Below are 56,987 nucleotides of genomic sequence, written 5' to 3'. Positions count from 1 at the left end.
TCAAGCCCCCGATGATGGAACTATGAATTACATTTTTTTGAAATGAAACCGAACCCTGGCCGGCTTCGGTTTTTAACATGCGTTATGGGCGCATGCATTGGGAGCCGCCGATGGGACAAGCAAAGCCGTTTCGCGCGACAGCGCTGATCGTTGAAGATGACGCCATGCAGCGGGAGATGCTTTGCGTTCTCCTTGAAGAGAGTGGTTACCAGGTCATCCAGTGCGAAAGCGCAGAGGCCGCCGAGCGCGTCCTCGACAAGAACGCTCGTGCGCTTTGTCTGATGCTGACCGACGTCCAGCTTGCCGGCCGCATGAACGGAGTCGAACTCGCGCATGTCGCCAAGCACCGCAATCCCAAGCTCGACGTCGTGGTCACTTCGGGCCGCCCCTTGAAGCAGGCCCTGCCCGACGGCGTCAAGTTCTGGGCCAAGCCCTGGGCGCCGCTCGACGTGCTGCGCGAGGCCGAGATCGCTCAGCTGTCCTGACGCGCCTGCTTTCTCGAAGCGCGTCGCGGTGATAAGGTCGGCCCATGACCTGGTCCTTCCTGCTCACCTCGCTCATCGTGGTCGCTTCTCCCGGCACCGGCGTGCTCTACACGCTGGCTGCGGCGCTGACCCGCGGCTCGCGCGCCAGCGTGGCGGCCGCCTTCGGCTGCACGCTCGGCATCGTGCCGCACATGGCGGCGGCGATGCTCGGCCTTGCCGCCGTGCTCCACACCAGCGCGCTCGCCTTCGCCGCGCTGAAATGGTGCGGCGTCGCCTATCTGCTCTACATGTCCTGGCAGGCGCTGCGCGAGACCGGGGCGCTGGCGGTTGGCGGCGAGATCCGCGAGCGATCGAGCAGCCGCGTCATCGTCACCGGCTTCCTGATCAACATTCTCAATCCGAAGCTGTCGATCTTCTTCCTCGCCTTCCTGCCGCAATTCATCGCGGCGGACGAGGCCCATGTGCTGGCGCGCATGCTGGAATTGAGCGGCGCCTTCATGGTGATGACCTTCGCGGTGTTTGTCCTCTATGGCTTCTGCGCCGGCGCGGTGCGCGAGCGCGTCATCTCCCGCCCGGCCGCCATGGCCTGGCTGCGCCGCTCCTTTGCCGCCGGCTTCGCCGCGCTCGGCGCCAAGCTGGCGTTGTCGGAGCGGTAGATTGTCCTTCACCCAACCCTCTCCCCGCGAAGGGCGGGGCGAGGGTGCGAGAGAGCGGAGCTCGTCGCAAAGCACGCAATAAAAAAGCGGGCCTTGCGCCCGCCACCTTCGATCGACCCGACGCCCGGGCGGAGCTGAGTCCACCCGGGCAAAGAAACAGAAGCCTCGTTACTTCTTCTTCGCCTTCTTGGCCTTTTTCGCCTTCTTCTTCGCCGCCTTCTTCGCTTTCTTAGCCATAGTATCCTCTCAAGGGTTAATGGTGGAACGCGACACGAGGGTGCTCGGCGGAGGGCCAGCCTCGCAACATCCTCGACGACAAACTCAGCAGATTCGGAGCCGGCTGCCCCGCGTCGTCACATCCGTGTCATCCTGTTATCCACAGCTCAGATGCATTTTCGGATGGTTTTTGGCCGCGAATCCGCCTCACGCGCCAGCACGGCCCAGCGGCGGCAACAGGCTTAACGATCCGACAATTGCCGCGTGCCGTTCATGAATCCAAAACCAAGCATGCGTTTTCGCAAGTCGCAGTGAGACTCCATTAAGCGCAACCATCGCATTGTCCTCCGCAAGAAGACGGGGATGGGTCATGGACGGACGGCTGCCGGGAACGGAGGGCGGGACGCTGCGCGTGCTGTACGCGCGATGCTGAACGTACCGACATTATGGACGGTCTTCGTCGTCAACTTCCTGGCGCTCGGCGTGATCTGGGCCTACGTGACGCGTTCCTATCCGAATTTCGCGGCTGCGCGGTTCTGGATGGCATCGGCCTTCGTCGGTGCCGCCGGCGCGATGACGGCCTTGATCCGTCTGTTCGTCGCCTCTCCCCTGCCGCTGCTGCTCGGCGCCGGTGGCGTCATCGCTGCGAGCTGCCTCGCCGCCATGGGAATTCAGCGCTTCTACGACCGGCCGGTCTCGTGGCGCCTGATGACCGCGACGGGGTGCTTGAGCCTTCTCGGCGTCGTGCTCTTCATGGTCGGATTCGAGCACATGCAATTGCGCATGCTGAGCTACACGCTCGGTCAGGCCCTGCCGCTGGTGCTGGCGCTGCGTCTATTGTTGTCGCCGGAAGGCCGCGTCAGTCCGGGCGCCAAGCTGTCCGGCATCGTCATCCTCAGCATTATCGCGATTCTGCTCGCGCGCACCGCGGGCAATCTGCTTGGCTATGATCTCTCGGCGCGCGCCGGCGGTCAGGCCCATGCGATCATGGTGCTCGGGCTGCTGTTCCTGTCGATGACCCTCAATTTCGGTTTCCTGCTGATGGCGATGGACCGGTTGCGGGGCGAGGTCGCCGACCTCGCGCTGATCGACGATCTCACCGGCGTGGCCAACCGGCGGCATCTGCTGCAGCGTCTGTCGGAGGAATGCGCACGGTCGGAGCGCAGCGGTGAGCCGTTCTCGCTGCTTGTGATCGACCTCGACGGCTTCAAGACCATCAACGACACCCATGGCCATGCCGCCGGCGATGCCTGCCTCAGGCACTTCACCCTGATGGCGCAGACGCGCCTGCGGCCCGGCGACATGCTCGCCCGCACCGGCGGCGACGAGTTCTGCATCGTGCTGCCGTCCTCGTCCCTGCGCGAGGCTGCCGCGATCGCCCGCCGCGTGCTCGAAGTCTGCCGTCAGGATGCCGCCAGCTGCAGCGGCCGCGATATTCCGATCGCGATCTCGATCGGGGTTGCGGAGTGGGACCGCGGCATCGGGGAATTCCCCGACCGGCTGATGGCCAATGCCGACCACGCCCTCTATGCCGCCAAGAAGAACGGCAAGAACGATTTTGCGGTCTATGATCCCGCCCCGCCGCTGTCGCCCGAGTCCGTCGGAACGGTGAGGACATTCGCGTAAAGCCTGTTAGGCTCGACGTCGCATTGGACCTTGCATGATGACGTTTCGCCTGCTGGCGGCCGTGTTGGCCGCTCTCCTTCCGATCGTCCCCGCCGCTGCCACGGATGCCGAACTCGTCAGGCTCGCGCGCGCCTCCGGTACGCCCAACATTCCCGGCCTGAAGATCGTCTGGCTGGCGCCGTGGGGCGACGTCGGCAACGCAAGACCCTGGCGCAACATCATCGTGCACCAGACCGAGGGACCTGCGGGCTCGGCTCGCGGCGGCGCCCAGGCGCAGGCGAAGAACCCGACGCGGCGCGGCGTCACGGTCTGGGTCGAGACCGACGGCACGGTCTATTGGGCGGTCGCCGAGAACCTCGTGCCGACCCACGGCGACGGCGCCAACCGCAACGACAACAAGTACATCGACAACCGGCCGACCTATCGTCAGGTGGTGCGCGACAATTCGATCGGAGTCGAGTTCGCCGGCAATTATCCCGACGTGACGACGGGGCCGACGGAGGCACAGGTCGCGGCGTGGAAGATCCTCGTGAAGGTGCTACGCGCGCGCTACGACATCCCGCTTGAGCGCGTCTACGCGCACAACTGGATCGACTACAAGGACGCGCGCTATTGCGAAGGCTGCATCCTCGCGACGATGGCACGGGCATGGGGGGAGTAATCTCCTCCGTCATTCCGGGGCGCGCCTCTTGGCGCGAGCCCGGAATCCATTCGTCCACCAACCCGCGGTCTGATGGATTCCGGGCTCGCGCTCCGCGCGCCCCGGAATGACAGAGGAGCTTGCACCACGTGCGCCATCCAGCGGAACAAGCGCGCATCACACCAACAAAAAAGCCGGCGTCACCGCCGGCTTTCTGTCTTTCGATCCGCCAATCTCTGGCGCTGCCGCCGCTTAATGCGCGGCTTCCAGCGCGGCCTGTTCGGCCTTTGCAATCGTGCCCTTGACCGCGGACTGCACCTTCTCGAAGGCGCGGACCTCGATCTGGCGGACGCGCTCGCGCGACACGCCGAACTCGGCAGCAAGGTCCTCCAGCGTCATCGGCTCATCGGCGAGGCGGCGGGCCTCGAAGATGCGGCGTTCGCGCGGGTTGAGCACGCCCATGGCGCCGTTCAGCGCGTCACGGCGGTGATCATATTCCTCGTGCTCCGCCATCATGGCTTCCTGGTTGGGCGTGTTGTCGACCAGCCAGTCCTGCCATTCGCCGGCTTCGCCGTCGTCGCGGATCGGTGCGTTGAGCGACGCATCGCCGCCGAGGCGGCGGTTCATGTCGATCACGTCCTGATCGGTGACGCCGAGGCGCTTGGCGATCATCTTGACCTGGTCGGGGCGGAGATCGCCTTCGTCCAGCGCGTTGATCTTGCTCTTCGCCTTGCGCAGGTTGAAGAACAGCTTCTTCTGGTTCGCGGTGGTGCCCATCTTCACGAGCGACCACGAACGCAGGATGTACTCTTGAATCGACGCCTTGATCCACCACATGGCGTAGGTGGCGAGACGGAATCCCTTCTCGGGTTCGAATCGCTTCACCGCCTGCATCAGGCCGACATTGCCTTCCGACACGACTTCGGAGATCGGCAGGCCGTAGCCGCGATAGCCCATGGCGATCTTGGCCACGAGGCGGAGATGACTGGTGACGAGTTGGTGCGCCGCGTCGCGATCATCATGCTCGCGCCAACGCTTGGCGAGCATGTACTCCTCCTGCGGTTCCAGCATCGGGAACTTGCGGATCTCGGCGAGGTAGCGAGAAAGGCCGGATTCTCCATTGAGGACCGGCAAAGCAGCGGTACGGGCCATAGTGCGCCCTCCAAGGTTCAGGCCCCCGATAGCGGCGGGCCAGGCAGACGACCGCTGTGTCAAAGCCGGCCGGGCTGCGATGTTCCGCGTTGGTCATTTCAACGCAGACGCAATATACCCCATTGGGGGTCAAAAAGGGAAGGATTGCTGACGTCACGTCCCCGTGTGGCAGCTATAACTTTTTGTAATGTAAAGGCTTTCTGAAGCAGCCTGCGTCATAGCGCCGCTTTGAGCATCCGTTCGAGGAGAAGCAAATCCTCCGGCAAAGGCGCCTCCCAGTGCAGAAGTTCTCCCGTCCTCGGGTGCTCAAATACCAGCAGGTAAGCATGTAAGGCCTGCCGTCCCAGCGCTGCCAAAGCCGCCTGCGATTCGGGGCCGAGCTGGTTGGCCTTGGTCTTGAAATGCGGGCCATAGACGGCATCGCCCATTAGTGGGTGGCCGATATGGGCGAGATGGACGCGGATCTGATGGGTGCGGCCGGTCTCGAGCTCGCAGGCGAGCAGGGCGGCCACCGGCTTGCCGTCGCGCCCCGCAAAACTCTCCAGGATCTCCCAATGCGTCACCGCCTCGCGGCCGCCCTGGCGCACCGCCATCTTCTCGCGCGCATGCGGATGGCGGTCGATCGGCGCGTCCACCGTGCCGCGCTGCCGGTTCGGCACGCCCCACGCAAACGCCATGTAGCCGCGCCGCATCGCGCCGGTGCGGCCGTGGTCGGCGAATTGGGCGGTCAGCGAGGCGTGGGCGAGGTCGTTCTTGGCGACCACCATCAGCCCCGTCGTGTCCTTGTCGAGCCGGTGCACGATGCCGGGCCGGCGCACCCCACCGATGCCGGAGAGCGAGCTGCCGCAATGGGCGATCAGCGCATTCACCAAAGTGCCGGTCTCGTGGCCGGCCGCGGGGTGCACGACCAGGCCCTTGGGCTTGTTGAGGACGACGATGTCGTCGTCCTCGAACACGATATCGAGGGCGATCTCCTCCCCCTTGGGCTCGGCGGGCGCCGCTTCCGGCACGTCGATTATGATCGTATCGCCGGAGGCGACGTGATAAGCGGGGTCGCGGACCGCGGCGGCCTTCAGCTGCACTGCGCCCGCCAGGATCAGGGCTTTCAGCCTCGATCGCGACAGCTCGGGCAGGCGCGCCGCCAGCACGCGGTCGAGCCGGGCCGAGCCCTCGTCGCCGGCGACGACAACCTCCAACCTTTGCGCTGACCCAGGGCTAGTCATGACGACGTCTGATACCGCTGTTCCCGAACCGACCCCCGAGCAGGCCGCGCTGTTTGCGCGGGTGCGGCGGATGATGCTGATCGCGGGGTTGACCACGGCGCTGGCGATCTGCGCCGTGCTGATCGCGGTGGGCTACCGCCTTTTCAAGTCGGAGGGAAGGGCGGTCGAAGCGGCAGGAGATGTCACCGCCACTCTGCCCAAGGGCGCCAAAATCGTCTCGACCGGGGTTGCCGGCGACCGCCTGGCGGTCACGCTGGATATCGGCGGGGTCATCGAGATCCGCACCTTCGATGCCCATACCCTGAAGCCGGCCGGACGGCTGAAATTCGCCAACGAGCTGTAAAAGGCCTGCCGGGGTCCTTGCGGCGGACAAATTTCGAGGCTATTGGCTAGCCCTCACGCTCCCTTCGTCTAGCGGTTAGGACGCGGCCCTCTCAAGGCTGAAACAGGGGTTCGATTCCCCTAGGGAGCGCCATTCTGCTGTTCCGCGATTTTGCACGAAGGCACGGGCCGGTGGTCGCTCCCGTCCTGTTCGCTGCGGCGCAGCCCCTCTCGGCATAGTTTATGATCGCTTTTAGCTGGGCGTCCATCGTTCGCGGACCCGCCGATCCGGCGTCAGAGCCGATCGGGGAAATCAACATAGGCCATGCGATCCATGACGCTGTCCGCGAGCGCCACCTTGTAGACGGCTTCGGCGAAGCGCCTGTCGTCGGCTACACGGCTCAGCTTGCTGCTGCCGAGGCGCTGCGGCAGCAGGCTGCAAACCGGCTCAAGCATTTCAATTTCGAACGGGACCATGACACCGGCAGTCATCGAGAACGCCCCAGGGGTAAGGAGCCTAGTGGCCATCAGTTCTCCATCGTCGATCGAATGTTCGAGCCCGACGTCGAGCAGCCATACTTTCGAGTTGCGAATAATGTCGGTGGCGATCAGGCCCACCTCGTCGTGACGCTGCTCGATTAAGAGTATCACGAACTGCGACCGACGCATTGCGTCCAGCATCACCCCTTCGTCGGACTGCGCTTCGAACCTGGCCGACCTCGCGTAGCGATCGATCGCCCGCGAACGATCCGCCGGTGCGGTGTAAACGGCAAGGTCGTAGACGTAGTACATCTCGTCCATGTCTTCGAGGAGCAATGTCTTTCCTTGTGCCAACCCGAGCCTGCGTGCGTGATTCAGCAAGGCATCGGCGGGTATGCACCGGAGGACTTCCTCATTAAGTTTCTTGGAGATTTCCCGAAGGTGTAGGTAGCGGGCGAGGATGTCATCGCGCGTGGAAGCCGTGTCGCCGCCCCAGGCAAAGATCGACTGCTGTTGGGCGAGGGGAAGGGCCATGAAACTCTCCCGAGTTGGGCCGCCAGCTTTCGACATCGTTAGCGAAGCGCATTGATTCGCGAAACAGCCTTGTCCATCATCGACGGTGTGTCGGCTGCAAACCGAAGCGGTCGACTGGCCGCGTCTGGACCGGCAACGGGTTGAAATCTTGCGAAATTGATCCGCCGGGTCGGGGTCCGGCGCAGATTGGAGAGTGAGCCGAGAAGTCCAATGAGCCGGAAGAATCGGGTTCCACTTGGCGATCGCGTCGCAACAGCAGCCGAAAGGGCGCTGGCGGCCCAGCACTTTGTGAACGCCACCGACATCCTCATCGGGATCGGGTGGCTCGATTCCGGAGCCGTCGAGCGCTGGCAGCGCGGGCAGATCGATTGCCTGGAGGAGGTTGTCCAAACCAATCCGCCTCGCATCCTGGAAGCCATGCAGCTATTCCAGTCCTGGGCGACCGCGCGAGGACTGATCGCAAGCCCCACAGCCTATGTTGATCGTACCCCGCAACGCCGGGAGCTGCGCTTCAGTCGCAGCGAGGACCCCAAGATCGAAGCGTCTTACCGGACACACTGGATATCGCCGGAACTCTCGGAAGCGAAGCGCGAACGGCTGGTGGAGAAGGCAAGCCGCGGCCCGGAACTGGTGGTCATCCAGCCATTGAACACGGAGTGGACATGCCATCGCTGTAGCGGCACCGGCAATCTCCTGATGATGGAGCCTGCCGGCCCGGCGTGCCTGCGCTGCGTTGGCCTCGATGACCTCGAATTTCTGCCGGCAGGTGATGCGCTGCTCACCCGGCGCGTGAAAGCGAACAGTGCCCGATATGCCGTCGTCGTACGCTTCAGCAGAACGCGCCGCCGTTACGAAAGACAGGGCCTGCTGGTCGAGCCGCGGGCCCTTGCAGATGCGCGGTGATCGAACCTTGATCGGTGCGCTTTGACGCACGTCGTCTCACAAGGTGGTCCGCAATGGTGCTCGCGGTCGTCACATGGCAATCCTGATCCCCAGCCTCGGCTTCGCGCGCTTCGACAGCCGTGGTGAGCTACGGCTGGCGGAACGACTCAAGGACTTCCTCGAAGAGAACGCTGTCGTTTGGCACAACCTGCCTGTCGGCCCTCGCAACCGGCATCCGGATTTCATCATCATTCATCCCGCGAACGGCCTGCTTGTGCTCGAGGTGAAGGACTGGCGCCTGGAGACGATCGTTTCGGCGGACAAGACGAAGGTCGAGCTGCTGACAAGTCGCGGTGTGGTGCGGGAAAGCAATCCGCTGGAGCAGGCTCGCAGCTATACGTTCGAGGTCGTGCGCACGCTGGAGCGCGACGGGCAATTGTTGTTTCCGCCGGGTCATCGCCTCGCGGGCCGGTCCATCGTTCCGTTCGGCTTCGGGGCTGTGTTCACCAACATCACGCGCAAGCAGTTCGACCAGACCGATCTCAAGGAGGTGTTCTCCGACCATCTCTGCCTGTTCAAGGACGAGATGACCGAGGGCGCGGACCCCGAGGAATTCCGGTCGAGATTATGGCGCATGGTTCATCCGCGTCCCGAGCAGCCGCTGTCCATGCCGCAATTCGACCGCCTGCGGGCGCTGCTGTTCCCCGAGATACGCATACGACAGATTGCGCTGCCTTTGGACGATGCGCCTCGCGCCGATTCTTCGGACCGGACGCTTGCGGTCATGGACCTGCATCAGGAGCAGTTCGCGCGCAGCCTGGGCGAGGGGCATCGCATCATTCGCGGCGTCGCCGGGTCTGGCAAGACCCTGATCCTCGCCTTTCGCGCCGAGTATCTGGCGCGTGCGGCGGCAAAGCCGGTGCTCATCCTGTGTTACGCCAACGGCATCGCCGGCCGGCTCGAGGATGCCATGCAGAGCAGGGGCGTGGAGGACCGCGTTCAGGTTCTCACCTTCCACTCGTGGTGCTACCGGATGCTGCGGACTTACGGGATTGCCGCCCCATCCGAGCGAGACTATCCGGACTACGCAGAGCGCCTGGCTGCGAGCGTTGCAGAGGTCGTGAAGGCGGTCGATCAAGGCCATATCCCGGCGGAGCAGTACGACGCCGTCCTGATCGACGAGGCGCATGACTTCGAGCCGCAATGGCTCGCGCTCGCGGCCAAGATGGTGAACCCGCGCACCAAGGCGCTGATGGTCGTCTACGACGATATCCAGGCCATCTATAAAGGGCGCGAGCGCCCGGTCTGGAGCCAGCTCGGAATCGAGGCGAAGGGCAGGACGACCGTGCTGAAGGTCAATTACCGCAACACGGCGCAAATTGTTGCGTTCGCGAGACGCTTCGCCGCAGACGTCATCGGCGCTCCCGGCATCACCGCCGATGACGAGCACGCCATCCTGCTGCCCGAAGATGCGGGTCGCCAGGGACTGGAGCCGGACGTGCGGCGATGCGTGAGCATCGACGCAGAATCTCACTGCGTCGCCGAGTGGTTTCTCGACCGGAAAAAAGCCGGCTACGAGTGGTCGCAAATGGCGTGTCTCTACCCGGAGCACTGGATCGGCGGCCGGGTCGCGCAGGTCCTCGCCGGGCATGGCGTGCCGATCGACATCGCCAAGGACAATCGCAACAGGGTTTCGGTCAAGCGGGTGGCCGTGCGATTCCTGAGCATGCACAGCGCGAAAGGGCTTGAGTTTCCCTGCGTCGCCATTGCCGGCTTGGGCCTGCTCGGCCGCCACGGCGAGTCCCTCGAGGAATGTGTCCGGCTGACCTATGTCGGGGTGACCCGGGCAACTCACGAGGCGCTCCTGACGTATTCGAACGAGTCGGCATTGGTGCAGCGCTTGATCGCGTAGGCCGACGCCGCGCAGGCACTCTTTTATGCGGTAGTGCAGTCGATCGATCGTCACCGATGATGACGTGATCGAGTGAACCGGCCTTGCATCCAATCCGGCGCAACTTGCATTCACTCCGGCGCAAAATGAGCCACATCGCGTCGTTGCTTTCTGTGCCGCGCGATGGTTGCATGCCGCGCGCATAGCTCGGGCTCCCCTCAACGCCTGTTCGAGCGGCGATCGCGAGAGGAGCCCTGGCCATACGTCTTGGCCGTAAGTTCAGTGATGCGCCGAAACGCTTCTGACGGTCTCGGTGAGCATGTCACCCGATGAGGAATGGCTGACGTCACCCAGGCTGATGATGCCGACCATCCGCTTGCTCTTGTTGATCACCGGCAGCCTGCGGACCTGCAGCTTCTCCATATGATGCATCGCCTTGGCGAGGTCATCGTCCTCGCGGCAGCAATGGATGCCCTCGGTCATCACGTCGCGCGCAGTCGCGCGGCCGGCATCGAAATTGCGGCTCGCGAGTCCTTTGCAGACGATGTCGCGGTCGGTCACCATTCCGACCAGCTTGTCATTCTCGCCGATCGGAATGCAGCCGATGTCATGCGCCCGCATCAGTTTGGCAATCTCGGTGATTGGGGTATCGGGGCTGACCCAGTCGACACCCTTGTGCATCACGTCTTTGACTTTCATGGCGAGCCTCCGTTCGTGGGTTTCAAGTGCGTTGATGCAATGCAGCGGCACCCCCAATCTTCCGAACTCCGACAGACAAGCCCAGGCACGCTCGCGGCCGCCCCGCGAACAGTATGACGGCGGCCTCGCGGCCAGAGTTCCCGCCCAGGCAACGGCAATGGGCGGTCTCCAAAATCCTCAGTCATGCGCGCTGAAGCGCCCATGCGGTGCGTTGGCCGTCAGGCGCGCGAACTGCGCGTGACCCATATGAAGTAGCGTCTCATGATCGCCGGCTTCCATATAGATATCCGGCTGTGCGTCGAGGCTGTCGTCGACGATCATTTCCAATCCGTAGCATTTGCCGACGGCGGGAACCGCACCGTGTGCACAGTCGCTGAACAGCCGATTGATCTCGGTTTCATTGGCCATGTGGACATTGTCGCCGAGGCTTGTCCTCAGGTCCGACAGGCGGAGGTGATGCGATGCGGGCAAGACGGCCAGCATGTATCCGCCGTCGCGCCGCAACACGATGCCCTTGGCGAGGCGGTCGCCCGAGATATGACATGCCTGCGCCGTTCGGGCGGACGTCATGCTGAGTTCGTGCGGGATCACCTCGTACTGGATGTTCTCAGCGGCGAGGTATTTCTGGAGGGTGGGAGCAATGGTCATGGCATCACCTCCGATGCGGAATGCAAACCATCCACCGCGAGGTCGACCCTGCAGACTCTCGCCATACGATGGGCGGCAAACCTAACATAGGTCTTCCATCCGCAAGCCGCAATTCAATTCCCCTCGGAGCCGCAACAGGGTGTGGCCAGGAGCAGGCTTTTCGCGTGGCTCGGCGCAGGCGCTCTCCTACGCCGTCGTGCCGTCGATCGAGCGACGGATCACCCGCTGCACTTCCGTATTCGACAGGAATAGATCGTGGTTGATGATGCCCCAGCCTTCCTGGGAGGCATCGACCACGCGCACACCGAGCCCCGCGATGGCGGCCTTCTCGGCCGCACCGACCCGGGTCATGCCGCCTGCGAGCTGCCCCGACAGCGCCAGTGCACGATCGTTGGTCGAGGCGATCACCGTGATCTTGCCGGCGAGCGGGCCGATGCGCTGGATCGCCGACGAGAACACGTCCATGTCGATGTCGGGGGCGGCAAACACCACCGCGCCGATCTTGCTCGTCACCGTGTCGCCGTATCGCCCATGGAGCTGGCGCAGGCTTTCGAGCGTCAGCATGGTTCCCATGCTGTGGGCGACGATGTGCACACGTCCGCCGCCTGGCGCCGACACCAGCGCCGAGAGCACGCGCTCGAAATTGTCGCGCGACCACATCGCGCTGTCGCGGTCGTAGGCGTAGTCGAACAGTCCTGCCTTGGAAGGCCAGGAGAACGCCATGGTCCGGCCGCGGAACTTGATCCCATCGGAGAGGTGGGCTGCATCCAGCACCGCCGTCTCGAATGTCTGCTTGAAGCCGTGCACGTAGATCAGCACGTCCCCGCCGCCGGCCTGCGCGGCGAGATCGCCCGCGTCGGCCGGCACCGGTTCGATCCGGTCAATACGCCAATCGTCAAGTCCGACCGAGGCGAGGGAAAGCCGGCTCTCGTCCGGCGCCGTCAGCTTCGCCCGAGCGACCGTCATGCTCGTCGCTCGCTCCGGCCCGAACCAGGGTTTCGCGCGGCCGCCGTTCACGGGCTTGCGCGTTGTGACGACAAGCAGCGTATTGTCAACGGAGAGCGACGAGGCGTCGAAGCGCGCGCCGGTCGCACCGAGGCCGGCGCATCCGCCGAGCGCGAGCGCGCTGCCCGCCGACAGGAATCCGCCGAGGAGAGAGCGGCGCGACATGGAATGATTTGTGTGTAGAAGACGTCGGCCTATCACAGGGAACCCATGGGAACTTTGCCCCCGACAGCCGCCCCATCTGCTCCCTGAATGACAATGGGGGCGAGAAGACGGCAGAGCCGCTCGCGCACCTCGTGGCTCAAGCGAATGCCAGGTCAGTCAATGATCTCGATGGAATGGATCTCACACCAGTCGCGCAGTGCCCGCTCTGTCGCCTTGTTCCGGTAGTCATGCCAAGCATCGATCGCTCCCCGGCGGGAGAGCAGGGCCTTGAATTTCTGATAGGCCGCGTTTGCTGAAAATGTAGCGAACGTCGTCCAGATCGTTCGGCAGGAACTCGCGGGCGAAAGCCAGCACAAGGGGCTTGCCGAGGTCGAGCTCGCGTGTGTTCGGGACCGGCAAGTATTTTGTCTTGTCTTCGATATCGTCAGGCAGTTGGTCTTCCTCGAGGTCCTGGAGGTCGTCGTCCTCGAACTGGCAGTAGATTCTGCCTGTCCGCCTGCAAATGAACGCGCGGCATACGCCGCCGCTGACGTCGGCGAACTCGAAGGCCTGCAGGACGTCTCCGAATTTTAAGGGCATTGGATACCTCACTAACGAAGCGACGCCGCAATGTCTGAGATCGACCTGAAGAGAACGAGCGCATCGTCCTTCGAGGCAATGAATCCCCGCCGCGCCCAGAACGCAGCAGCTTCGGCATCGACCGCGTTGACGACCAGCGCGCGTCCCCCGATCAGGCCGGCGGCCGTGACGCAGCGCTGGAGCGCATGCTTGACCAGGCCCGTGCCGATTCCTTTGCCGACCCATTTCTCGTCAGTCGCGAGCTGTCCCAGCAGCAGGCAAGGCACGGGGTCGGGCGGCTGACCCGTCCGTATCGACCGCGGCAGAGACGAGGGATGATCGCCCCGGCGCCAGGCCGTAGTAGCCGACCACCCGGTTCATCTCGTGGACCACCAAGACGGCGGTAAAGCCCTTCTCCTGGTTGGACAACGCCCGCGCTTTGAGCCATCGGTCGAGGGATGGCTTGCCGCAGGAGAATTCGTCGAGATGATGAGCCGGCGTCAGCGGTTCGGGGGCCGAGATCGCCAAGCCTCAGCGCCTCTTGCCCGGGTTTCTTTCTATTCCCGGCGCGTGGTCTTCACGCGAGCCGGCGTCCGCTTTGCTCGAATGTGCCTTTCTCTCCCAGGGCGCTGCGCGCTGGAAGAGCTCAACCATTTCGGGTACCGGGGCTGCCGGTCCGGACAATGTAGCTATGAATGCCTTAAAGCCGGAGGGACTCATGCGAATGGGTGCCGTTTCCATCAGCACGTCTTCGGCGGCACGCACGGCCGCATCACGCACGAAGTCCGTGCGTGAGCGCCCGCGCAACGCCGCGGCGCGATCGATGATGGCAATATCGCTTTCCGGCAACCGCATCGAAAGCGGATGCTCCTTGCGTTCAGCGGCTCGGGGCATGATGAACCTCCAGGACGGCCAATACAGACCTTGTAGCGCACTTGCAATACAACCTTCTGACGGTGCTCATTGCGCCGTCAGGCAAAACAGCCAGAATCGCTGTCAGCCCCTCCTCGCAAAATATTCCACTTTACCGAAATTCAGATTTCGAAGGGGGCGAAGCGAAGCACAGCTCGGGCAAATCATGCCGCGAGGACGCGAGCGCGTGTCCGCAATCCCCCAAATGGCCTTCCTCTGAAGCATGATGCATCGGCTTCCCTGGAGGTGGTCGTTGCTCCCAGAATCTGCCTTGATGCGATTTCAACTTGGTTGGGAGACGATATGAGCGGTTTGGTGATCTCTGGGGGCCGGGTGGTGGATCCCGCGAGCGGGATGGACGCCGTCGGTGATGTGGCGGTCGTGGACGGAAAGATCGCCGCCGTCGGCACGGGTCTCGGCGGCGCGGAGCGGGTGATCGACGCAACCGGCCTCGTGGTCGCCCCGGGCTTCATCGATCTGCACGCCCATGGCCAGTCGATCCCGGCCGACCGCATGCAGGCGTTCGACGGCGTCACGACCACGCTCGATCTCGAGGCCGGCGTGCTGCCGGTCGCGTCCTGGTATGAGCGCCAGGCGCGGAAGGGCCGCGTGCTGAACTATGGCGCGGCCACCAATTGGGCCTTCGCCCGCATCGGCGCGATGACGGGCTCCAATGCGGAGAGCTCGCTGGAAGCGTTCGGCAACGCCATGCGCGACCGCCGCTGGATGGACAACGTCGCAACCGATGCGGAGGTCTCGGGCATCCTCGAGCGTCTGGCCCGCGGCCTTAACGAGGGCGGTATCGGCATCGGCATCCTCAACGCCTATGCGCCCGGCGCCGGCGTGCAGGAGCTGACCGCGGTGTGCCAGCTGGCCGCGAAGCAGGACGTGCCTACCTTCACCCATGTCGCCTTCATGTCGCGCATCGACCCCGAGAGCGCGGTGGAGGCCTATATCCGCCTGATCGGCTATGCCGGCGCCACCGGCGCGCACATGCACATCTGCCATTTCAACTCGTCGAGCAAGACCGACGTCGAGCGCTGCCGCGTGCTGATCGAGAAGGCGCAAGGACAGGGCCTGCCGATCACGGTCGAGGCTTACCCTTACGGCACCGGCTCGACCGTGCTGGCCGCCGCCTTCTTCAGCGATCCGGAGTTCGTCGAGCGCAACGGCACCGGTTACGATTCCGTGCAGCGCGTCACCGATGGCTACCGCTTCCACGACCGCGAGGAGCTCTTGAAGGCGCAGGCCGAAGAGCCGTCCTCGCTGGTGCTCTGGCACATCCTCGACACCGAGAACAATGCGCACCACCGCGACCTGCTCGACATGTCGGTGCTGTATCCCGGCGGCGCGATCGCCTCCGACGCGATGCCGTGGACGCTGTCGGATGGCTCAACCTACACCGGCGATGCCTGGCCGCTGCCGGATGACGCCACCTCGCATCCGCGCTCGGCCGGCTGCTTCACGAAGTTCATCCGCGAATGGGTGCGCGAGCGCAAGGCTGTGTCGCTGCTGGAAGGCGTGCGCAAATGCGCGCTGATCCCGGCCGAGATCCTCTCGCAGAGCACGCCGGCGATGCGGGCCAAGGGCCGGCTCGCCAAGGACGCCGATGCCGACATCGTCGTGTTCGACTACGAAAAACTTTCCGACCGCGCCACTTTCACGGCGATGAACCGTCCCTCGGAAGGCGTGCGGCATCTCGTGGTCAGCGGCCAGGTGCTGATCAGCGACGGCGTGCTCGATGTGACGGCGCGGCCGGGCAAGCCGGTGCGCCGTCCCGTTATCGAGAGCTGATCCATGCCGGTCCCCATTCTCCTGGTGACGGGCTTTTTGGGGGCGGGCAAGACCACAATCGTCAACCATCTGCTGGCGCATGCGCAAGGCGGGCGGATCGCCGCCGTGGTCAACGATTTCGGCGCCATCAACATCGATGCGGAGCTGATCGCGGGCGCGAGCGACGGCGTGGTCAGCCTTGCCAATGGCTGCATCTGCTGCTCGCTTGAGGGCGATCTGCTCCGCACGCTTTCGACGCTGCTGCGGCGTGATCCCAAGCCCGACCATATCGTGATCGAGACCAGCGGCGTCGCCGATCCCGCCGATATCGTGCGCAATCTGATGGACCCGGTGATCCTGCGCGAGGCACCGCTGGAGACGGTGCTTTGCGTGTTGGACGCGACGGCACCGTCCGCCGCCCTCGACGAGGCTCTGCAGCGCTCGCAGCTGCGAGTCGCCGATATCGTGGCATTGAGCAAGCTGGATCTGGCGGATGCGGGCGCGGGGGCGCGGATGCGCGAAGCCATCCGCGCCCAGCGCGTGCCCGCGGTGGTGGTCGACGCACACCGCGGCGAGATTCCGCCCGCGCTGCTGTTTCCCACCGGCACCGACCGCGCTCCGGCGCCGCGCGAGGTGGGACCGAAACGGCCGGCGGAGGAGCGCTTCGAGACGCTGAGCTGGACTTCGGATAAGCCGGTCTCGCTGCCGCGCCTGCAGCAGGCCATCAACCGCCTTGCGCCGAAGCTGGCGCGCGCCAAGGGCCTGTTCGAGACCATTGAGCAGCCCGGCCGCACGATGGTGTTTCAGTTCGCCGCCGGCCGCGCCACGCTGGCGCCTGGCGATGCGCCGGCACCGGGCGCGGCACGGTCGCGCATCGTCTTCATTGTCGAGCTTGGCATGCTCTCCCGTGCCGAGCTCGACGGGATCATGGAGACGTGCGTTGCCGGCGGCTGAGGTGAGGGGGTAGGGTCAACCGCTTCCGCCGTCAGTCACGCCCCTTCTCCTGCTACGTCGATCCGAGGCTGAACAATGCCGCCAAATACCCCGCCCGCCCCCGCTGATGCCGCCTCGCGCCGCGCTGCCAAGCCGGCCATCGTCTATCCGGCCGGGACGATGCCCGGGCCGGATATGGCCACTCTCGAAGCAGCCCGCCGTGCGGCGGTCAAGACGCACGAGCTTATCGTGCCGCCACGCGATGCCCGTGCCTTTCGCGTGGCGCGCGGCCAGTTCTTCCGCATCGTTAGCATCGAAGGCCCTCAGGTCGGCGACCTCAATCTCTGGAATGCAGACGATCTCTCCGAGCGCTTCTTCAGCGGCAAGACGCGGGCGCTCCATGGCACGCATGTCGGCATCGGTGACCGGCTCTGGAGCAATATGCCCTATCTTCGGCCGATGGCGACCATCAGCAACGATACGCTTGGCTGGTACGGCTTCGACGCCGACGGCGCCGGCATTCACGACGTGATCGGCACGCGCTGCGATCCCTATACAAATCTCCTGCTGAACGGCACGGCTTACGATTTTTGCTGCCACTCCAACCTGTCCCGCGCCCTCGCCACCGAATTGAAGGCGGATCCGGCCGAAGTGGAGCATCATGTCCACGACGTGCTCAACGTCTTCATGTGCACCGGCTTCACCAGGGACACGCACCAGTATTTCATGAAGGCAAGTCCGGTCCGCCCCGGCGACTTCATCGAGCTCTTCGCCGAGATCGACCTGCTCGGCGCGTTGTCGGCCTGTCCGGGTGGAGACTGCAGCGCAACCCATTCCAGCGATGCCGCGGCATGCCATCCGCTCAAGATCGAAATCTTCGAGCCGGATCGAACGGCCCTGAAGGGCTGGACCTGGCCCACGCCGAGCGCTTATCACCGTCGCCACGGTGCGCATGCGGGAAGCTGAATATCAGTCGTCGACCGCCAATCCGTCGCCGTGCACATACCAGTCCGCACGTGATGCCCACTCCACGTGCCGATCGGGTCCCGGCAATTCTCAAGAGGGCGCGGCCGATTCCGAGCCCGACCGCCTCACGCGAACTGTGCGATGCCGTGACCGACGGACCAGTTCTCCTTGGGGGCGTCGAGCACGTTCACGAACACGTCCTCGGGGCGGATGCCGGGGCTTTCGCCGAGCAGGTCCGCGACCCGGCGATACAGCGCTTTCTTCTGCTCGGCCGTGCGCGAGGCGAACACGGTGATCTGGATCAGCACGGCGTCTTCGCTGCGCGCGACGCCGTAGGCATTGCCGCAGCGGAAGTTGGCCGGTTCATGCTCGGTGATGGCCATGAACGCGTCGCCTTCGGGCACATTCAGGGCCTCGCGCATGGCGCGGTAAAGTCCGTCGAGAATCGCCTGCCGGTAGCCTTGCGGCTTGCCGGCGCGCATCGAGATGTGGAGGAGAGGCATCGCGCGGCCCTTTGCATGTGGCCCGACCGGCACGGTGATTTGAACGCCGCCGGACCGGCCAATTGAGGAAAACGGGCTATCAATCTCAGTCGATTTTTGACACGATGTCCAGAAAGCACGTTCTTGACGGCGTGTCAAATATTTTACGGAGCCAAGGGTGAGACCGCGCGAGTTCGATCACGACGAGGTCCTGCGCATCGCGTTCGAGCAGTTCTGGCGCAAGGGCGTGCGCGGTACCTCGCTGTCCGACATCGCGCGCGATGCGGCGGTCCAGCGCGGGAGTCTCTACAACGCCTTCGGCAGCAAGGAGGCGCTGTTCCTGCAGGCCTATGAACGCTACGCGGGGGATTATCTCGCAGCGCTGCAAAAGGCGCTCGGGTCGGGTTCCTTGCGCAAGCGCCTCACCGCGTTCTTCGATCTGACCATCGCCAATTTCCGCTCGGGCACGCCGCCGCGCGGCTGCCCGACCACCCGCGGACTGATGGAGCTCGGCGCCGCCGAAGGCGAGGGGCTCGACGACAACGCGCGCCAGGCTTTTGCGCGCCTGATCTCACGCATCACCGCACTGCTTCAGGACACGTTGGCGGCCGCCGCGGCGCGGGGCGAGTTCGACGGCAATCCTGCGGCTGCGGCACTGCACATCGTCACCGTGACGCGCGGCCTCGCCGTGCTCGAGCGTGCCTTTGGCGACGAGCCCCAATTGCGCAAGATCGCCGCGCACACGATCGACCTCGTACTCGGCAGGAAGGGCGGCTAGGTATCAGCACAGCGCGAGCGCGTTGACCGCGCGCGTCGCCGCATCCTCCTTGCCGGAGCCAACGACCTGGCCGACGAGGGACTCGAGCTCGCCCGGCTGCTTGGGGCGCGCGACGGCCAGCAGCCGCATCAATTCCGCTTCGTCCTTGGACAAGCGCCTGCAGGATGGCGGCATGAAGCACAGCTCGCAGGGCCGCTCCTTCCGCAGGATCCTGACGAGCGCAGCCGCGCGCGCGACCAGCAGCGGGCTGTCGGCAATGCCGGGGGCTTCTTCGGCAAAGCGATAGGCCGCTTCCCAGCAATCCGATGCGCCGGTCGCATAGGCCGCTCCGATGAAGCGGAGCAGCGCCAGCGCGAGGCGGGAAAAATCATCGTAGCTGTCGATGTCCGGCCGGGTCGCAAGCGCGGCTTGGAGTGGACAGAGCAGCGGCTCGCCCGCGTCCGATGCCGGCGCAGAATCGCAAATGGCCCGCTTCGTGAACGATCTCGTCAATGCAACGTCGCGCTGCCGACGAACCAGCTCTTCATCGCCAGCATCCCGTCATGCTCGACAGACTGCACGTGCCGGTCGGGCAGGACGAGGCCGGCCATGCGAAAGATCGTCGCAAGCCCCTGGACCGGCGCGAGCGCCCAATCGGCGCCGACCGGCGGCAGCCAACGCTCGAACTGCTCGCGCGCGACATCGACGCGGTCCTGCTGGGCCGCGGCAATCGCGCGCAAGATTCCGCGCTCGCTGTCGGACATGCGCGGACACGTGGGGCAGTGCACTTCAATCGCGGTATGCGCGGTGCAGGCAAAGATCTCGATGATGGATTCCAGCGACAGCACGGCATCGCCGACGCGAAAATGGTCGTACACCTGCTGGATATCGGCCGCGGTCGGGACGGCGCTTCCGCTGCGGGCCTTCGCCCGAAAACCCCAGATGAAGAGACGCTCCGCTGCGCTCAGCGCAGGAAGGTCGACGGGCCTGGTGTATGTCGATCGATGCATTGTGCCTCTGGGGCCTGTGGTCGCGCTCACGCCAGCACTGGCGCGGATGATCTGCGCCGATCGTTCTGCCAGAGAGCTCTCCAAGTCAACGCGCGGAGAGGCGATGTCGAGGTGTTCTAGATTGGAAGAATTCGTATCTCAGATGATCGGTCTCGCTTGTCTCGTGGCCATACGAGCGTGCCGGCATCGCTCCCCGCAAAATTCCGGAGTTTCGGGAACCCGAATGTTTAAAGCTTTGCTAAGAGACACGGGATAATCTGGCATATCCGCCCTTCCAATTCCTGTGAGCACCGATGATTTTCTCCCGCATCAGTTTCAAGCTGGTCCTGATTGTCGGCATCAGCCTCCTCGGTATGATTGCGCTGGCGCCGGTCGCGCTCTCGACCCTGCGCGCGCAGATGGTCGCCGACCGTCAGGCCAAGACGCAGCAGATGGTCGATGTCGGCTACGGCATCCTGGCGCATTACCAAAAGCTCGAGAGCGAAGGAAAGCTCTCGCGCGAACAGGCGCAGGCCGGCGCGATGGCCGAGATCAAGAGCCTGCGCTACGACAAGGTCGAGTATTTCTGGATCAACGACATGACCCCCAAGATGGTCATGCATCCGATCAAGCCCGAGCTTGACGGCAAGGATCTCTCCGGGATGAAGGATCCCGCCGGCAATGCGCTGTTCATGGGCTTCGTCGACGTCGTCAACAAGCAGGGTGCGGGCTTTTACGGCTACCTCTGGCCGAAGCCCGGCTTCGACCAGCCGGTCGGGAAAATCTCCTATGTGAAGGGCTTTGCGCCCTGGGGCTGGATCATCGGCACCGGCATCTATCTCGACGACGTCGACGCCGCCTTCCGCCAGAACGCGATGACTTTCGCCTATATTTGTCTCGCTGTGCTGGTCGTAGTGCTCGGCGCCTCCTTCCTGATCGGCCGCAGCGTCACCCGGCCGCTGGCCCGGATCACCGCGCTGACCGAGCGCCTTGCTGCCGGCGACAGCGCCTTCGACGTGCCCTACACCGACCGCCGCGACGAGGTCGGCGGTCTCGCCAAGGCGCTCGCCGTGTTCAAGGACAATGCATCGGCGGTGAGCCGGATGCATGCCGAGCAGCAGGAGCTGAAGCAGAAAGCCGACGACGAGAAGCGCAAGACGATGGCCGATCTCGCCGGCAAGTTCGAGGCGAGCGTCCAGGCCGTCGTTCGCGACGTCTTCGACGAGGCTCGCGCGATGCAGCAGGCCGCGCAGGGCATGTCGGAAACTGCGAACAAGGCGAGCGACCGTGCGAGCTTCGTCGCCACGGCCTGCCAGCAGGCCTCGAGCAACGTGCAGACGGTGGCCTCCGCCGCCGGCCAGTTGTCCGCCTCGATCGCCGAGATCAGCCAGCGCGTGGCGCAGGCCGCGACAGTGGCCGACAAGGCCGCCGCCGACGGCCAGCGCACCAACGACACCGTACAGGGCCTTGCCGCCGCCGCGCACAAGATCGGCGAGGTCATCGACCTCATCAACCAGATCGCCTCGCAGACCAATCTGCTCGCGCTCAACGCCACCATCGAGGCGGCGCGCGCGGGCGAAGCGGGCAAGGGCTTTGCAGTGGTCGCGAGCGAAGTGAAGTCGCTGGCGAGCCAGACCGCGAAGGCGACCGACGAGATCGGCGCGCAGATCACCGCGATCCAGGCCGAGACCAATCAGGTTGTCGGCAACATCGAGAGCATCCGCGCCACCATCATGGAGGTCAACGAGATCTCCTCGTCGATCGCGGCCGCGGTCGAGGAGCAGGGCGCCGCGACGAAGGCGATCGCGCACAGCGTGCAGGAGGCGGCTTCCGGCACCGACCAGGTCTCGCACAACATCTCCGGCGTCACCGATGCGACCGCCGAGACCGGACAGGCCGCCGGCCGCGTGCTGCAATCGAGCGGCCGGCTGACCCAGAAGCTGCAATCGCTGCAGGACGAGGTCAGCGCCTTCGTTGCGGGCGTGCGGGCGGCGTAGCGGCGCCGATGCGGTCTGCCGCGGCGCGGACAATTCGCCGCGTCACCGCGCGTGCGGCCCGCTCGAAATTCCGGCTTGCGGGAGCGCTCTTCGCGAGCGGTGTTCTCGCTCTTGACGATCGCGGTTAAAGTGCCGAAGCAGGTTCATCGAACCTGCCGATCCGCGCCTCGCTGCGTGGGCATGGAGACTGCCGCATGTCGTTCAAGAAGCTCCTGATCGCCAATCGCGGCGAGATCGCCATCCGCATCGCACGCGCGGCGGCCGATGCCGGCATTGCGACGGTCGCGATCCATCCTGCGGACGATGCGCTGTCGCTGCACGTGCGCGTTGCGGACGAGGCGATCGAGATCCCCGGCCGCGGCGCGCGGGCCTATCTCGACATCGAGGCCGTGGTGAAGGCGGCCAAGAGCGCAGCGTGCGATGCCGTGCATCCCGGCTATGGCTTTCTCAGCGAGAACGCGGCCTTCGCGCAGGCCTGCGCCGCCGCTGGAATGACCTTCGTCGGGCCGAAACCGGCCGCGCTCGAACTGTTCGGCGACAAGGTCGCGGCCCGGCAACTGGCGAAGCGCTGCGGCGTGCCGATCATTGCCGGCACCAGCGGGCCGTCCTCGCTGGAGGAGATCACCGCGTTCTTTGCTTCGCTCGGTACCAATGCGGCGATCGTGATCAAGGCGATGGCGGGCGGTGGCGGCCGCGGCATGCGCGTGGTGGAGAACGCGTCCGATCTTTCGGAAGCCTATGCGCGCTGCCAGTCCGAGGCCAAGGCGGCGTTCGGCTTCGACGGGGTCTATGCCGAGCGGCTGATTCGGCAGGCGCGCCACATCGAGGTCCAGATCATCGGCGACCGCCATGGTGCGATCTCGCATCTCTGGGAACGCGAATGCACCATCCAGCGCCGCCACCAGAAGCTGATCGAAGTGGCGCCGAGCCCGTCCTTGAGCGACGCCTTGCGCGGCCGCATCATCGAAGCGGCAAAGCAGCTGGCGGCCGCGGCGTCTTACGACAATCTCGGCACGTTCGAGTTTCTGGTCGACGGAACCGCCGAGGACAGCCACGCCTTCATCGAGGCCAACCCGCGGCTTCAGGTCGAGCACACCGTGACCGAAGAGGTGCTCGGCGTCGACCTCGTCCGCGCCCAGCTCGCTGTCGCTGCAGGCAGCACGCTGGCCTCGCTTGGTCTTGCGCAGGGATCGATTCAAAAGCCGCGCGGCTATGCCATGCAGCTTCGCGTTAACATGGAAACGCTGGACGAGACCGGCGCCACGCATCCGACCGGCGGCGTGCTCGCCGTGTTCGAGCCGCCGTCGGGGCCGGGCGTCCGTGTCGACAGCTTCGGCTATGCCGGCTACAAGACCAGCGCCGCTTTCGACTCGCTGCTGGCCAAGGTGATCGTGCACACGCCGAGCGAGGCCTGGCACGACGTTGTCGCGAAAGCCTCGCGTGCGCTACGCGAGTTCCGGATTGACGGCGTCGTCACCAACATTGCCTTCCTCCAGTCGGTGCTCGCGCATCCCGATTTCAGGACCAACCGCATCGCGACTGATTTCATCGATCGCAACATTGCCAAGCTCGTGGAAGCATCGGACGGCGCCGCCAAGCCGCTTTATTTCGCGGCAGCCGATCGCAGTGGTGGCCACAGCGCGGAGGTGCATGTCGCGCAAGCCGTGCCCGAAGGCACGGTGATGGTCGCAGCGCCCCTGCAAGGAACCATCGTCACCATCCAGGTGAAGGAAGGCGAGATCGTGCGCCCCGGCCAGCAACTCGCCGTGATCGAGTCCATGAAGATGGAGCACCTCGTCATGGCCGAGCAGGGAGGCCGGGTGATGAAGCTCGTCGCCGGTGACGGCGTCACGCTGATGCATGGCGAACCGATCCTGTATCTCGAGCCGCTCGACGTCGCGGCCGACAGCACGACGGCGGAAGCCGATGTCGATCTCGACCATATCCGCCCCGACCTAGCCGAGCTGATTGCCCGTCAGGCCAACACGCTCGACGAGAACCGCCCCGCTGCGGTCGAGCGCCGCCGCAACACCAACCAGCGCACCGCGCGCGAGAACGTCGCCCAGCTGGTCGATCACGGCTCGTTCATGGAGTACGGCAGTCTCGCGATCGCCGCGCAGCGCCGCCGGCGCAAGCTCGACGATCTCATCAAGAACACGCCGGCCGACGGCCTCGTCATGGGCGTCGCTACGGTGAACGCCGAGAAGTTCGGGCCAGAAGGCGCGCGATGCATCGTCGTCGCCTATGACTACACCGTGCTCGCGGGCACGCAGGGCCACATGAACCACAAGAAGATCGACCGTATGCTGACGCTGGCGGAAGACTGGCGCGTGCCACTGGTGTTCTATGCCGAAGGCGGTGGCGGCCGGCCCGGCGACACCGACCGGCTCGGCATGACCGGCCTCGACGGCCCGTCCTTCGTGCAATTCGCGCGGCTCTCGGGCCTCGTGCCTGTCGTCGGTGTCGTTTCCGGCTATTGCTTCGCCGGCAATGCTGCGATGCTCGGTTGCTGCGACGTCATCATCGCGACCAAGAACGCTTCGATCGGCATGGGCGGTCCTGCCATGATCGAGGGCGGCGGCCTCGGTGTCTATCATCCGGCCGAGGTCGGTCCAGTTTCATTCCAGTCGCCGAACGGCGTGATCGATATTCTGGTCGAGGACGAAGAAGAGGCGACATCTGTCGCGCAAAAATACCTGTCTTATTTCCAGGGCGCGGTGACGGAGTGGGAGGCCGCCGACCAGCGCCTGCTCCGCCGCGCCATCCCCGAGAACCGCCTGCGCGTCTATGACATCCGCAGCGTGATCGACCTGGTCGCCGACAAGGATTCCGTGCTGGAGCTGCGCCGCGACTACGGCGTCGGCATGATCACCGCGCTGATCCGTATCGAAGGCAAGCCGTTTGGCCTGATCGCCAACAATCCGCGCCATCTCGGCGGCGCCATCGATGCCGATGCCGGCGACAAGGCTGCCCGTTTCCTCCAGCTCTGCGACGCCTTCGATCTGCCGGTCGTCTCGCTGTGCGACACGCCCGGCTTCATGGTCGGCCCGGAGGCGGAGAAGACCGCGATCGTGCGCCACGTCTCGCGCATGTTCGTGACCGGCGCCAGCCTCACCGTGCCGCTGTTCGGCATCGTGCTGCGCAAGGGCTACGGTCTCGGCGCGCAATCGATGATCGGCGGCGGCTTCCACGCCTCCTTCTTCACCGCGGCCTGGCCGACCGGCGAGTTCGGCGGCATGGGCCTGGAGGGCTACGTCCGCCTCGGCTTCCGCAAGGAGATGGAGGCGATCGCCGACCCCGAGGAGCGCGAGACCTATTACCGCAACAAGGTCGCCGAGCTCTATGCCAACGGCAAAGCGGTCTCGATCGCCTCGGTGTTCGAGATCGACAACGTCATCGATCCCGCCGAAACGCGGCGCTGGATCATGGCGGGTCTGCGCACGGTGCCGAAGCCCGAGCCGAGGACGGCGAAGAAGCGGCCGTGCATCGACACGTGGTGAGGGCGGTGCAGCAAATCTAACTCCTTCCGGGCGATGCGAAGCATCGAACTATGGTGCGCTCTTGCGCACCTGAGAATCTCGAGATTCCGCGTTCGGCTCTTCGAGCCGCCCCGGAATGACAACGGGGAGAGGTGCGTCACTCGGCTTTCCCGGTTCCCGATTGACATCCCCGCCTGTGGTGCCAGACTTTGCACAATAATACAGGGTGGAGACGTCCGCGATGGCCAGCCTTTCGGCCTCGAACCATGTCGCCCGTGTCTTGTCCGTCGCCAATCAGCTTACCGACCGCTTGGCCGACGTCGATGCCTCCTCGCGGATTGCCAATTCCTGGCGGCGCTGCCTCGTCAATCACAAGCTCGATCCCGCGCGCCAGGGCCCGCCGCAGACACTCACCGAAGCCGAGATCCGTCATGTCGCCGAGCCGATGGAGGAGACGATCCGGCTCGTCACGCCCGAGCTCGACGATCTCGCCCGTGTGCTGCGCGAGGCCGGCTACTGCGTCAATCTCGCCGATGCCAACGCCACCATGCTGGTCAGCCGTCTGCCGGGTGAGGCCGACGCCAGGATGTTTCTGGACTGGAAGATCTACACCGGCTCGAACTTCGCCGAAGCTTGCGAGGGCACCAATGGGCTCGGCACCGCGCTGGCCGAGCAGAAGCCCATCCTGGTGCATCGCGACGAGCATTTTCGCGCGCAATGGCACATGTTCTCCTGCGCCGTGGCGCCGCTGTTCGACCAGGCCGGGCGGCTCGCCGGTGCCGTCAACATCACCTCCTGCCGCGAGGACCTGGAGCGCGCCGCGCATCAGCTTGCGCTCGCGGTGACCATGGAGGCGACGCGGCGGATGGAGGGTGCGATCTTCCGCGGGCATTTCCGCAACGCCTGGGTCGCGACCGTGCCCGGTGACGGCGGCCGCGGTCTCGTCGCCTATGACGAAGACCGCCGCATCGTCGGCGCCTGCCGCTCGGCGCGTGCGCTGCTCGGCCTCACCGACGACATGATCGCCTCCGGCATTGACCTGTCGCGCTATATCGAGTTCGATCATCACGCTGCGCGTGGCACCGGCGAGGTTGTCGCGCTGCGCCATGGCGATGGCCGTCCGTTGGGGCAGGGGCATGTTGCTCCGCCCCTGCGTGCGAGATCGCATGCGCCGCGCCGCGATGTGCAGGTCGATCGCTTCGAGGCCTTGCATCGGCTCGCCGGCCGCGACCCCGGCCTGATCCGAAGCGTCAAGCGGCTGCGAAGCATTGGCGACCACAATCTGCCGGTGCTCTTGCATGGCGAGACCGGCGTCGGCAAGGACGTGTTCGCGCGGGCTATTCACGGTGCGAGCAACCGCGCGCGCAACAATTATGTCGCGCTCAATTGCGCGGCGATGCCCGAGAGCCTGATCGATGCCGAGCTGTTCGGCTACGAGACCGGCGCCTTCACCGGCGCGCGGCGCGAGGGCTCGAAAGGCCTCATCGTGCAGGCCGATGGCGGCACGCTGTTCCTCGACGAGATCGGCGACATGCCGATCGGCTTGCAGACGCGCCTGTTGCGCGTTCTGGAAAATCGCGAGGTCTGGCCGCTCGGTGCGCTCAAGCCTGTCGCCGTGGACATCCGCCTGATCAGCGCCACGCATCGCGATCTCGGCCGCATGGCGGAAGCGGGGGCTTTCCGCGCCGACCTCTATTTTCGCCTGCGCGGCATCGAGGTGCGCCTGCCCGCCTTGCGCGAGCGTGCCGACCGCGGCGACATCATCCGCCAGATTGCGCGCGAGGAGGCGCCGAACTGCCGGCTCTCGGAGGAGGCATGGTCGCAGCTCGCGGCCTATTCGTTCCCCGGCAACATGCGCCAGCTCCGCCACGTGTTGCGGCTTGCCGGCTGCACGGCGGAAGACGGCACCATCACCGATGCCGATCTCGACCTGCCGCCGTTTGGTGGACGGGCGGAGCCTGATCTCGAAGCAGCCGAGCGTGCGACCATTGTCGAGGCCCTGCACAAGCACGGTGGCCGCGTGACGGAAGCCGCACGCGCACTGAAGCTCAGCCGCGCGACGCTCTATCGGAAGATCAAGCAATTGAAGATCGAGTCGACGCAGTAGGCGGGTATCAGTTCGCCAAGCGGCGCTCTTTCTTCCCCTCTCCCCTTGTGGGAGAGGGTGGCTCGCCGCGATAGCGGCGAGACGGGTGAGGGGTCTCTTTCCGCGAACACATCGCTCATAGGAGTTTGCGGAGAGATACCCCTCATCCGGCGCCATAGCCGAAGCTTTGCTTCGGCGTTTTTAAGAACGGCGGCCAAGGGCCGCCTACGCCACTTTCTCCCACAAGGGGAGAAGGTGCAGCGAGCTCGTGGCGACTCTTTAGGAAAAATCCGTCCAGCTCAGATGCCGTGCGTCGAGATCACCGATCGCGACCGTCTCGCGGAGTTCTCGCGGCGTGTGGAAATTGCTGCGCAAGTAAACCAGTGGCGTGGCCGCAGCGGAATGCGACGCGCCGCGGACCTCGCCGACGAAGATCGAATGCGTTGTCGTTTCGAACTCCTGCGCCAGCACGCAGTCGAACGCGGCCACCGCATCCGCCAGCACCGGTGCGCCGGTCACGCCACGCGTCCATTGCCCGAAGGCGAAGCGGTCGTCGCCGTTGACGCCCTTCTGGCCGCTGAAGGTGAGGGCGAGCAGCGCGTGATCCTCGTGCAGAAAGTTGATCGCGAATGCGCCTTCCTCGCGGATGCGCGCGTGGGCGCTGGCATTGCGGTTGACGCAGACGATCAGCGAGGGCGGGCTGTCTGAGAGCGAGCAGGCCGACGTCACCGTCAATCCCGTGCGCTTGCCATGCTCGGCGCCCACCGTCACCAACGCGACCGCGCCAGCGCATTGACGCATCGCCTGCTTGAAATCCTTGGCGTCGAAAGAACTGGCATCCACCGTCACGCGGAATTCTCCGAAATGAGTGCGGGTGCGGCACGATCGCTCCGCACCCGCTGGCGGGTCAAGCCGCCTTCTTCGCGGAGCCGAGATGCGCAAGGCGCGGCATCACCTCGTTCTTGAGCAGCGAGAGTGAGTGGTGCCAGGCCTCGGCCTTGTGCTTGTAGTCGAAGCCGAACACGAGCAGCACGCCGAAGCCGCCGACCTCGTCGTAGATCTTCTCGATCTTCTCGGCGACCGTTGCGGGCGAACCGACGATCCAGTTCCGCTTGGCGCAATATTCGACCGTGACGTCGCTGTCGGGCACGTCAGGGGCGTGCTTCAGATAATCCTTGAAGCCGAAATGGCCGAGCAGCGGCAGGAAGTACTCGCTCATCATCCGGCCCATCATGTCGCCGGTCGAGAGCTTCCAGGCTTCTTCGTCGGTGTCGGCGACGAACACCTCGCGCACGAGACGCCAGTCCTGCCGGTTCGGCTTGCGGCCGGTCTTGGCCGCCCCGATCTCGACGGAGTCCCAATGGCTCGAGACATAGGCCGGGTTGAGGTTGAGGCTCATCGGGATGAAGCCGCGCTCGCCGGCAAGCTTGAGCGTGTCCGAGTTCTTGGACAAGCCGGCAACGCCGATCGGCGGATGCGGGGTCTGCAGCGGCTTGATATGAGGCTTGAGGAAGTCGAACATCGTGTCCGGCTTGGTCACCGTCCAAAACTTGCCCTTGTGGGTGAAGGGCGCCGGCTCGGTCCACAGCTTGAGGATGATCTCCAGCGCCTCGCGCGTCATGTCGCGGTTCTGTCCGCTCATGCCGTCGACGTTGAACATCGCCCAGTCGCTCGGCAGCCCGCTCGCCGCCACGCCGAAATTGAGCCGGCCCTCGGAGAGATGATCGAGCATGGCGACGCGGTTGGCGAGCTCGGCCGGGTGATGATAGGGCAGCAGGAAGCCGCCCGGCCCGATGCGCAAGCGCTTGGTCTGCATCAAGGCCTGCGCGATCAGCAGGTCCGGCGTGGGATTGGGTTCCCAGGGCGCCGTGTGGTGCTCGCCGACCCAGGCCTCCTGGTAGCCGAGCTCGTCGAGCCAGCGCATGACCTGCAGGTCCCAGTCGTTCCCTTCCTTCAGGCCGCACTCCGGCGGATGCGAGGGCATCGTGAAATAGCCGATCTCCATGGGTTTCCTCATCTGATGTTGACGCGTCTTGTCGCGCGTTGACGGAGTTGAGTGATGAAGCGTCAGCAAGCGGTGTGCCAGCGCGGCGGAGCATCAAAATGAAGAGAAAGGACTGGTTTGCCCGCGCAATAGCCGGTATTTCGACGGAAGGTTGCTGGACATCGTCTCATGTGTCGCGAGACGGCGTCTTGGCCATGAGACGAGGACGAGACCTGACATGACCGAACCCGCTTATGTCGCGGTGGACTGGGGCACCAGCAGCTTTCGGCTCTGGCTGATCGATCGCGCCGGCCAGGTGCTGGCCGAGCGCCGCAGCGGCGAGGGCATGCTGGCGGCGGCTAGGAGCGGCTTTCCCGCCGTGCTGCAAGCGCATCTGGCCGCGGTGGAAGCGCCGGATCATTTGCCGGTTCTGGTCTGCGGCATGGCCGGCGCCAAGACAGGCTGGGTCGAAGCCGGCTATGTCGACACGCCGGCACGGCTCTCCGCCGTCCTGAAACAGGCCGTCCGCGTGCCGGGTGAGGCGCGCGACATCCGCATCCTGCCGGGCATCGCCCAGCGCGATGCCAAGGCGCCGGATGTCATGCGCGGCGAGGAGACGCAATTGCTCGGCGCGCTCGGCCTCGATGCCGCCGGCGAGGCGCTGGTTTGCATGCCCGGCACCCATTCGAAATGGGTTCGCGTGAAGGACGGCACGGTCGAACGATTTTCCACCTTCATGACCGGCGAGCTGTTCAGCGCAGTCTCGCGCGAGACGATCCTGTCGCTCGCAGTCGCCGGCGCTGATGACGCCGAGGATATTGCGAGCTTCAAGGCGGCCGTAAAGGCGGCATTCGACGCCCCGGCCTCCGCCGCCAACCTGCTGTTCACCGCGCGGTCGCGCCAGCTTTTGTTCGGCGGCACGCCGGCAGCGGCGCGCGAGACCCTGTCGGGCACGTTGATCGGCGTCGAGTTGGCGGCGGGTCTCTCCGGCACCGTGCCGCAAGCGGGCGTCCAGCTGATTGCCTCGGGGCAGCTTGCGGTGCGGTATCGGCTGGCTTTCGAGGCGTTGTCGGTGACCGCAAAGCCGGTCGATGCGGATGAAGCCGTCCGCCGCGGCCTGTCGATGGCGGCTGCCGCGATCTGGACGAAGTAGAAGGACTGCGAGAGATGAGCGTTCCCTTTCCGCCGATGCAGCGGCCGCTGGTCGCGATCCTGCGCGGCATCAAGCCCGAGGAGACCGAAGCCATTGTTGGCGTGTTGATCCAGGCCGGCATGACCGCGATCGAGATACCCTTGAACTCCCCTGATCCATTCCGCTCCATCGCGATCGCGGTGAAGCAGGCGCCATCAGGCGTGTTGATCGGCGCCGGCACGGTGTTGACAACGGCAGATGTCGATCGTCTCAACGACGTCGGCGGCAGGCTGATGGTCTCGCCGAACGTCGACACCGAGGTACTGGCGCGCGCGCATCAGCATCGCATGGTGACCATGCCCGGCGTGTTCTCGCCAACCGAGGCGCTGCTGGCGGCGCGCTCGGGCGCGTCGAGCTTGAAATTCTTTCCGGCGAGCGTGCTCGGCGCTGCCGGCATCGCCGCGATCCGCGCCGTGTTGCCGGCAGGCGTGATGATCGCCGCCGTCGGCGGCGTCTCCGACCACAATTTTGCCGAGTACATCAAGGGCGGGGTGACCGCATTCGGGCTCGGCTCCAGCCTCTACAAGCCGGGCATGACGGCAGCGGATGTCGCAGTTCGCGCAGAGGTGACAATTGCCGCTTATGATCGGGCTATTCAGAAAGATTGAACCGACAAATGAACTAGCCGTGATCCTGACAGGGCTTATTCTGCCATATGGTGGCGCGATGCTGACATGCGCGCATCGTGTTATGCGACTGGCTGAATCAGGAGACCGACATGGCGATCAACAACGTAGCCGATCTGTTCGTTGCAACGCTCGAACAGGCCGGCGTCAAGCGCATCTACGGCATCGTCGGCGACAGCCTGAACGCACTCACCCAGGCGCTGCGCCGCCGCGGCACGATCGATTGGATCCATGTCCGGCACGAAGAGGTCGCGGCGTTCGCAGCGGCCGGCGAAGCCGAGATGACCGGCAGCCTCGCGGTTTGCGCGGGCTCCTGCGGCCCGGGCAATCTGCATCTGATCAACGGCCTGTTCGATGCACATCGCAGCCGCGTTCCCGTGCTGGCGATCGCGGCGCAGATCCCGACCGCCGAGATCGGCGGCGGTTATTTCCAGGAGACGCATCCGCAAAACCTGTTCCGCGAATGCAGCCATTATTGCGAGCTGGTGTCGGACCCGAGCCAACTGCCTTTCGTGCTGGAGAACGCCATTCGCGCGGCGGTGGGCTTGCGCGGCGTCGCCGTCGTCGCCATGCCCGGCGATGTCGCCTTCCGTAGTCCTCCGAAGCGCGCGCTGTCGACGACGCGCGGCCTTGCGCTGGCCCCACCGAAGGTCGTGCCGCAGCCGGACGAGCTGAAGGCGCTCGCCGATCTTCTCAACGGCGCTGAGCGCATCACGCTGTTCTGCGGTCGCGGCTGCGCCGGCGCGCATGCGCCTTTGATGCAACTCGCTGAGATCTTGAAGAGCCCGATCGTGCACGCGCTCGGCGGCAAGGAGCATGTCGAATACGACAACCCCAATGACGTCGGCATGACCGGCTTCATCGGCTTCTCCTCGGGCTACGCTGCGATGCACGCCTGCGACGCGCTGGTGATGCTCGGCACCGATTTCCCCTACAAGCAGTTCTTCCCGACCGATGCAAAGATCGCACAGATCGACATCCGCCCGGAAAATCTGGGACGGCGGTGCAGGATCGATCTCGGTCTTGTCGGCGACGTCAAGCTTACCATCGAGGCGCTGCTGCCGCTGCTCACGGCCAAGACGCAGCGCAAGCATCTCGACGACGCCGTCGCGCACTACAAAAGAGCCCGCGAGGGCCTCGATTCGCTTGCCAGGGGTACGCCGGGAGCCAAGCCGATCCATCCGCAATATCTCGCCAAGGTCATCAGCGACCATGCTTCGGACGATGCCGTCTTCACCGCCGATGTCGGCACCCCGACGGTGTGGGCGGCGCGCTATCTCGGCATGAACGGCCGCCGCCGCCTGATCGGCTCCTTCGTGCACGGCTCGATGGCCAATGCCATGCCGCAGGCGATCGGCGCGCAGGCTGCACAGCCCGGGCGCCAGGTCATCTCGTTCTCCGGCGACGGCGGCTTCACCATGCTGATGGGAGACCTGATCACGCTGACGCAAAAGAAGCTGCCGGTGAAGGTGGTCGTCTTCAACAACGGCGTGCTCGGCTTCGTCGCGCTGGAGATGAAGGCGGCGGGCTTCGTCGACACCAATGTCGACCTGGAAAACCCGGACTTCGCCGCGATGGCGCGCGCAATGGGCATCTTTGCCAAGCGCGTCGAGGATCCCGGCGAGCTTCCGGGCGCGATGAAGGAGATGCTGGCGCACAATGGGCCGGCGCTGCTCGACGTCGTCACCGCCAAGCAGGAGCTGTCGATGCCGCCGACCATCACGGCCGAGCAAATCAAGGGCTTCAGCCTCTGGGTTCTACGCGCGGTGATGAACGGGCGCGGCGACGAGGTGCTGGACCTCGCGAAGACGAATCTCTTGCCGCGGTAGGCGCGTAGCGTAGGCGCATCCCGGCTTCTCTGCGAACGCGACGCGAAGCCAACAGAGCCAGTAGCTGGCCACCGGCCGGAGGCATTCGGTCGGGCTCGATCATCTTGCCATCTGCACGATGTGATTGTATTGTAGATCATTGCTCGTAGAGAATGTTGTTCGGGCCGCCCAATTGCGGGGAGGGCGCACTAATGAACGTCGAACTGCAGATCAACAACAGCACAGCTCCAGAGGCGCGGTTCGTGACATGGGTACCGTCTCCGTGCCGGATTCGCGTGACTGACCCGTCTGGCGCCAGCGCGTCAACCGTCAGCGTCAAGATCGCCGCTGTGTCGGCGGCAAATGGCGGTGCAGTCGGATTTCGCAGCGGTACCACTGGAGCCTTAGCGAGCAGCCTTACCCTGACCGTTCCGACGAACGGCACGACGGTCCCGTTCTTCGTTGCCGGAAGATTTGGCCAGCCGAGCACGAAGTCCGGAGACGTGAAGATCGAGGCACGCGTGGGAAACACGCTCGTCGGATCTTCGCAATTGATGGTGCGCATCCGCAAGAATGCCAACAAGCTGACGAACGGCGAGCGCGATCGGTTCATTGCGGCGTTTGCCAAGCTCAATAATCAGGGCCTCGGTCGCTTCGCGGATTTCAATAACATGCACAAAGCGTCCGGCTATTCGCAGGCGCATGCCGCGCCCGGTTTCCTGCCATGGCATCGCGCCTATCTGCTCGACCTCGAGCGCGAGCTTCAGGCGATCGACCCGAGTGTGGCGCTACCTTATTGGCGCTTCGACCAGCCCGCTCCGAACGTTTTCACACGCGATTTCCTGGGCGAGTCCGACGCAAATGGCACCGTGAAATTCCGCAATGGTAATCCGTTGGAATTCTGGGTGACGGATGGCACTCCCGGAATCAACCGCACTCCGGACTTCCCCACGTCGCAGGCTCCGCCAAATCCAATGAAAGAAGCGCAAACGCTGGCGCTGGGTAGTCAGTTTCGCACGTTTAGGGGCATGGAAGGAAATCCGCACGGCCTTGCACACACCAGCTTTGGCGGTTCCATTCAAGATCCCACGACCGCGGCGAAGGACCCGCTGTTTTTCCTCCTTCACTGCAACGTCGATCGGCTGTGGGCAAAGTGGCAACGCCAGAACGGGCGCTTCGATCCAGCGACCGCGACGTCGTTCGACGAGAGACCAACCAGTCGTCCGGGCCACAAACTGAATGATACTATGTGGCCGTGGAATGGCATCACCAGCCCCGCGGACCCTACTCGTCCGTCGAACGCGCCGGGCGGGACGTTGGCCACATCCCCCTGCGTCGCGGCGCCGGGGCTGCAGCCGCGCGTCAAGGACTGCATCGACTATCCCGGCGCCATCAATGCCGCAGCCAACATGGGATTCGGCTATGATGATGTCCAGATCTAGCGCGCCTTGCGCGGGGAGATGAGATGATGGCAGCGAAGCGGAAGGTCGCAAAGAAAAAGGTCGCAAAGAAAAAGGCAGCAAAAAAGAAGGCAGCAAAGAAGAAGGTCTCGACGAGAAGGCGAAGCACCTCCGCCTCGGCCCCTGTCCAGGTTGCAGAGAGCACTGACGATGTTCAGCGTCTATTGAAGGTCTTGTGCGATACCGGCAAGCTCATCGACGTACGGATGGCCGCGCTGCAATCGCTCGGTGCGGCGGCCTTTAGTGTCCCCAATTTCGAATCCGTCAGTGCGGACTACATTGCGGCCTTACGCGAGGTCTCGACCGATTCTCATGAGCAACTGCGGCGACGTTCGCTCGGCATTCTCATGCGCAACAAGGATGGATTTGCGCAAAAGAAGCTCCTGGACGGCCTGAAGAATCCCGCTAAGGCGCTGCTCCCGCCGGAGAAAGCGCTTCAGCTTCTCGGCAACGACGCTCATGCAGGAGCGTATTCGGTGGCGCGCGCGATCGTGAAGAAGCCGCCGAACCAGGACGCGAAGCGTGAGGCATTGCGTCTGCTGGCGGCGGATGTCAAGTCGGCGCCAATGTTCGAGAAGGTGCTCCGCGACAAGAACGAGTTACGTGAAAATCGGCAGCTCGCAGCCTCTGCATTGCACTCGCTGAACCCCCAAAAGCTGCAACAGCAGGCACTCAAGATCCTGAAGGATAAATCGGACTATTCGGATATCAAGGCCACGAGCTTGACCGCGCTGGAGCAATTTGGCGATGACGCCAAGTTCGCCAAGGATAAGGCCTTGATGCTGAGCGTCACTCGCTTCAACTCGTCCAAGACGCCTGCAAAATACAAGCAGTCCGCACGTCGTTTCCTCAGCAAATACGATCAGTAGAATGCCCATTTCCGGCGACGCAACAAGCGTGATGTCGGAGGACCGATTTGCGGATCTGGTCGGCATGCTCTCTGCCGATCCGGTCGGTGGCGCGGAGCTCATGGATCTCCTGCGCGAAGAGCATCCTGTCTACGCCGGGCGAGGGACAGCGACCATCGTTCAAATGCGAGGTTGGATTCTGCTTGCTCTGGCGCGGATCGGACTCTCAGATCAAGCACTGATCTTCGTGCTCGAAGAGCTGGATACAGGGCTTGATGCCTACCTGATCGCTGCCGCCGCGCGCGCATTGCGTTCTTATTCGAAACCGAACGAAGCCTTTGCGCCTTTTGTCGCGCGGGCGCTCGACCGGATTCGATTCCATGACGAGCCGGTTTCGTTCGAGAGATACGGCGAGTATGCGACCTCATCCACCGGGACCAGCGCGGTATCGGAATTGCTGGCCGCCCTAGCCTGGCTCGGCCCGAACGCGCAAGCTGTTCAACCCCAGCTCGAGCGCTGGCGCGCGGAGCACGGTCTGTCACGGAAGTTGCGGCTCGATCTCGACCGAGCCCTGAAGGCCATCCGAGAGCCCGACCGCGCCATTCCTTCATGCTGCGGTGGCTTGCCAGCGGCCGGAAGCGTCTCGATCAGGGCGGCGATGGAAAGCCAGGAGCCCAGCTCGATCAATTCCGTTCTGATGCAAGATCAAGACGGGAAATCGGTGAAGTTCCTTGAGTTCTTCCGTGGCAAGCCTGCAATCGTGGTCTTTTTCTACACCCGTTGCGATAATCCGATGAAGTGCTCGCTCACCGTCACGAAGTTGGCGCGCGTCCAGGCATTGCTTGGCGCGCGGGGATTCGCAGGACGGATCCGTACGGCTGCGATCACGTATGATCCGGAGTTCGATCGGGCCGAGCGGTTGCGGGTGTATGGCCGAGACCGTGCCGTGCGCACGGACGAAGATCATCGGATGCTACGGGCCGTCGAGGGGAATGACGCGTTGCGCTCGTATTTCGGGCTTGGTGTCAATTTTGGCGAAGCGCTCGTGAACCGTCACCGCATCGAACTCTTCATTCTTGATGCCACAGGACGGGTCGCGGTGTCCTTCGAACGTCTTCACTGGGATGAGGAGCAAATCGTGGCTCGCGCAGTCGAGACCTTAAACGGCTTCGAGCCGCGCTAGCCGCGCTTCGGCGAAGGCGCGGGCAGCTGCTCGTCCCGGCGCTGGAAGCGCTGCCAGTGCAGCACGATGCCGATCAGCAGCGCCGGCACGAAGCCGAGCGCGATCAGGAAATGCGGCAGCTGCTTCGGCGAGATGAAGGCGATGGCGATATCGGAGATCAGCCACAGCGCTGCGAACATCACCGCAAAATCGGCTCGCGGGCAGCGCAGGTAATAGAACACGGCGGTGATGACGATGGCCGGGCCGATCGCGATGCCGATCATGATCGCGGTCAGCTCCTTCGGAGTCAACGCGTCGAGCACCATCGATGCCAGCAGCCAGAGTGCGGCGAACATGGCAACAATGTCGAGCGGATGCCGCAATCCAATTCCTCTGGCGAAAGGCGCGTTATCGTTGGGGCCGGGACTGCGGCCGTCGAGTGAAAATGCGCTTACTCCTCGTCACTTCCTGGCGTCGGGCGCAGCATGAAGTGACCGAAAGCGGTGGCGATCGGCCTCGTAGCATCGTCCTGCCAGGCCCGCGCCTCGAAGGCGACGATACGTCGGCCCTGCTTCACGATCGAGACGTCGGCAAACGTGTCGAGCGCGCGTCCAGAGCGCAGGTAGTTGACGGTCAGGCCGATCGGCTTGGGCGGTGCGGCAGCGCCGAGCTCCCGCGCAACGCCGATGATGGCGGTGGTCTCGAGGAACGCGCCCGTCATGCCGCCGTGGATCGCGGGCAGGATCGGATTGCCGATGATTTGCGGCGAGAACGGCATCGTCAGCGTACCGTCGTCGTTGACGCGGATGCCGAGCGCGCGCGCGAACGGGCTGCGCGCAAAGGGCCCATCCTGATCCTCCGGCGCCTCCAGGGTCGGGATGCTGCGCGCATCCATCCGACGGTCGGCGAGCATGTTGGTGCGGTTGGCGCCGATCATGAAGCAGGCGGTCGCGGTCGCGACCGGATCGGCCTCGGACTCCTGATAGGCGGTGGAGCGCACGAAGGCGATCGAGCGCGTGGTGCGGTAGCAGACCGAATGCGCCTTGATGTCGAGGCCGGGCGTTGCCGGCTTCTGATAGTCGATGCGCAAGTCGAGGGTCGCGATCGCGCGCGTGCCGTCGAGCGCAAGCTGCACCGCCATGCCGCAGCTCTCGTCCAGCATCGCTGTGACGACGCCGCCGTGCAGCACGCCGGTCTCGGTGTCGCCGACGAAGACCGGACGATAGGGCAGGCTCGACCACGCCTCGCCGGGCGCAAAGCGGTCGAGCTGGAGTCCGCTGATATGGCCATAATCGGAGCGGCGGCCCTTGATCGCCTCGGCGAGTTCCTCGAAGGCAAGCGTGGTCGGTCTGGTGCTCATGGGGATCTTCTAGACCAGTGTCCGGCCTTGCGCAAAACCCCGAATGAGCCCCGCACGGGCGGTTTGGTCTCGACAGGGCGCGCCGGAGCGCCGATGGTGGGCACTCCGTTCGTCGATGAACTGCAAGGAGCGCCCATGGCCGACCCCGAAACGCCCACCACCAATCAGGGGCCCGTCACCATTTCCACCTCCAGCGCCGAGCGGGCGCCGATCATCTATTTCGACGGCGCATCCTGCTTCGGCCACCACAATGGCGCGATCCAGATCGAGCTAGCCGCAAACCTGTTGATGCCGGTCGGCGCCGCCGTCAGGGTCGACGTGGTCCAGACCGCGCATCTGCGTTGCAGTGTCGCCGCAGCGCTGGCACTGCGCGAAGCCCTCGACAAGGCGCTCGCGATGTACAAGCAGGGCCAGCAGCAGCCGCCGACGGAGGACATTCCGGCGGTGAAGAACTGAGATCGCAATTGACAGCAAACTTTCTTTGCGCCACCTTTCGCACAGGTTGATACGACCTGCCGGTTGCACCCTCCGTGGAATGGTGAACGTATCGAGCCCTGATCGGCCCCCTTTGCCCGAGCGACCGGGTCAGCAACGCAACCACCTGACACACCTGGATCGCTCATGCAGAGGACGAACCGATGCGCGATTTTCGCGATGCCAAGGCTATGGCGCAGACCCTGCGCGAATCCCTGACCACCAAGGCCATTACCATCAGTCACAGCGAGAGCCTCGAACTGGTGTCGAGGATGCTGGGTGTTGCTGATTGGAATACATTGTCCGCGATGCTCCAGACCGGGCGTCGCGATACGCCGGTGCTGAGCGTAAGGCTCAACAGCTCGATCGCGGTCTATCCGGCGGTCCCGTTGCGCGATTTCGTGCCGTTTCCAAGCGCGACCTTTCCGCTGTTCGTCGGGCGCGAGAATACCGTGCTCGCTGTCAACCGTGCGTTCGAGGGCGCGCGCGAGATGGTCTGCGCGATTCAGCGCGAGGCGACCGTCGACGAGCCGCAATTTGCCAACGTCTACGCGGTCGGTCTGCTCGCTCAATTGGTCGAGCTCCAACGCCTCTCGGACGGCTCGATCAGGGTGCTGACCCGCGGACTCCGCCGCGTCGGGCTCCGTAGCTTCGCGGCGACGAACAACGGTTACCAGTCCGAGGCTTTCGAATTGCCCGAGAGCCCGCCTGCGGATGCGCCTGAGTTGGTTCGCCGAGCCATCCAGCGCTTCGAGGATTACGCGGCAGCTCATGGTCTGCTCATGCCGGACGTCTGGTCGTTCTTCGATCGGACGCGCGACATCGGACATATCGCCGATACGATGGCGACGCGGATGAAGCTGTCGGTCAAGGACAAGTATGAGCTGCTGGCAATCCTCGATCCGGTGAATCGGCTGGAGACGATCGATGCGTTGCTCGACGTTTCGTCTTGCCCGTTCACTCCGGCCTATGGCGCCACGAGCCGCCGGGCGCTCGATCTCGCCGACCGGCGCCGCCATCAGTTTGCAACGCTTGAACACCTTCTGCTGGCGTTGACCGAAGACGCCGATGCCGCGCCCGTCCTGGAAGCCTGCAAAGCCGATCTCGTCGCACTCAGGCAGAACCTGACCGACTATCTCGACAAGGAGCTCGCTCACATTGTGGTCGAGACCGGCACCGCAGCGCCGACCGCTGCATTCCAGCGCGTCGACCGCCGGGCAGCGTTGCACGCCCAGGAGGTCGGCAATCCAGGGGTAACCGGCGCCAATGCACTGGTCGCCCTGTTTCCGGAGACACGAAGTCCCGCGGTGCGCTTCCTCGCCGAGCAAGACGTATCGCGCTGGCGCGTGGACAAGGCCATCGCGAAAGCGAGCGCCAAGGACAAGGGCTAGAGAAGGGAAAGGGCGGCAGTCTACGCTTTGGTCACATGCACCTTCGCGGTCTTGCCGCCGTTCCATTTGCCATCGAGCGCACGCTCGATCTGGGCGGCGAGCTGCAGCAACAGGCCGTCATTGGCCTGCTTGGCGATGGCCTGGATGCCGAGCGGCAGGCCGTGGTCTTGCGCCGCCATCGGCATCGAGATCGCCGGTATGCCGCAGAGATTGGCCAGCGGCGTGAAGGCGAAGAAGCGCCAGAGATTGTCGAACCAGTCGCGCACGTCAGGGTTGTCCGAGATGGTGAGATATTCCCTGGTGCCGACCTTCGGCGTCGGCAGTGCCGTGATCGGCGTCAGGATCACATCCCATTGCTCGAAGAAGCTGCCGAAGCCGCGCGAGGTCGTGTTGAACACGGCCTGCATCTTTGCCCGTTCGGCAAAGCTGGTGTGGCGCCCGGCTTCCCAGATGCGGATGTTCATCGGCTCGATCAGATCCTCCGGCGGCTTTTCCAGTCCGCGCGCGGCGAGCATGTTGGAGATCACCACCGCAAAGTTCGAGATGTAGCAGGTGGTCTGCGCCTCAAAGGCGGCGGGGAGATCGATCTCCGGCAGCGCATAATCGACGTGATGGCCGAGGCCTTCGAGGAAGCGTCCGGCCTTCTCCAGCTCGGCAGCGATCTCGGGCGCCGCAGTGTAGTTGCCCCATGTATGCGACAGCGCGATGCGAAGCTTTGCCGGGTCGCGCTTGATCATCTCGCAATAAGGCTGCGCCGTGGTCCAGAACGGCATGAACTCGCCCGGCGCGGGTCCCCGCGCGTGATCGACGAAGGCGGCGGTGTCGCGCACGCTGCGCGACTGGCAGCCCTGGATCGAAACGAGGCCGGTGAGATCGGACATGTGCGGTGCCAGCGAGAACACGCCGCGCGAGACCTTCAGGCCGATATTGCCGTTGACGCCGGCGGGAATGCGGATCGAGCCGCCACCGTCGGTCGCATGCGCGATCGGCACCACGCCCGCGGCGACCATCGCGGCGCTACCTGCCGACGAGCCGCAGGTGGTGTAGTCGGTATTCCAGGGATTGCGGGTGACGTAGACGGCAGGATTATCGGCCGAAGAGCACACGCCGAATTCCGGCGTCGTGGTGCGACCGATCAGGTTGAGCCCCGCCTGGCGGAATTTGCCGGTGAGGAACGTGTCGGCGTTCGCGCGATTGCCGCGCATCAAGAGCGAACCCATCTCCTGCAGCCGGCCCTTCATGGTCGGCCCTAAGTCCTTCATCAGGAAGGGCAGGCCGGCGAACGGACCTGCGAGATTGGCGCCGTCCTTGGCGGGATCGGCGATCACGTCCTCGAACAGCTCGACAACACCGGACAACGCCGGATTGACCTTGGCAACCCCCGCGGCGGCCTGGCGCGCCAGCTCCTTCGCCGTCAGCTCGCCCTTGCGGACGCGCCCCGCCAGCGCGACGCCGTCGTGCTGCGCCCATTCATTCCAGCTCATCGGCAAAGTCATGAAGTCACATCCCCTTAAGGTCGCGGCGTCAGCTTTTTAGCAACGGCCCGCGTGAATCAACCGAGGCGCCGCGAGGGGCAGGGTTGCGTGGGGCGGACAGGTCGGGCCGCCGGCTATCAATCCGACAGTCGTGCGATCGCTGCAACCGGGCCGCCGCCGCCCGGCCCCTGATGCTCGGCGCCGCCGGACACGTAGATCGCGCCGGTGCCGGCGAGGCCCGCGATCAGGCCGCCGACCGCTGCGCGGGCATGGCGTGTCGAGCTGATGTCGGTGTCTTCGAGCATCGTGTGGCGGAAGCCGCGCACGGTGCCGTCGGGCGAGGCCTCCGCCTTGGCGAAGATGTTGACGAGCGTGCGGCCCGCGGTGGTTTGCGGCGCCGCGCTGAGCCCGACGCTATTCAACGCCGATACCACCGCCGCGGCGTCGATCGCATCCTCCATTACGGCATGCCCGATCACACACTCGCTTGCCGATGACACCGAATTGCCGAGCACGATGACGACATTATGCATCAGCTCGATCCCCGACGAGGTCGAGGCCACCTTGGAGAAAAGATCGTAGCGTCGCAGCACGTCCTCGTCGCCGACGTCGGAGCCGATCTCGCCGAGCGCGACCGCGACGCCCAGGGCGGACGCGCCGCGCGAATAGGCCATCGAACTGTAAGCGCTTGTCGTTGCCGCCTTGCTGCCGCGCGCGTTTGCCGCCGCAACGCGCTCGCTGGTCAGCAGCGGGCATTTGATCTGCACGAAATGGACGTCCGCGGGGTCGTTGATGCCGGCATCGGCCATCGCGGCTTTCACGGCCTTGGCCGTCTCGGTGATCTGGGCGGAGCGGCCGAGCTCCTCGGGCAGGAAGTCTCGCGTCTGCGCCATGCCGATGCTGAGGCGCTTGCCGGACAGGCCTGCCGGCCGCTCGGCCTCGCGGCGCGTGAACACCGTGATGTGCGGGCTCAGCACGCCCTCGGTGCCGCCGGACATCACGAAGGCGATCCGCTGCTCGACTGCCTCCGGCGACAGGCCGAGCTTGGGCGACAGCGCCGTGCACAGCGCGGCCACCGCATACTCCCGGGTAAAATCGTTGACGCCGCCGTTGCCCTCGGTCTTGCCGAGAATGGCCAGGATCGAGTTGGGATCGATCGCGCCGGAGCCGATCAAGTCCATCAGGCCGGAGACGTCGCCGGGGCCCGTGGTGGCGATCCTGAAGACGCCGACCGATGTTGTACGCATGATTGGTCCTTGGTTCGGTGGCCCGGCGGGCCCACCAGCCGTGGAACGAGGCCGCGTGTCAAGACCGTAGCCCGACGGAAGCGCGTAGGGCGGATTAGCGAAGCGTAATCCGCCTCCTCTGTCTCCGCGGGGACCAAAGCGGCGGATTACGCCTTCGGCTAATCCGCCCTACAAGATCTTGCGGTATCCGTCGGGCAAAACACCCGATCGGCCGGTCAATCCGCATGCGCGAAAATATTCGCCTTTACAGAATTTCTGATTTGTCGCATTCTCCCGCCACCTCATCCCGGTCAGAGGGGCGTATCGCGATCGTCACGAACGTGGGGTGAGCCGTGGTGGACGCTAGTTACACCGGCGCGAAGGGTTTTGCAGGGCGGGCAACCGTGAGCGAAATACCCTCGCGCATACGACCGGTGTGATCGGCGTACGGTAAAACCGTGTCGTCCTGACGCCCGGGGTCTGTGCGTCAAGTCTTGCGGTGATGTAGCGGCCCAACCGGGTGTGCGCGTCAGTTATCGGCAAGGCGACGGGGGCAATAGTGCATCGCTCCCCGGGGAGAGCTCGGCATAAGCCGTAAAACCACTGCGCAGGGAAGGCCGGTTGTTTGGCTTCACCTGTATGCCGCTGTGCAGCCTCTTGTAGCGCAACCTTCGCACAGTGGACCGTGGGTGCCCGGCCGGCACCCGGTCTTCCCTGCGCCCTCTGACAGAGGAGGGTGTCGTGACCAGGCAAAGCTCGGGCCTATTCCGCCGCGAGGATGCAAAGGCATGTCTGCGCATGGAATGCCAACTGAAAGAGCGACGCGATTGCCTCATACTCCGTCATTGCGAGCGCAGCGAAGCAATCCAGAGTCTTTCCGTGGAGGGATTCTGGATTGCTTCGCTGCGCTCGCAATGACGAGGAGGAGAGTGTGCGCGACATATTCCGCTCTCGTGCCCCGGACGCAGCGCAGCGCCCTTCGGCGGTGCGCTGCAGAGCCGGAGCCCATGTCGCCGCATTCTCCGGTGCCGCCTCTGGTCCCGGCTCTGCACCGCATCGCTGGCGCGCTGCGTCGCGTCCGGGACACGAGAGCGTGGCCTCAAATCAACGATTGTGGCGAGATCGCATCGGTCGCGCAAAAAATCCTCTGTCGACGGTTGCGCACCGCACCTTGATGAATCAACCTTGGTTGGTCCATAAGCGGCGTCCCGCGGCCGGTGGTTCGCCCCTGCGCCCGCGTGCTTAGATAGAGGGAATCTCGCGTGGCCAACATCAACCAGAAAATTGCGCAGGAGCTTGGGGTTCGCGCAGAGCAGGTCGAGGCGGCGGTGACGCTGCTCGACGGCGGCGCTACGGTTCCCTTTATCGCCCGCTACCGCAAGGAAGCGACCGGTGCGCTCGACGACGCGCAATTGCGCACCCTGGAGGAGCGCCTGGTTTACCTGCGCGAGCTCGAGGACCGCCGCAAGGCCATTCTCGAATCGGTCCGCGAGCAGGGCAAGCTCGATGCCGCCCTTGAAGCCACCATCATGGCCGCCGACAGCAAGGCCCGCCTCGAGGACATCTATCTGCCGTTCAAGCCGAAGCGCCGCACCAAGGCGGAGATCGCCAAGGAAGCCGGCCTCGAACCGCTCGCCAACCAGTTGCTCGCCGAGCCGGGCAACGATCCGAAGGTCGTAGCCGAAGGCTTCATCAACGCCGAGAAGGGTGTCGCTGACGCCGCTGCTGCACTCGACGGCGCCCGCGCCATTCTGGTCGAGCGCTTCGACGAGGACGCCGATCTGATCGGCGCCTTGCGCGAGGAGATGTGGACGAATGCGCGCATGGCCTCCAAGGTGCGCGACGGCAAGAAGACCGAGGGCGAAAAATTCGCCGACTATTTCGATTTCTCCGAGCCGCTGACCAAGCTGCCTTCGCACCGCATCCTCGCGATGTTCCGCGGCGAGAAGGAAGAGATTCTCGACCTGCAAATTCAGCCCGAGGCCGAAGCGCCGCCGCCGGGCGTGCCGAGCGCCTATGAATTGAAGATCATGAAGCGGTTCGGCATTGCCGACCTCAAGCGCCCCGGCGACCGCTGGCTGATCGACACCGTGCGCTGGGCCTGGCGCACCAAGATCCAGGTGCATCTCAACATCGATCTGCGCATGCGGCTGTGGAATTCGGCCGAGACCGAAGCCGTGCGCGTGTTCGCCTCGAACCTGCGCGACCTTCTGCTGGCCGCGCCCGCCGGCACCCGCGTCACCATGGGGCTCGATCCCGGCTACCGCACCGGCGTGAAGGTTGCGGTCGTCGATGCCACCGGCAAGGTGGTCGACACCACCGCGATCTATCCGCACGAGCCGCAACGGCAATGGAACGAGTCGCTGGCGACCCTCGGCCGGCTCGCAATCAAGCACCGCGTCGAGCTGATCGCGATCGGCAACGGCACCGCCTCGCGCGAGACCGACAAGCTCGCGACCGAGTTGGTCAAGGGACTGCCTGAGCTGAAGATGAACAAGATCGTGGTGTCGGAAGCCGGCGCGTCGGTCTATTCGGCCTCGGCCTTCGCCTCGGAGGAGTTGCCCGGCCTTGACGTCACCCTGCGCGGTGCGGTCTCGATCGCGCGCCGACTCCAGGACCCGCTTGCCGAGCTCGTCAAGATCGAGCCGAAGGCGATCGGCGTCGGCCAGTATCAGCACGACCTCGGCCAGGCCAAGCTCGCCAAATCGCTCGACGCCGTGGTCGAGGATTGCGTTAACGCGGTCGGCGTCGATGTCAACACCGCCTCCGCGCCGCTGTTGGCGCGCGTGTCGGGCGTCGGCTCCGGCCTCGCCCAGAGCATCGTGGCGCATCGCGACGCCAACGGACCGTTCAAGTCGCGCAAGGCGCTCAAGGACGTGCCGCGGCTCGGGCCGAAGGCGTTCGAGCAGTGCGCGGGCTTCTTGCGCATCCTCGGCGGCGAGGATCCGCTCGATGCCTCCGGCGTGCATCCGGAAGCCTATCCCGTGGTGCGCCGGATTCTCGAAGCGACCAAGAGCGACATCAAGGCGTTGATCGGCAACAGCGACGTCGTGCGCACGCTGAAGCCGAAGGATTTCGTCGACGAGACCTTCGGTCTGCCGACCGTCACCGACATCCTGCGCGAGTTGGAAAAGCCCGGCCGCGACCCGCGCCCTGCGTTCAAGGCGGCGGTGTTCAAGGAAGGCGTCGAGGAGATCAAGGATCTCAAGAAGGGCATGATCCTCGAGGGGACCGTGACCAACGTCGCCGCCTTCGGCGCCTTCGTCGACATCGGCGTGCACCAGGACGGTCTCGTGCACATCTCAGCGATGTCCAAGAATTACATCAAGGACCCGCGCGAGGTGGTGAAGCCCGGCGACATCGTCAAGGTGAAGGTGCTGGACTTCGAGGTCGCCCGCAAGCGCATCTCGCTCACGCTGCGGCTCGACGACGAGGTCGGGCCTAAGAAGGACGCGCCGGGCATGCAGCGCGACAACAATCAGCGCAACGCAAGCCGCATGACCTCGTCCGCGCCGCGCAAGCAGGAGTCTTCGGGGGGCGGCGCACTCGCCGAAGCGCTTCGCCGCGCGGCGGAGAAGAACAACGGCAAGCGGGCGTGAGTCCTAATCTCTCCCCGCTCTTCTGCAGGGAGAGGTCGAACCTGCTCCATCCTCTCGTCATTGCGAGCGCAGCGAAGCAATCCAGACTACCGCCGTGGAAAAGACTCTGGATTGCTTCGTCGCAAGGGCTCCTCGCAATGACGGGCAGAGAGCTGGGGCCCGGCCTCCCTAACTCCCGCGTCAGAATCTGGCGCATTTGTAAGTTGAAGCAACCCTCCCGTTCTTCTCATCTGATCCTCCTCGTGCGGCGCCAAGACCGCCGCACTGCAAGGAGGACGCTTCGATGAACAACAGGCTTCTCAAGGGCCTCACGGCGAGCGTGATCGCGGCCATGATGGCGGTCGCGTCACCGGCGCTCGCGCGCGGCGGCTTTGGCGGCGGCCATGGCGGTGGCGGCCATTTCGGCGGGGGTGGGCATTTCGGCGGCGGCATGCACGCCGGCGGCTTTGGCGGCATGCGGGCCGGCGGCATGGGAGGCGCACGTTTCGCCCACGTCGGCGGCCCCGGCTTCGGCGGGGCGCGGTTCGCGCACGCCGCGATCGGACCGCGCTTCGCCGGCGCGGGCTGGCATGGCCATCACGGCTTCCACCACCACCACCACCACCACTTCCGTCGGTTCGCCGTCTTCGGCGCGCCCTTTGTCTACGCCGGCTACTACGACGGCTGCTGGCGCAGGAGCTGGACGCCCTATGGCTGGCAATGGGTCAATGTGTGCGGGTACGATTGGTACTAGCATTGCCGGTCCGCACCATTGTCGCGATCGCCACCGGGCGGTTCCGTCCGGCCCCGGAACGGGATAGTCTGGTGGCGATTGTCGCGCGGAGTTATGCATGATCGGAGGTCACCGTCCCATCCTGGTCGTCGAGGACGATCCGGAAACCGCAGGCCAGCTCGTCGAGGAATTGACGACCTCTGGCTACGACGTCGACCTCGCCGCCAATGGCCGCGAAGCGCTCAGCCACGGCGCCGCCCGCGACTATGCGGTGATCACCATCGACCGCATGCTGCCCGATATCGACGGCATCAGCGTGATGCGCCAGCTGCGTGACGACGGCATTGCCGCCCCCTTCCTGATCATCTCCGCGCTCGGCGAAGTCGACGACCGCGTGCGCGGCCTGCGCGCCGGCGGCGACGACTACCTCGTCAAGCCGTTCTCCTTCACGGAATTGCTGGCGCGGCTCGAGGCGCTCGGCCGCCGCAGCGAGACCATCGCCAAGGAAACGCTGCTGCGCGTCGGCGACCTCGCCATCGACCTGATCGCGCGCAGCGCCTCCCGCCGCGGTCGCAAGATCCCGCTGCTGCCGCGGGAATTCCAGCTGCTCGAATATCTCGTCCGCAACGAGGGCCGCGTCGTCTCCCGAGCGATGCTGCTGCAGCATGTCTGGGACCTGCATTTCGACCCCTCCACCAACATCATCGATGTCTATGTCGGCCGCGTCCGCCGCAAGGTCGACGATGCTCAGGACTATCCGCTGATCCACACCATTCGCGGCATCGGATATTGCCTCCGTGCTCCTGGTTAAGACGCTTCGCTCCTCGACCTTCCGCCTGGCGTTGATCGCGATCGCAGCGTTCGGAGTGATCGTCGCGGCGATCATGGCTTACGTCTATTTCGGCACCCTGGCCTATGTGGAGAGTCGGCTCGGCACGGTCGGCGATCATGACGGCTTCACCGGCATGATCGAGCTCGCGATGGCCGCCGTCGCCGCGCTGCTGCTGGTGCTCGCGGGGCTTGCGGCCGTGCTGGTGACCCGGCGCACCGTGGGGCGGATCGAAGAGATCAATGCCACCAGCCGCGCCATCATGCTCGCAGGCCTCGACCAGCGCATCCCCTTGCGCGGCAGCAATGACGAGTGGGATCGCGTCGCCGAAAACCTCAACCAGATGCTCGACCGCATCGAGACGCTGATGGGCGAGGTCAAGCAGGTCAGCGACAATGTCGCGCACGATTTGCGCACGCCGCTGACGCGCATGCGCGGCCGGCTGGAGAAGGCCTATCACCACGAGCGCAACAGCGAGGCGGATGCGGCGCTGATCGGCGACACCATCGCCGATCTTGACGCCGTGCTCGGCATGTTCGCCTCCATCACGCGGATATCGGAGATCGAGACCCGCGCCCGCACCGGCGCCTTCCGCGCGCTCGATCTCGCCGAGATCGCCGCCGAGGTGGTCGAGCTCTACGATGCCGCCGCCGAGCAAATTGCCACGCGCCTCAGCCTCGATGGCGACCGCGAGGTCGCGATCACCGGCGACCGCGACCTCTTGTTCGACGCCATCGCCAATCTCGTCGACAACGCGATCAAGCACGGCCGCAAGGGCGGGCAGGTGATCGTGAGCTGCCGCAGGACCGATGACGGCGCGGTGATCTCGATTGCCGACGACGGTCCCGGCATTCCCGCCGAGCAACGCGAGCATGTCTTCAAGCGCTTCTACCGGCTCGAGCAGAGCCGCTACACGCCGGGCAATGGCCTCGGCCTTAGCCTCGTTGCCGCGGTCGCGCGGCTTCATAGTGCCGGGATCGCGTTGCGCGACAATGAGCCCGGCTTGAAGGTCGAGCTCAGCTTCCCGGCGACCTCGACGCCATGAGGCCTGATGCCATCAAAGCTCGATGACGCCGCGGCGCGCCGCATGGGCTACCGCATCGGTGCGTCCCGTGGCGTCGAGCTTGTCGAGCAATGAGCCGACATGGAATTTCACGGTGTGCACGGAGATACCGAGCTGACGCGCGATCATCTTGTTGGAGGCGCCCTCGGCCATCAGCGCCAGCACGTCGAGCTCGCGCTGCGTCAGCGCGATGTCCGCAGGGCTGATGCGGGGATCGCGGGCAACGATCGTCGCGGTGGCCTGCTCGCCGGGTGCGGCGAGGCGAAGCCCGGCGACATTGCCGAGGAGGGCCGCGAGGCGATCGGCGAGGGCGGGATCGTCGATCTCCAGCGACAATACGATCTCGGCCGTCTTGTCCTCGCTCACGCCTCCGGCCTTTCGCCGACCGTGACCTTGAAGCTGACCGGCTCGCCGCCACGGCGGGCGGCGACGTCGACCACCGCGCCGACGCTCGCAGGTCCCAGCGTCCGCGACAATGCGCGCACGCCCGACAGCTTCTGGCCGTTGACCGCCACGATCACGTCGCCCTGGCGGATGCCGGCCGCGGCCGAAGGCCCGGTCTTGTCGACATTCATGACCATGGCGCCGACGCCGTCGTCGAGCCGCACCGGCTGCAGCCCGAGACCGAGATAGCCCCGCGCGATGCGGCCGCGCGCCTCGAGCTGCGGCGCGACACGCTCGATCGTCGCGGTCGGGATCACCAGCACGCGCCGCGGTCCGAGCACGGCCATGCCGAAGGCTTCGCCCGATGCATCAAGCGCGAGCCCGCCCTGCTGGCTGCCGCGCAGGCGGACGTCAAGCTCGATCCGCGCATCGATGTCCCCGCCGCGCAAGGAACGCCAGCTCTTTCCGGATGCCGATACCATCCCGAGCGCCGCACTCGGTGTGTCCCGGTTGGTCGCGACCACGACCGACAATGTGCCCAGCGGCGGCACGGTTGCGGCGAGCTTGACCGGCGCGATGGCGGCATCCGTGCGCAAGAGCGCGATATCGGTCGTATGGTCGCGGCCGACGATCGTGGCGGGCGCTGTGCCGCCATCCGCAAGGCAGATCTCGACTGCCCCCTCGTCGGCCAAGGCTTCATCGGCGGTAACGATGAGGCCGGGCTTCCAGGCAAAGCCGGTCGCGCGAGCGCGATGTGAATGCACGGAGACGACGGACGGCGCGGTGCGCGCCACAATGTCTGCGAGCGCGGACGACAGCGAAGACAGAGGAGTTGAATCGGTCATGGCAGGCTCCTGTAGCTGCCCTCAATCTGGGATGTCGCAAGCGTTCGCGAAACTGGCCGGGTGGCCAGGACATGGCGGAGACATGGCAGATGGTCCGGCCTGCGTAGGGCCGCCCCCGACGAATATGTGATTGGGAGCGCCTCACGGGAACGTGTAGCAATCGGTCCGACATTGCGTACCACGGCCTCAACCATTTCAGCGAGCCCCAACCGATGACCATCGATCTCACCCGCCGCACCCTGCTACAGCTCGCCGGCGCCACCTCGCTCGCCATGGCTGCTGCAGCCGCCGCGCGTGCCGAGGGCACACCGCAGGGCGGCGGCCCGACCTTTGCCAGCCGCACGCCGATGCGGGTCGGCATGGTGACGTTGCGGGTGAAGAACCTCGACAAGGTCGCGGACTATTACCGCGACGTGATCGGCCTCACCGTGATGGAGCGCTCGGCGGCCACAGCCAAGCTCGGCACATCAGGCCTCACACTGCTGGTGCTGGAGGCCCGGCCCGATGCCGCAATCGAGCCGCGCAACGCCGCCGGCCTCTACCACACTGCCTTCCTGATGCCGACGCGCAAGGATCTGGCTCGCTGGCTGGTTCATGCCGCCTCGCACCGCGTGCCGTTGTCGGGCTTTGCCGATCATCTCGTCAGCGAATCCGTCTATCTCGACGACCCCGAAGGCAATGGCATCGAGGTCTATGCTGATCGCGACCCCTCGCAATGGCAATGGAGCGAGGGCAGCGTGAAGATGGCGGCCGACGAGCTCAACATTCCCGACCTATTATCGCTGACCAATACGCGCGTCCCTGATTACGCCAAGGCGCCGGACGGCATGCGCGTCGGCCACATGCATTTGCGCGTCGGCGACCTCGTGCAGGCCGAGAGCTTCTATCACGGCATCGTCGGCCTCGACCCGACCCGCAAGCGCAACGGCGCCGCATTCCTGGCGTCGGGCCGCTATCACCATCACCTCGGCATGAACATCTGGCAGAGCCAGGGCGCCGGCCAGCGCGACGAGTCCACGACCGGTCTTGCCTGGTTCTCGCTCGTGATGGCGAAGCCCGAGCTGCTCGCCGCGCAGGAAGAACGGCTGCGGAGGGGTGGTGCGAAAGTCACGCCGCTCGCGGATGGGATGGAGGCGATCGATCCCTGGGGTACGCGGGTGCGTCTGCTCAGGGTTTGATCGTCGGCGCTGGCATTGGTATTAGCGGCAGACGCAAACCTATCGAGCGGAATCCGCGCCCACATGTCCGAATTCCACGGTGTCTTTCCGTACCTCGTCTCGCCCGTCGATGCCGACGGCACGGTGCGGACCAACGTGCTGGCAAAGCTCTGCGACGACCTGATCGGCGCCGGCGTGCACGGGCTGACGCCGCTGGGCTCGACCGGCGAGTTCGCTTACCTCACCGCCGCGCAACGCATTACGGTCGTGCAGACCACGATTGAGGCCGCGCAGGGGCGCGTGCCGGTTGTCGCCGGCGTCGCCTCGACCGCGACGGCGGATGCGGTGGCGCAGGCGAAAGCCTGTCAGAAGTGTGGGGCCGACGGCATCCTCGCGATCCTGGAGGCGTATTTCCCGCTGACCGATGCGCAGGTCGAATCCTACTTCCGCGCCATCGCCGATGCCGTGGACATTCCCGTCGTGATCTACACCAATCCGCAATTCCAGCGCTCCGATCTCACCCTCGACGTCATCGCGCGCCTCGCCGAGCATCCGCGCATCGGCTACATCAAGGATGCCTCGACCAATACCGGCCGGCTGCTCTCGATCATGAACCGCTGCGGCGATTCGTTGCGCATGTTCTCCGCCTCCGCCCATATTCCGGCCGCGGTGATGCTGATCGGCGGCCGCGGCTGGATGGCGGGACCCGCCTGCATCATCCCGCGCCAGAGCGTCGCGCTGTATGACCTCTGCACGGCCGGCCGCTGGGACGAGGCCATGGCGCTGCAGCGCCGGCTGTGGCGGATCAACGAAGCCTTCGCCCGTTTCAATCTTGCGGCCTGCATCAAGGCCGGCCTTTCAATCCAGGGCTATGACGTCGGCGAGCCCGTCCCGCCGCAGGCACCGCTGACGGCCGACGCGCGCAAGGTCGTGGAAGCGGCGTTGCGAGAGCTGGAATAGCTCGCCACGCGGCAATATGCCCCGTGCGAGGGCCGAAAAGAGACCCCACCTGCGCAGTTAAGAAACTTCCGTGCGTTTGCGACGTTGCCGCGTGAGCGACCTCTGTCGCCTACGCATGTGCATCTCAGAGCCCGCATTCAGCAAGACACGGTGATCACCCAATGAATCGTCGCTATGCGATTGCCGCGGCAGCCTTCGCCGCTCTGCTACTCGCCGTCACGGCCGCGAAGATCCTGCATGTCCCCATCTCGTATGTCCCATGGGCGGCGCCCTCCGCACGTGCGATCGAGCAGCGCGGGCCGCTGTCGGACGGCGAAAAGGCGACCATCGACATCTTCGAGCGCGTATCGCCGTCGGTCGTTCAGGTTGCGGTCAGGTCGGCGGCAAGTCCCCTAGCAAGTCCCCTCATGGGCGAGGAGGCTCAGGCCGGCGGCGGCGCTTCCGGCACGGGATTCGTCTGGGACCAAGAGGGTCACCTGGTGACGAACAATCATGTCGTTGCCAGTGGTGGCGAGATCGCCGTGCGCTTTGCCTCGGGAGAAGTGGCCCAGGTCGACCTGGTCGGCACGGCGCCCAATTACGATCTCGCGGTGCTGCGCATCCGCAGCGTGCGCCAGCTTCCAGCGCCGATCGCTCTCGGCAGTTCGAGCGATCTGAAAGTCGGGCAGTCCGCTTTCGCGATCGGCAATCCCTTCGGACTGGATCAATCGATGACCTCCGGCATCATCAGCGCCCTCAAGCGCCGGCTCCCGACCCATGGCGGCCGGGAGATCGCCAACGTCATCCAGACTGATGCCGCGATCAACCCTGGCAATTCGGGCGGGCCGCTATTGGATTCCGCCGGCCGGCTGATCGGCGTCACGACCGCGATCATATCGCCGTCCGGATCGAATGCCGGCATCGGCTTCGCGGTGCCGGTCGACGTCGTGAACCGGATCGTGCCTGAGCTGATCCGCAATGGCCGGGTGCCGACGCCCGGCATCGGCATCGTGGCCGCCGGCGAGGATGTCGCGACGCGGCTTGGCGTCGAGGGGGTGATCGTGGTGCGCACGGCGCCCGGCAGCCCTGCCGAGCGGGCAGGAATTCGCGGCGTCAACTTTTCGACCGGAGCGGTCGGAGACATCATCACCGCGGCCGAAGGCAAGCCGGTGCGCCGCCTCTCCGATCTGACCGATGCGCTGGAGCAGACCGGGGCCGGGAAGACCGTTCGGCTCACGGTCAAGCGCGGCTCCGACAGCCGCGATGTCAATGTGAGCATCGTCGATATCGACCGGTCCTAGCCGCCCAATCCGCGCCTGCAAGGGGCTTTGACGCGCATTGCAGATGCGCCGGGGCTCGGTTGTCTGGCGCGCAAAATCGGTTAAAACCGCCGCGGTCGTTTTTCCGGATCTCGAGGATACAGCGGAATGAACATTCTTCCCGGCAATTTGCGTTTCGGAGCGGGGCAGCCCGTCAAGCGTTTGGAAGACCAGAGGCTGCTCACCGGGAAGGGACAGTTCATCGACGACAAGCCGGCGGACGGCGCGCTGTGGTTGCACGTGCTGCGCTCGCCGCACGCCCACGCCAGGATCGTCTCGATCGACACCAGCGCTGCGGCTGCGATGCCGGGCGTTGCCGCAATCTATACCGGCGCGGATCTCGTCAAGGACGACATCGGCACCATCCCGACGCTGAACATCTTCAAGCGCCCGGATGGCAAGCCGATGACGGTACCGCCGCGCCGGCTGCTCGCCCATGAGGTCGTGCGCTATGCCGGCGAGGCCGTGGCCGCCGTGGTGGCGTCATCGCGCGTGGAGGCGCAGAGCGCGGCCGAGGCGATCGCGGTCGAGTACGACGTGCAGCCCGCGGTGGTTGATCCCGTCGAGGCCGTCAAGCCCGGCGCGCCCGTGGTGTGGCCGGAGGCGCCCGACAACATTGTCGGCGCGATGGCTTACGGCGACGCCGCCAAGGTCGACGAGGCCTTTGCCAAGGCGGCCCACACCGTCGAGCTCGATATCGTCAGCCAGCGTCTCGTTCCGTCCGCGATGGAGCCGCGCTCGACCATTGCCGAGATCGACAAGAAGTCCGGGCGTCTCCTGCTCCATGTGCAATCGCAGACGCCGGCCTCGACCCGCGACGTGCTGGCGGAAGCCGTGCTCAAGCGCCCGAAGGACAGCGTCCGCGTCCTGGTCGGAGACATCGGCGGCGGCTTCGGCCAGAAAACCAATCTCTATCCCGAGGACGGCATCGTCGCCTATGCCGCGACCAAGCTGAACAAGAAGATCCGCTGGCGCGGCGACCGCACCGACGAGTTCGTCGGCGGCACCCACGGCCGCGATCTCACCTCGACGGCGTCCTTCGCGCTGGATGAGAAGGGCAAGGTGCTGGCCTATCGCGTCAAGTCGATCGGCTGCACCGGGGCCTATTCCTCGGGCGCGGCCAACATCATCCCGCTGGTGCTCGGGCCGTTCGTGCAGACCGGTGTCTACGATCTGCCGCTGGTGCATTTCGAGGTGAAGACGGTGATGACCCACACCGCGCCGGTCGGGGCCTATCGTGGCGCCGGCCGGCCTGAGGCCGTCTTCATCGTCGAGCGCCTGTTCGACGCCGCTGCGCGAAAAATCGGCATGGACCCGCGCGCGATCCGCAAAGCCAATTACATCAAGCCGGCGCAGCTGCCCTACACCAATGCGGCCGGGCAGGTCTACGATTCCGGCGCCTTCGCGCACATGCTCGACCGCGCCGTGAAGCTCGCCGACTGGGACGGCTTTGCCGCGCGCAAGAAGGCGGCGGAGAAGAAGGGCCTGCTCTACGGCCGCGGACTCACCTCCTACATCGAATGGACCGGCGGCCGCGCCCACACCGAGAAGGTCACGCTGCAGGCGACCTCGCAAGGGCGCGTCGTGCTGCATTCCGGCACCATGGCGATGGGGCAGGGGCTGCAGACCACCTACACCCAGATGATCTCCGATACGCTGGGCATTCCCATGGACAAGATCGACGTCGTGCAGGGCGACACCGATCTCGCCATGGGCTTCGGCAGCGTCGGTTCGCGCTCGCTGTTCGTCGGCGGCACGGCGGTTGCGGTCTCCTCCAACGATCTGATCCAGAAGGCGCGCGAGAAGGCGGCGAACGTGCTGGAAACCTCGGTCGAGGACATCGAATATCAGGGCGGCATGCTCACCGTGGTCGGCACCGACCGTCGCATCAGCCTGTTCGATCTCGCCGAGAAGGAGAGCGGCGCCAAGCTCAGCGTCGATTCCGAGGGCGAGGTCGATGGTCCGAGCTGGCCCAACGGCACGCATATCTGCGAGGTCGAGATCGATCCCGAGACCGGCGTCTCCAAGGTCGTGCGCTACACCACGGTCGACGACGTCGGCGTCGCGGTGAACCCGATGCTGGTCACAGGGCAGATCCATGGCGGCGTCGCGCAGGGCATCGGCCAGGCGCTGTATGAAGGCGTGTCGTACGATGCCGACGGCCAGCTGCTGACCGCGAGCTACCAGGATTACTGCATCCCGCGCGCCGACGACGTGCCGCCGATCGTGGTGACGCTGGACGATTCCGCGCCCTGCCGCACCAATCCGCTCGGCGCCAAGGGCTGCGGCGAATCCGGCGCCATCGGCGGCCCGCCCTGCGTCACCAACGGCGTGATGGACGCGCTCGCCGAGCTCGGCATCACCCAGCTGAACACCCCCCTGACGCCGCAGAAGATCTGGCAGGCGATCCGGGACGCGAAGGCGGCGGGGTAAGTGCGGTAGCTGTTGCGCAGGCTATTGCGCCAAACTCAGCTCGTCGTCCCGGGGCGCGCACCGCGCGAGCCCGGGACCCATAACCACAGGGCATGGTAGTTGTGCGAATTTGTGACTCCGAGTCGCCGTAACCACATCCGCCTGTGGCTATGGGTCCCCGCCTTCGCGGGGACGACACCGAGGATGTGGCGCCGGTTCGCCCTCAAATCCCCAGCATCATCTTCGCGATGATGTCGCGCTGGATCTCCGAGGTGCCGCCGAAGATGGTGTAGGCGCGGCCGTTGAGATATTCCGGCATCACCGTCAGCATCTCCTCAGGGATAACAGGCTCGTGGTTGAGCTTGTAGAGCGGGCGCATCGGCTCGACGGCGAGCGCGTCGTGGCCGATCACGTCGGCCCCTAACCGCGTCACGGCCTGGCGGATCTCGCTGTTGCGCAGCTTCAGGATCGACGACACCGCGCCGGGGTTTTGCCCCGTCTGCAGCGCCGAGAGCACGCGCAGCTCCGTCATCTCCAGCGCGTCGATGTCGACCTCCACCTCCGAGATCCGCGTTGCGATATCGGGGCTGTCAATGGCGCGGCCGGTCAAATCGGATTCGGCAAGATCGGCGATCGCCTTCAAGCCCTCGCGCAGCTTGGCCGAGGCGATGCCCGCGCCGCGCTCGAACTCGAGCAGATATTTGCCGTAGGTCCAGCCCTTACCTTCCTCGCCGACGCGATTAGCCACGGGCACGCGGACGTCGTCGAAGAACACCTGGTTGACCTCGTGGTCGCCGCCGATGGTGAGGATGGGACGGATGGTGATGCCCGGCGTCTTCATGTCGATCAGGATGAAGCTGATCCCGTCCTGCTGCCGCGGCCCGTCGCTGGTGCGCACCAGCGCGAACATGCGGTTGGCGTGATGGGCGTGCGTGGTCCAAATCTTGGTGCCGTTGATGATGTAGTCGTCGCCGTCGCGCACCGCGCGCGTCTTCAGTGACGACAGGTCGGAGCCGGACCCCGGCTCGGAATAACCCTGGCACCAATAATCCTCGCCGGAGAGAATCCGCGGCAGGTAGAAATTCTTCTGCTCGGGGCTGCCGAAGCCGATGATGACCGGCCCGACCATCTTCACGCCCATCACGTTGACGTTGGGCACGCCGGCGC

General features: G+C 65.1%; 51 protein-coding genes and 1 tRNA gene. 31 read left to right on the top strand and 21 right to left on the bottom strand.

Features of this window, described 5'->3' with window-relative positions; genetic code table 11:
• Positions 1-110 precede the first annotated feature (110 nt).
• The 4 genes from HZZ16_RS29365 (at position 111) to HZZ16_RS29350 (ending at position 3,644) form a co-directional block, all read left to right on the top strand.
• Complete coding sequence (locus tag HZZ16_RS29365) at positions 111-485, top strand: response regulator (RefSeq protein WP_197953364.1); 375 nt, start codon at positions 111-113, stop codon at positions 483-485.
• A 44-nt stretch (positions 486-529) separates the two neighbouring features.
• Entirely contained in the window at positions 530-1,141 is a 612-nt protein-coding gene (locus tag HZZ16_RS29360) for a LysE family translocator (RefSeq protein ID WP_197953362.1), read from the top strand.
• A gap of 642 nt (positions 1,142-1,783) precedes the next feature.
• On the top strand, positions 1,784-2,983 hold the full coding sequence (locus HZZ16_RS29355; protein ID WP_197953360.1) for a GGDEF domain-containing protein: 1,200 nt from the start codon (positions 1,784-1,786) through the stop codon (positions 2,981-2,983).
• A 34-nt stretch (positions 2,984-3,017) separates the two neighbouring features.
• A complete protein-coding gene (locus tag HZZ16_RS29350; protein WP_197953358.1) occupies positions 3,018-3,644 on the top strand; it encodes a peptidoglycan recognition protein family protein in 627 nt (208 codons plus the stop codon).
• Between the two features lie 231 nt (positions 3,645-3,875).
• Here HZZ16_RS29350 and rpoH read toward each other — a convergent pair whose 3' ends face one another.
• Together rpoH and HZZ16_RS29340 are read right to left on the bottom strand one after the other, a co-directional pair.
• Positions 3,876-4,775 (bottom strand): RNA polymerase sigma factor RpoH, encoded by a 900-nt coding sequence (gene rpoH / locus HZZ16_RS29345; RefSeq protein ID WP_157285013.1) that lies wholly within the window; start codon positions 4,773-4,775, stop codon positions 3,876-3,878.
• Positions 4,776-4,990: 215 nt separating this feature from the next.
• The gene (locus HZZ16_RS29340; protein ID WP_197953356.1) at positions 4,991-5,998 is read right to left on the bottom strand and encodes an RluA family pseudouridine synthase; all 1,008 of its coding nucleotides are present in this window, start codon (positions 5,996-5,998) and stop codon (positions 4,991-4,993) included.
• Between HZZ16_RS29340 and HZZ16_RS29335 the strand changes: the two genes are divergently transcribed.
• Positions 5,997-6,341: a hypothetical protein gene (locus HZZ16_RS29335; protein WP_197953354.1), complete on the top strand. Its 345-nt coding sequence runs from the start codon at positions 5,997-5,999 to the stop codon at positions 6,339-6,341. The two genes, HZZ16_RS29340 and HZZ16_RS29335, sit on opposite strands and share 2 nt — an antisense overlap.
• 57 nt (positions 6,342-6,398) lie before the next feature.
• Positions 6,399-6,473 (top strand) — tRNA-Glu (locus HZZ16_RS29330).
• A gap of 140 nt (positions 6,474-6,613) precedes the next feature.
• Here HZZ16_RS29330 and HZZ16_RS29325 read toward each other — a convergent pair.
• Entirely contained in the window at positions 6,614-7,333 is a 720-nt protein-coding gene (locus HZZ16_RS29325) for a DUF7986 domain-containing protein (protein ID WP_197953352.1), read from the bottom strand.
• Positions 7,334-7,543: 210 nt separating this feature from the next.
• Between HZZ16_RS29325 and HZZ16_RS29320 the strand changes: the two genes are divergently transcribed.
• Positions 7,544-8,236, top strand: a complete 693-nt coding sequence (locus tag HZZ16_RS29320; protein ID WP_197953350.1) for a hypothetical protein — start codon at positions 7,544-7,546, stop codon at positions 8,234-8,236.
• Positions 8,237-8,309: 73 nt separating this feature from the next.
• On the top strand, positions 8,310-10,127 hold the full coding sequence (locus HZZ16_RS29315) for a DEAD/DEAH box helicase (RefSeq protein WP_197953348.1): 1,818 nt from the start codon (positions 8,310-8,312) through the stop codon (positions 10,125-10,127).
• A gap of 258 nt (positions 10,128-10,385) precedes the next feature.
• On the opposite strand, the gene HZZ16_RS29310 is transcribed toward HZZ16_RS29315, so the two are convergent.
• From HZZ16_RS29310 to HZZ16_RS29285, 6 genes are all read right to left on the bottom strand, one after another.
• The gene (locus HZZ16_RS29310; protein ID WP_197953346.1) at positions 10,386-10,805 is read right to left on the bottom strand and encodes a CBS domain-containing protein; all 420 of its coding nucleotides are present in this window, start codon (positions 10,803-10,805) and stop codon (positions 10,386-10,388) included.
• A gap of 177 nt (positions 10,806-10,982) precedes the next feature.
• Positions 10,983-11,453, bottom strand: a complete 471-nt coding sequence (locus HZZ16_RS29305; protein WP_197953344.1) for an aminoacyl-tRNA deacylase — start codon at positions 11,451-11,453, stop codon at positions 10,983-10,985.
• A gap of 186 nt (positions 11,454-11,639) precedes the next feature.
• On the bottom strand, positions 11,640-12,623 hold the full coding sequence (locus HZZ16_RS29300; protein ID WP_197953342.1) for an alpha/beta hydrolase: 984 nt from the start codon (positions 12,621-12,623) through the stop codon (positions 11,640-11,642).
• A 225-nt stretch (positions 12,624-12,848) separates the two neighbouring features.
• The gene (locus HZZ16_RS29295) at positions 12,849-13,202 is read right to left on the bottom strand and encodes a hypothetical protein (protein WP_246510510.1); all 354 of its coding nucleotides are present in this window, start codon (positions 13,200-13,202) and stop codon (positions 12,849-12,851) included.
• A gap of 11 nt (positions 13,203-13,213) precedes the next feature.
• Positions 13,214-13,468, bottom strand: coding sequence for a GNAT family N-acetyltransferase (locus HZZ16_RS38590; protein ID WP_446479849.1), 255 nt, complete (start codon positions 13,466-13,468; stop codon positions 13,214-13,216).
• Positions 13,469-13,712: 244 nt separating this feature from the next.
• Entirely contained in the window at positions 13,713-14,075 is a 363-nt protein-coding gene (locus HZZ16_RS29285) for a type II toxin-antitoxin system TacA family antitoxin (protein WP_197953341.1), read from the bottom strand.
• 297 nt (positions 14,076-14,372) lie between these two features.
• On the opposite strand from HZZ16_RS29285, the gene HZZ16_RS29280 reads away from it, so the two are divergent.
• The 3 genes from HZZ16_RS29280 to HZZ16_RS29270 all read left to right on the top strand — a co-directional run bounded on the left by HZZ16_RS29280 (position 14,373) and on the right by HZZ16_RS29270 (position 17,765).
• On the top strand, positions 14,373-15,887 hold the full coding sequence (locus tag HZZ16_RS29280; RefSeq protein ID WP_512699531.1) for an amidohydrolase family protein: 1,515 nt from the start codon (positions 14,373-14,375) through the stop codon (positions 15,885-15,887).
• A gap of 3 nt (positions 15,888-15,890) precedes the next feature.
• Complete coding sequence (locus HZZ16_RS29275; protein WP_197953340.1) at positions 15,891-16,820, top strand: CobW family GTP-binding protein; 930 nt, start codon at positions 15,891-15,893, stop codon at positions 16,818-16,820.
• 75 nt (positions 16,821-16,895) lie between these two features.
• Complete coding sequence (locus HZZ16_RS29270; protein WP_197953339.1) at positions 16,896-17,765, top strand: urea carboxylase-associated family protein; 870 nt, start codon at positions 16,896-16,898, stop codon at positions 17,763-17,765.
• Positions 17,766-17,890: 125 nt separating this feature from the next.
• On the opposite strand, the gene HZZ16_RS29265 is transcribed toward HZZ16_RS29270, so the two are convergent.
• On the bottom strand, positions 17,891-18,268 hold the full coding sequence (locus tag HZZ16_RS29265) for a tautomerase family protein (protein ID WP_197953338.1): 378 nt from the start codon (positions 18,266-18,268) through the stop codon (positions 17,891-17,893).
• Between the two features lie 157 nt (positions 18,269-18,425).
• Between HZZ16_RS29265 and HZZ16_RS29260 the strand changes: the two genes are divergently transcribed.
• A complete protein-coding gene (locus HZZ16_RS29260) occupies positions 18,426-19,025 on the top strand; it encodes a TetR/AcrR family transcriptional regulator (RefSeq protein WP_197953337.1) in 600 nt (199 codons plus the stop codon).
• Between the two features lie 3 nt (positions 19,026-19,028).
• Here HZZ16_RS29260 and HZZ16_RS29255 read toward each other — a convergent pair whose 3' ends face one another.
• Both HZZ16_RS29255 and HZZ16_RS29250 read right to left on the bottom strand, forming a co-directional pair.
• The gene (locus HZZ16_RS29255) at positions 19,029-19,517 is read right to left on the bottom strand and encodes a hypothetical protein (protein WP_210342660.1); all 489 of its coding nucleotides are present in this window, start codon (positions 19,515-19,517) and stop codon (positions 19,029-19,031) included.
• The gene (locus tag HZZ16_RS29250) at positions 19,514-20,014 is read right to left on the bottom strand and encodes a hypothetical protein (protein WP_197953335.1); all 501 of its coding nucleotides are present in this window, start codon (positions 20,012-20,014) and stop codon (positions 19,514-19,516) included. The genes HZZ16_RS29255 and HZZ16_RS29250 overlap by 4 nt, the downstream gene beginning before the upstream one ends.
• Positions 20,015-20,307: 293 nt before the next feature.
• On the opposite strand from HZZ16_RS29250, the gene HZZ16_RS29245 reads away from it, so the two are divergent.
• The 3 genes from HZZ16_RS29245 to HZZ16_RS29235 all read left to right on the top strand — a co-directional run bounded on the left by HZZ16_RS29245 (position 20,308) and on the right by HZZ16_RS29235 (position 27,576).
• Positions 20,308-21,990, top strand: a complete 1,683-nt coding sequence (locus tag HZZ16_RS29245) for a methyl-accepting chemotaxis protein (protein ID WP_197953333.1) — start codon at positions 20,308-20,310, stop codon at positions 21,988-21,990.
• A gap of 194 nt (positions 21,991-22,184) precedes the next feature.
• The gene (locus HZZ16_RS29240; protein ID WP_197953332.1) at positions 22,185-25,490 is read left to right on the top strand and encodes an acetyl-CoA carboxylase family protein; all 3,306 of its coding nucleotides are present in this window, start codon (positions 22,185-22,187) and stop codon (positions 25,488-25,490) included.
• Positions 25,491-25,710: 220 nt separating this feature from the next.
• Positions 25,711-27,576 (top strand): sigma-54-dependent Fis family transcriptional regulator, encoded by a 1,866-nt coding sequence (locus HZZ16_RS29235; protein WP_197953331.1) that lies wholly within the window; start codon positions 25,711-25,713, stop codon positions 27,574-27,576.
• A gap of 258 nt (positions 27,577-27,834) precedes the next feature.
• Here HZZ16_RS29235 and HZZ16_RS29230 read toward each other — a convergent pair whose 3' ends face one another.
• Positions 27,835-28,404, bottom strand: coding sequence for a flavin reductase family protein (locus tag HZZ16_RS29230; protein WP_197953330.1), 570 nt, complete (start codon positions 28,402-28,404; stop codon positions 27,835-27,837).
• Between the two features lie 58 nt (positions 28,405-28,462).
• On the bottom strand, positions 28,463-29,560 hold the full coding sequence (locus tag HZZ16_RS29225; protein WP_197953424.1) for an LLM class flavin-dependent oxidoreductase: 1,098 nt from the start codon (positions 29,558-29,560) through the stop codon (positions 28,463-28,465).
• Positions 29,561-29,777: 217 nt separating this feature from the next.
• On the opposite strand from HZZ16_RS29225, the gene HZZ16_RS29220 reads away from it, so the two are divergent.
• The 6 genes from HZZ16_RS29220 (at position 29,778) to HZZ16_RS29195 (ending at position 36,656) form a co-directional block, all read left to right on the top strand.
• Complete coding sequence (locus tag HZZ16_RS29220; RefSeq protein ID WP_197953329.1) at positions 29,778-30,692, top strand: 2-dehydro-3-deoxygalactonokinase; 915 nt, start codon at positions 29,778-29,780, stop codon at positions 30,690-30,692.
• 14 nt (positions 30,693-30,706) lie between these two features.
• Positions 30,707-31,339, top strand: coding sequence for a 2-dehydro-3-deoxy-6-phosphogalactonate aldolase (locus HZZ16_RS29215; protein WP_197953328.1), 633 nt, complete (start codon positions 30,707-30,709; stop codon positions 31,337-31,339).
• A gap of 110 nt (positions 31,340-31,449) precedes the next feature.
• A complete protein-coding gene (gene poxB, locus HZZ16_RS29210; RefSeq protein WP_197953327.1) occupies positions 31,450-33,186 on the top strand; it encodes a ubiquinone-dependent pyruvate dehydrogenase in 1,737 nt (578 codons plus the stop codon).
• Between the two features lie 191 nt (positions 33,187-33,377).
• Positions 33,378-34,607, top strand: coding sequence for a tyrosinase family protein (locus tag HZZ16_RS29205; protein ID WP_197953325.1), 1,230 nt, complete (start codon positions 33,378-33,380; stop codon positions 34,605-34,607).
• Between the two features lie 23 nt (positions 34,608-34,630).
• Positions 34,631-35,494, top strand: a complete 864-nt coding sequence (locus HZZ16_RS29200) for a hypothetical protein (RefSeq protein WP_197953323.1) — start codon at positions 34,631-34,633, stop codon at positions 35,492-35,494.
• A 1-nt stretch (position 35,495) separates the two neighbouring features.
• Complete coding sequence (locus tag HZZ16_RS29195) at positions 35,496-36,656, top strand: SCO family protein (protein WP_197953320.1); 1,161 nt, start codon at positions 35,496-35,498, stop codon at positions 36,654-36,656.
• Here the strand turns inward: HZZ16_RS29195 and HZZ16_RS29190 are convergent.
• Positions 36,653-37,018, bottom strand: coding sequence for a hypothetical protein (locus HZZ16_RS29190; protein ID WP_197953318.1), 366 nt, complete (start codon positions 37,016-37,018; stop codon positions 36,653-36,655). The two genes, HZZ16_RS29195 and HZZ16_RS29190, sit on opposite strands and share 4 nt — an antisense overlap.
• Positions 37,019-37,086: 68 nt before the next feature.
• Positions 37,087-37,995 (bottom strand): PaaI family thioesterase, encoded by a 909-nt coding sequence (locus tag HZZ16_RS29185; RefSeq protein WP_197953316.1) that lies wholly within the window; start codon positions 37,993-37,995, stop codon positions 37,087-37,089.
• A 135-nt stretch (positions 37,996-38,130) separates the two neighbouring features.
• Here HZZ16_RS29185 and HZZ16_RS29180 point away from each other — a divergent pair, with 135 nt between their 5' ends.
• The gene (locus tag HZZ16_RS29180; RefSeq protein WP_197953314.1) at positions 38,131-38,451 is read left to right on the top strand and encodes a hypothetical protein; all 321 of its coding nucleotides are present in this window, start codon (positions 38,131-38,133) and stop codon (positions 38,449-38,451) included.
• Positions 38,452-38,633: 182 nt separating this feature from the next.
• Positions 38,634-39,860 (top strand): LON peptidase substrate-binding domain-containing protein, encoded by a 1,227-nt coding sequence (locus tag HZZ16_RS29175; RefSeq protein WP_197953312.1) that lies wholly within the window; start codon positions 38,634-38,636, stop codon positions 39,858-39,860.
• Positions 39,861-39,880: 20 nt separating this feature from the next.
• Here HZZ16_RS29175 and HZZ16_RS29170 read toward each other — a convergent pair whose 3' ends face one another.
• Together HZZ16_RS29170 and atzD are read right to left on the bottom strand one after the other, a co-directional pair.
• Positions 39,881-41,356, bottom strand: a complete 1,476-nt coding sequence (locus HZZ16_RS29170; protein ID WP_197953310.1) for an amidase — start codon at positions 41,354-41,356, stop codon at positions 39,881-39,883.
• A 116-nt stretch (positions 41,357-41,472) separates the two neighbouring features.
• Positions 41,473-42,582, bottom strand: coding sequence for a cyanuric acid amidohydrolase (gene atzD / locus HZZ16_RS29165; protein ID WP_197953308.1), 1,110 nt, complete (start codon positions 42,580-42,582; stop codon positions 41,473-41,475).
• 1,241 nt (positions 42,583-43,823) lie between these two features.
• Between atzD and HZZ16_RS29160 the strand changes: the two genes are divergently transcribed.
• From HZZ16_RS29160 to HZZ16_RS29145, 4 genes are all read left to right on the top strand, one after another.
• Complete coding sequence (locus tag HZZ16_RS29160; RefSeq protein ID WP_197953306.1) at positions 43,824-46,160, top strand: Tex family protein; 2,337 nt, start codon at positions 43,824-43,826, stop codon at positions 46,158-46,160.
• A gap of 283 nt (positions 46,161-46,443) precedes the next feature.
• Positions 46,444-46,893: a hypothetical protein gene (locus tag HZZ16_RS29155; protein ID WP_197953304.1), complete on the top strand. Its 450-nt coding sequence runs from the start codon at positions 46,444-46,446 to the stop codon at positions 46,891-46,893.
• 97 nt (positions 46,894-46,990) lie between these two features.
• Positions 46,991-47,683 (top strand): response regulator transcription factor, encoded by a 693-nt coding sequence (locus HZZ16_RS29150; RefSeq protein ID WP_197953302.1) that lies wholly within the window; start codon positions 46,991-46,993, stop codon positions 47,681-47,683.
• The gene (locus tag HZZ16_RS29145; protein ID WP_197953301.1) at positions 47,670-48,746 is read left to right on the top strand and encodes a sensor histidine kinase; all 1,077 of its coding nucleotides are present in this window, start codon (positions 47,670-47,672) and stop codon (positions 48,744-48,746) included. Before HZZ16_RS29150 ends, HZZ16_RS29145 begins: the two co-directional genes overlap by 14 nt.
• A 12-nt stretch (positions 48,747-48,758) precedes the next feature.
• Here HZZ16_RS29145 and HZZ16_RS29140 read toward each other — a convergent pair whose 3' ends face one another.
• Positions 48,759-49,130 carry a response regulator transcription factor gene (locus HZZ16_RS29140; protein WP_197953300.1) on the bottom strand — a complete coding sequence of 124 codons (372 nt, stop codon included), beginning with the start codon at positions 49,128-49,130 and terminating at the stop codon, positions 48,759-48,761.
• On the bottom strand, positions 49,127-49,993 hold the full coding sequence (locus tag HZZ16_RS29135; protein WP_197953299.1) for a S1C family serine protease: 867 nt from the start codon (positions 49,991-49,993) through the stop codon (positions 49,127-49,129). Before HZZ16_RS29135 ends, HZZ16_RS29140 begins: the two co-directional genes overlap by 4 nt.
• 212 nt (positions 49,994-50,205) lie before the next feature.
• Between HZZ16_RS29135 and HZZ16_RS29130 the strand changes: the two genes are divergently transcribed.
• The 4 genes from HZZ16_RS29130 to HZZ16_RS29115 all read left to right on the top strand — a co-directional run bounded on the left by HZZ16_RS29130 (position 50,206) and on the right by HZZ16_RS29115 (position 55,841).
• Positions 50,206-51,171, top strand: coding sequence for a VOC family protein (locus HZZ16_RS29130; protein ID WP_197953298.1), 966 nt, complete (start codon positions 50,206-50,208; stop codon positions 51,169-51,171).
• A gap of 63 nt (positions 51,172-51,234) precedes the next feature.
• Positions 51,235-52,110, top strand: coding sequence for a dihydrodipicolinate synthase family protein (locus HZZ16_RS29125; protein WP_197953297.1), 876 nt, complete (start codon positions 51,235-51,237; stop codon positions 52,108-52,110).
• Positions 52,111-52,271: 161 nt separating this feature from the next.
• Entirely contained in the window at positions 52,272-53,390 is a 1,119-nt protein-coding gene (locus HZZ16_RS29120) for a S1C family serine protease (protein WP_197953296.1), read from the top strand.
• Positions 53,391-53,516: 126 nt separating this feature from the next.
• Positions 53,517-55,841 (top strand): xanthine dehydrogenase family protein molybdopterin-binding subunit, encoded by a 2,325-nt coding sequence (locus HZZ16_RS29115; protein ID WP_197953294.1) that lies wholly within the window; start codon positions 53,517-53,519, stop codon positions 55,839-55,841.
• Positions 55,842-56,043: 202 nt separating this feature from the next.
• Here HZZ16_RS29115 and HZZ16_RS29110 read toward each other — a convergent pair.
• A partial coding sequence (locus HZZ16_RS29110; protein ID WP_197953292.1) for an acyl-CoA dehydrogenase family protein occupies positions 56,044-56,987 on the bottom strand: 944 nt, incomplete at its 5' end.

The sequence above is a fragment of the Bradyrhizobium glycinis genome, from assembly GCF_016031655.1.
Classification (GTDB): Bacteria; Pseudomonadota; Alphaproteobacteria; order Rhizobiales; family Xanthobacteraceae; genus Bradyrhizobium; species Bradyrhizobium glycinis.
This window is presented reverse-complemented; position numbering and strand designations above follow the sequence as displayed.

Excerpts from the sequence above, each read along its gene's own strand:
- HZZ16_RS29365 (WP_197953364.1), top strand. The coding sequence starts at position 111 with ATGGGACAAGCAAAGCCGTTTCGCGCGACAGCGCTGATCGTTGAAGAT.
- HZZ16_RS29360 (WP_197953362.1), top strand. The coding sequence starts at position 530 with ATGACCTGGTCCTTCCTGCTCACCTCGCTCATCGTGGTCGCTTCTCCC.
- HZZ16_RS29355 (WP_197953360.1), top strand. The coding sequence starts at position 1,784 with ATGCTGAACGTACCGACATTATGGACGGTCTTCGTCGTCAACTTCCTG.
- HZZ16_RS29350 (WP_197953358.1), top strand. The coding sequence starts at position 3,018 with ATGATGACGTTTCGCCTGCTGGCGGCCGTGTTGGCCGCTCTCCTTCCG.
- rpoH (WP_157285013.1), bottom strand. The coding sequence starts at position 4,775 with ATGGCCCGTACCGCTGCTTTGCCGGTCCTCAATGGAGAATCCGGCCTT.
- HZZ16_RS29335 (WP_197953354.1), top strand. The coding sequence starts at position 5,997 with ATGACGACGTCTGATACCGCTGTTCCCGAACCGACCCCCGAGCAGGCC.
- HZZ16_RS29340 (WP_197953356.1), bottom strand. The coding sequence starts at position 5,998 with ATGACTAGCCCTGGGTCAGCGCAAAGGTTGGAGGTTGTCGTCGCCGGC.
- HZZ16_RS29325 (WP_197953352.1), bottom strand. The coding sequence starts at position 7,333 with ATGGCCCTTCCCCTCGCCCAACAGCAGTCGATCTTTGCCTGGGGCGGC.
- HZZ16_RS29320 (WP_197953350.1), top strand. The coding sequence starts at position 7,544 with ATGAGCCGGAAGAATCGGGTTCCACTTGGCGATCGCGTCGCAACAGCA.
- HZZ16_RS29315 (WP_197953348.1), top strand. The coding sequence starts at position 8,310 with ATGGCAATCCTGATCCCCAGCCTCGGCTTCGCGCGCTTCGACAGCCGT.
- HZZ16_RS29310 (WP_197953346.1), bottom strand. The coding sequence starts at position 10,805 with ATGAAAGTCAAAGACGTGATGCACAAGGGTGTCGACTGGGTCAGCCCC.
- HZZ16_RS29305 (WP_197953344.1), bottom strand. The coding sequence starts at position 11,453 with ATGACCATTGCTCCCACCCTCCAGAAATACCTCGCCGCTGAGAACATC.
- HZZ16_RS29300 (WP_197953342.1), bottom strand. The coding sequence starts at position 12,623 with ATGTCGCGCCGCTCTCTCCTCGGCGGATTCCTGTCGGCGGGCAGCGCG.
- HZZ16_RS29295 (WP_246510510.1), bottom strand. The coding sequence starts at position 13,202 with ATGCCCTTAAAATTCGGAGACGTCCTGCAGGCCTTCGAGTTCGCCGAC.
- HZZ16_RS29285 (WP_197953341.1), bottom strand. The coding sequence starts at position 14,075 with ATGCCCCGAGCCGCTGAACGCAAGGAGCATCCGCTTTCGATGCGGTTG.
- HZZ16_RS29275 (WP_197953340.1), top strand. The coding sequence starts at position 15,891 with ATGCCGGTCCCCATTCTCCTGGTGACGGGCTTTTTGGGGGCGGGCAAG.
- HZZ16_RS29270 (WP_197953339.1), top strand. The coding sequence starts at position 16,896 with ATGCCGCCAAATACCCCGCCCGCCCCCGCTGATGCCGCCTCGCGCCGC.
- HZZ16_RS29265 (WP_197953338.1), bottom strand. The coding sequence starts at position 18,268 with ATGCCTCTCCTCCACATCTCGATGCGCGCCGGCAAGCCGCAAGGCTAC.
- HZZ16_RS29250 (WP_197953335.1), bottom strand. The coding sequence starts at position 20,014 with ATGCATCGATCGACATACACCAGGCCCGTCGACCTTCCTGCGCTGAGC.
- HZZ16_RS29245 (WP_197953333.1), top strand. The coding sequence starts at position 20,308 with ATGATTTTCTCCCGCATCAGTTTCAAGCTGGTCCTGATTGTCGGCATC.
- HZZ16_RS29240 (WP_197953332.1), top strand. The coding sequence starts at position 22,185 with ATGTCGTTCAAGAAGCTCCTGATCGCCAATCGCGGCGAGATCGCCATC.
- HZZ16_RS29235 (WP_197953331.1), top strand. The coding sequence starts at position 25,711 with ATGGCCAGCCTTTCGGCCTCGAACCATGTCGCCCGTGTCTTGTCCGTC.
- HZZ16_RS29225 (WP_197953424.1), bottom strand. The coding sequence starts at position 29,560 with ATGGAGATCGGCTATTTCACGATGCCCTCGCATCCGCCGGAGTGCGGC.
- HZZ16_RS29220 (WP_197953329.1), top strand. The coding sequence starts at position 29,778 with ATGACCGAACCCGCTTATGTCGCGGTGGACTGGGGCACCAGCAGCTTT.
- HZZ16_RS29215 (WP_197953328.1), top strand. The coding sequence starts at position 30,707 with ATGAGCGTTCCCTTTCCGCCGATGCAGCGGCCGCTGGTCGCGATCCTG.
- poxB (WP_197953327.1), top strand. The coding sequence starts at position 31,450 with ATGGCGATCAACAACGTAGCCGATCTGTTCGTTGCAACGCTCGAACAG.
- HZZ16_RS29205 (WP_197953325.1), top strand. The coding sequence starts at position 33,378 with ATGAACGTCGAACTGCAGATCAACAACAGCACAGCTCCAGAGGCGCGG.
- HZZ16_RS29200 (WP_197953323.1), top strand. The coding sequence starts at position 34,631 with ATGATGGCAGCGAAGCGGAAGGTCGCAAAGAAAAAGGTCGCAAAGAAA.
- HZZ16_RS29195 (WP_197953320.1), top strand. The coding sequence starts at position 35,496 with ATGCCCATTTCCGGCGACGCAACAAGCGTGATGTCGGAGGACCGATTT.
- HZZ16_RS29185 (WP_197953316.1), bottom strand. The coding sequence starts at position 37,995 with ATGAGCACCAGACCGACCACGCTTGCCTTCGAGGAACTCGCCGAGGCG.
- HZZ16_RS29180 (WP_197953314.1), top strand. The coding sequence starts at position 38,131 with ATGGCCGACCCCGAAACGCCCACCACCAATCAGGGGCCCGTCACCATT.
- HZZ16_RS29175 (WP_197953312.1), top strand. The coding sequence starts at position 38,634 with ATGCGCGATTTTCGCGATGCCAAGGCTATGGCGCAGACCCTGCGCGAA.
- HZZ16_RS29170 (WP_197953310.1), bottom strand. The coding sequence starts at position 41,356 with ATGACTTTGCCGATGAGCTGGAATGAATGGGCGCAGCACGACGGCGTC.
- atzD (WP_197953308.1), bottom strand. The coding sequence starts at position 42,582 with ATGCGTACAACATCGGTCGGCGTCTTCAGGATCGCCACCACGGGCCCC.
- HZZ16_RS29155 (WP_197953304.1), top strand. The coding sequence starts at position 46,444 with ATGAACAACAGGCTTCTCAAGGGCCTCACGGCGAGCGTGATCGCGGCC.
- HZZ16_RS29150 (WP_197953302.1), top strand. The coding sequence starts at position 46,991 with ATGATCGGAGGTCACCGTCCCATCCTGGTCGTCGAGGACGATCCGGAA.
- HZZ16_RS29135 (WP_197953299.1), bottom strand. The coding sequence starts at position 49,993 with ATGACCGATTCAACTCCTCTGTCTTCGCTGTCGTCCGCGCTCGCAGAC.
- HZZ16_RS29130 (WP_197953298.1), top strand. The coding sequence starts at position 50,206 with ATGACCATCGATCTCACCCGCCGCACCCTGCTACAGCTCGCCGGCGCC.
- HZZ16_RS29125 (WP_197953297.1), top strand. The coding sequence starts at position 51,235 with ATGTCCGAATTCCACGGTGTCTTTCCGTACCTCGTCTCGCCCGTCGAT.
- HZZ16_RS29120 (WP_197953296.1), top strand. The coding sequence starts at position 52,272 with ATGAATCGTCGCTATGCGATTGCCGCGGCAGCCTTCGCCGCTCTGCTA.
- HZZ16_RS29115 (WP_197953294.1), top strand. The coding sequence starts at position 53,517 with ATGAACATTCTTCCCGGCAATTTGCGTTTCGGAGCGGGGCAGCCCGTC.